This window comes from Porphyromonas sp. COT-290 OH860 (assembly GCF_000768935.1).
Classification (GTDB): Bacteria; Bacteroidota; Bacteroidia; order Bacteroidales; family Porphyromonadaceae; genus Porphyromonas.
Window position 1 is genome coordinate 1 of sequence record NZ_JRAR01000060.1, and the last position, 57,671, is coordinate 57,671.

Sequence of the window (57,671 nt, forward strand, 5' to 3'; positions counted from 1 at the left end):
GTGAATTTAATCTTCCTCTTTCGGAAGCTACCTGCTTCGACAGCGTGTTTATGAGCCTTTAAGGGGCGGTAGTCCTGAAGCTCTCCTAAACGACGTATCTCCCGAGAAATCGTACTTTTGTGCACACTAAGAATTTGCGCAATTTCAGTGACAGATTTGCCGAGTCCAATGCAATTAGCAATGGTCTTTCTATTGTCCAAAGTGAGTCGTTTGTACTTTGTTCTTTCCATTTCAACATCAAAGCTATGAACGATTTTTGACAGGTGGCGGGCTAGCCCGCCACCTGTCGTTCTTATAACCATAGTGTTGCGTTAGAAAATGGAAAGTACANCAACATCAAAGCTATGAACGATTTTTGACAGGTGGCGGGCTAGCCCGCCACCTGTCGTTCTTATAACCATAGTGTTGCGTTAGAAAATGGAAAGTACAGAATGAACTAGCCCCCAGAGCTTACGCATTAAATAAGGCCTTGCTATCTTGAGAGCATTCTGCCTCCCAAGAAGATGCAAAATACAATGGGAGAGAAAGTCTCAAAAGTTTATTTTTGAGTCGCTTAGTCATCTATTTGTACAGAATTGTATTATTTTTGTCGTATAAAGCAGACTATCCTAGCATCGGCTTGGGAAAAGATTTGCTATGAAGTTTCAATTTATAACGACTAAACAGATGAGGCTATACACACTGCTAGCCCTGCTTTTGCTTCTGACTTATCACGGTTTTGCTCAAACAGGTATCATACAGGGACGTGTTTTCAACGACAAGAACAACGAACCTCTCGAGTTCGCTACGGTACAAGTACAGGGTACAACGCTCGGTACGACGACTTCTCTAGAGGGGACCTTCACAATCAAGGGCATCAAACCGGGCTTCTGCAAGGTGGTAGTCAGTATGATCGGCTTCGAAACCACAATCTCGGAGGAGCTACAAGTCATGGGCAACCAAACAACCTTTGTAGACATCATGGTTAGCGAAGCCTCCACGATGCTGCGTGAGGTGTTCGTTCGTCCCAATCTACTACTTAGACCTACGGAGAGCCCTCTCTCCGTCCTCACACTCGGTGTCCAGCAGATCGAGAAGAGTGCTGGAGCCAACCGAGATGTCTCCAAGCTAGTGCAGACGCTACCCGGCGTAGGGGCGACGGCTCCCAATCGCAATGACCTCATCGTGCGTGGTGGGGGACCTGCGGAGAATGTTTTTTACCTCGATGGCATCGAGATCCCAGTGATCAATCACTTCGCTACTCAAGGCGCCTCGGGGGGCGTGGTCGGCATCATCAATCCCGACTTCGTGCGCGAGATCAGCTTCTACACGGGAGCTTTCCCAGCCAGTAGACCCAATACTCTGAGCTCGGTGATGGAGATCAAACAAAAAGACGGTAGCAAAGACAAGATACACACCAAGGTAGCCATAGGAGCATCGGACGCAGGAGTGACCCTAGACGGCCCTATCGGCAAAGACGCCTCCTTCATCGTGTCTGCTAGACAGTCCTATCTACAATGGCTGTTTAAGCTAATTGGACTACCATTCTTGCCGACTTACAATGACTTCCAAGCCAAATACAAATGGCGCATCAATGCTCACAACGAGATTACGGTCATTGGTCTAGGGGCTATCGACAAGATGCGCCTGAACCGAAATCTGGAGCAAACGGGGACAGAGGCACAGAAGTATCTACTGAGCTATCTGCCCGAGTACAACCAATGGAACTATACTTTTGGGCTTGTCTACAAGCACTACGGCAAACGCTTCGTAGATAGCTGGATCCTAAGTCGCAATATGATGCGTAACGGCGGAGTGAAGCACAAGGGTAACGACAAGTCTGCACCCAAAATATCGGACTATCAATCGGACGAAGCCGAGATCAAACTACGCTACGAGCGCAACTACACGACACTACCGTTTAAGCTCAATCTAGGGGCAGGCATCAAGTACAGCAGCTACATCAATGACGTCTATCGCCTAAAGTTTGCCTCGGGACGAGTTATACCCTTTGAGTATCGCAGCCATATAGATCTATTCTCCTACCAAGCCTTCGCACAAGCGTCGGATCAGTACCTAGACGATCGCCTCAAGGTGTCGCTAGGGGTAAATATGGTCGGGAATACATTTACGGCCAGTATGAGCAACCCACTCAAGCAGATATCTCCTAGGCTCTCGCTATCGTATGCCTTCTCCGAAGATCTAGATATCAATGCCAATGTAGGTCGCTACGCCATGCCTCCCTCCTACACAACTATGGGATACAAAAACGCCGAGGGCATCTACGTCAATCGCAGTGATATGCTCAAGTACATTACCTCCAATCAGGCGATTGTGGGTATGGAGTACCACCCGGGCGACTTCCTTCGCTTCTCGGTAGAGGGCTTCTATAAGCAATATAGCCAATACCCAATCTCTTTGGCCGACGGCATTAGTCTAGCGAGCAAGGGTGTGGACTATGGGCAGGTAGGCGATGAGGCAGTTATTTCCACGGGTGAGGGCAGAGCCTATGGTATGGAGGCAGTGGCCAAGCTCATGAGCTGGCGCAACATTGACTTAACAGCCTCGTACACCCTCTTCTGGAGTGAGTTTACAGACAAGAAAGGCACCTATCGCCCCTCCTCTTGGGATACGAGGCATATCCTCAACCTCACCACAAGCTACAAGCTACCCAAAGGGTGGTATCTCTCGGCACGCTGGCGATATATCGGCGGAGCCCCCTACTCTCCCATTGATATGGAGCGATCCACCGACAAGGCCGCTTGGTCTATCACCAACCAAGCCTACACAGACTATGAGCGATTCAATACGTTGCGCCTAGATGATGCTCATCAGCTAGACGTGCGTCTGGACAAAGAGTTCTACTTCAAGCGCTGGATGCTCAACCTCTATGTTGATGTGCAGAATGCCTATCTAAGCAATACACCTTCGGAGCCTATATATACCAATCGGGATACTCAAGGACGTGTGATGGACGACCCCAATTCGCCCCAAACCAAACAGCTACTGCGCCCCTTGGTCTACTATAGCGGTACGCTTCTACCCACGGTAGGCATTATGGTCAAGTTCTAAGACTCCTTGGGGGCCACGAGCATAGAGCCGATTGGGGTATAAACTTCATCGAAATTGTAAAATTTATCACATCTATCTCTCTGCTCTGCATCTCGATTGACAGGGCTATGTAGAGAAATCTATGGGAAGACTTTTTTGGATTGTAGGACTAATCTCTGGCGATTAGTCCTACAATCCAAAAAGATTGATGGGAAGAAAATACCAAAACCTAGCCTAGCATATATCAGCCCAGCCCTCAAAAAGACTATACCTCTAAAAACAAGCTACTTACAAAAACCTCATTTAAGCGGTTATCTACACCTCGATGGCAGCAGAGTGTCCCAATAGGGGTCGTGCCCGTGTAGAGCCTGCTAGGGGGCAAATACACGATTTGCCTTTTTTCGTCCAATAAATCTATCGAGTCATTCGGGCTACTCAAACGTAAGTGATAAATGTAAAAATCTGAATACATCTATTTGCCTGCACGGCTCATCTTGGTGATTTGTCTAACTTTGTACCTAGAGCAAAATAAGACTACACTGCAAGTATGAAAGAAATGACCTACGCCGAGGCATCGCAGCGCCTCGAGGTGATTGTGCGTCGCATCGAGCACGAAAGCCCCGATGTAGACGAGCTAACTAAACTCGTGGCCGAGGCCGTGAAGCTAACAAAGTTCTGCCGAGAGAAACTCACCAAAGCAGACAAACAGCTAGCCGACCTGATGGCTCAGCTAGAAGATAATAACGAATAGGCCATGCAAGCGAGGTACGCTATCGTCGTAGCTGGCGGGCAAGGGCTACGCATGGGCACCGATATCCCCAAGCAGTTCCTCCTCCTAGGCGGGAGGCCTGTGCTGATGCACACGCTAGAGCAGTTCGCTGGGTGCGAGCAGATCACGCTAGCACTCCCCGAGGGACAGATCGACTACTGGCACGAGCTATGTCGCCAGCACGACTTTGGCCTCGAACATCGTATCTGCTTGGGCGGGGCTACGAGGTTCCACTCCGTACAGAATGCCCTACAAACGCTACAAGGCAAGTCGGGTTGCGTGGCCGTACACGACGGTGTGCGCCCTTTCGTTCATAAGTCCGTGATCGATGCTTGCTTTGCCGAGGCCGAGCGCAGTGGCGCTGCTCTACCATATATTGCCGTCACCGACAGCCTCAGACAGCTTACAACGACTAGCTCCAAGGCTGTACCTCGAAGCGAATTTGTCGCCGTCCAGACCCCACAGGTCTTCGACCTAGGACGGCTCATTACGGCCTATCGTCAGGATTTCTCCCCCACCTTCACAGACGATGCCTCGGTCTACGAGGCGGCTAGGCTAGGCGAGATCGCGCTAGTAGAGGGGAATGTGGAGAACATCAAAATAACTAGTCCGCAAGACCTTGCTACCGCCGAGTATATCCTAGGCAAACAGCTGTAACCCTCAGCCTACCCTATGGTGCAGATATTCGCGACACCCCTAACCTACCTGCCCGGCGTAGGGCCCAAACGTGCCGAGATACTGGCACGTGATCTAGAGCTGTACACCTATCTCGATCTGCTGCACTACTTCCCCTACAAATACATCGACCGCAGTCGCTTCTATAAGGTACGAGAGATCCGCCCAGATATGCCCTACATTCAGCTCAGAGGCTATATACGAGAGTGGAGAGATGTAGGCGAGGGACGCAAGAAAAGGCTCGTGGGTGTCTTCTACGACGATACTGGCTGGGTCGAGCTAACGTGGTTCAGAGGACAGAGTACTATTGAGAAGATGTACACCCTAGGGCGAGAGTACATCATCTTCGGCAAACCTAGCTACTACAATGGGGTCTTCAGTATTCCTCACCCAGAGATCGACGACGTCAGCAAGGCCGATAGCATCTCGGGCGGACTAGTACCTATGTACAACACCAGCGAGAAAATGAAAAGCTCTGGGCTAAGCAATAGGCAGATGCGCCAGATGCTCTACACCCTACTCAAGGTGCTCGCCCCTCATCTAGAAGAAACGCTCCCCGATGCACTTGCCCGGAGAACTGGACTTATGGCTTATCCAGATGCCATCATACAGATTCACTTCCCAGACTCTTCGGCTCAGCTAGAGCAAGCTAGACGCAGGCTCAAGTTCGAGGAGCTATTTTTCATACAGCTCAAGCTCCAGAGCATGAAGCTAGAGCGCAAAATGTGCTACCAAGGCTTCGTCTTCGAGCACGTAGGGACCTACTTCAATGCTCTCTATCGGGATCATCTGCCTTTTGACCTCACCGGAGCGCAGAAGCGTGTCCTTAGAGAAATCAGACAAGACACCCTTGCAGGCAAACAGATGAACCGCCTTGTGCAGGGTGATGTAGGGAGCGGAAAAACTCTAGTAGCCTTGCTCTCGATGCTACTAGCCGTAGACAACGGCTATCAGGCCTGTTTGATGGCACCCACCGAGATACTCGCTCGCCAGCACGCAGTATCTCTGAGCGAACTGCTCCGACCTCTAGGTCTAGAGGTCGGGCTACTCATCGGCAGCACAACCAAGAGGCAGCGCACAGAGCTCCTGCCTAGGCTCTCTAGCGGAGAGCTCAAACTGGTGGTCGGTACCCACGCTCTGCTGGAGGAGGGTGTTCAGTTCGATAGGCTAGGCATGGCTGTCATCGACGAGCAGCATCGCTTCGGTGTCGCACAGCGCTCACGCCTATGGACTAAGAACGAGGGCGTCCTACCCCATATCCTCATCATGAGCGCAACACCTATCCCACGCACTCTAGCCATGACCCTCTACGGAGATCTAGATATATCCGTGATCGACGAGCTACCACCGGGGCGCAAGCCTATCCAAACCCAGCATCACTACGACAATCAGATGTACCCAGTATTCAGCTTCTTGAGGGAGCAAATCAACCTAGGGAGGCAGGCGTATGTAGTGTATCCAATGATTGAGGAAAACGAGCAAGCAGACCTCAAGGCCCTAGAGACTGGTCTGGAGCGATACAAGGAGATTTTCCCCGAGTTTACACTGGAGATGGTGCATGGTAAGATGAAGGCAAAAGAAAAAGACGAGCGTATGCAACGCTTCGTCTCGGGCGAGGCTCAGATCTTGCTAGCCACTACTGTGATCGAGGTGGGGGTGAATGTGCCCAATGCCTCAGTAATGATCATCGAGGGAGCCGACCGCTTCGGTCTATCACAGCTGCATCAGCTGCGTGGACGTGTAGGGCGTGGGGCAGAGCAGAGCTACTGTCTGCTGATCACTGGCTTCCAGATAGGAGCCGATGCACGCAGACGCATTGAGATCATGGTAGAGAGCAACGACGGCTTCGTCATCGCAGAAGAAGATATGCGCCTCAGGGGCTTCGGCGAGCTAGAGGGGACACGCCAGAGTGGCAAGCAACTTAGCCTACGCATCGCAAACCCTGCAAGAGATGGAGCACTCGTGCAGTATGCACGCAACCTAGCCGAGCATATTCTGAGCCAAGACCCCACACTCGAGAAAGCAGAGCATCAGCAGCTAGCAGCACGCCTAAAAGAAATCTATAATCGCCCTGACAACTGGGGCGTCATCTCATAGCTTCGATAGTACTACCAGCGTATGGGGTCGTAGCCGTGGCTAACCAAATATGCATTGGCTTGGCTAAAATGTTTGCAGCCAAAGAAGCGTGTCTGCGACAGAGGCGACGGATGTGCCGACTCTAAGACGAGGTGTTTGCTCCGATCTATCCCAGCCCCCTTGCGACGAGCATAGGCTCCCCAAAGAAGAAAGACTAGATGCTCCCGCTCACGAGAGAGGCGTTCTATCACAGCATCGGTAAAGCTCTCCCAGCCTAAGCCTTGGTGCGAGCCAGCCTGCCCCGCACGTACCGTCAAGATACTATTGAGCAGAAGCACACCTTGCTGCACCCACGGCATCAAATGTCCGTCATCAATAACAGATGGCAAGCCTGTATCCTCTAGGATCTCTCTCTTAATGTTGCGCAAACTAGGCGGGGTCTGGACACCCCTAGGAACAGAGAACGATAAGCCCTCGGCCTGCCCCGGACCATGGTAGGGGTCTTGCCCCAGAATAACAAGCCTTACTCGATCCACTGGACAGAGATCCAAAGCCCGAAAGATGAATTTGCCTTCTGGATAGATGGGCGGATTACCCAAGAGGTATTCACGGCGTACGGCTGCACTTAGGTGTGCGAAATAAGATTTCTCAAACTCGTCGGCTAGAAGTGCGTGCCAGCTTGGCTCTATTTTGACTTGCATACGTTATTTATTGGCTAAATTTGTTACCAAAGATATAGAAAATGACTAAGACGATACGACGCTATACGAGCCTACTTACCCTCGCCCTACTCCATATATGTAGTGGCATCGCCCAAACGACCAATCCGCTCGACGTTATCCTAGAGGCAGAGGCAGCCTCGGGGGGGAGAATAGGGCTAGAGGTAATCCGCTGCCGAGATTGGCAGTCGGTCTATTGCCACAGAGAAGACGAGCGCATGACGCCCGCCTCACTAGTCAAGATACTCTCCACTGGAGCAGCCCTACAGCAGCGAGGGGGGGCATACAGATTTGCCACTCCTATATACACCAAGGGGCGCATAGAGCAGGGGACGCTCCATGGGGACCTTATCGTACATGGTATGGGAGATCCCTCCATCGGCTCACAGTACCTCCCCCAAGATAGCCTGCGCCTAGGGCTAGAGCTAGCAGATGCCCTAGGGAGAGCAGGCGTGCAGCGCATCACCGGTCGGCTCATCATCGATGCTTGGCAAGCAGAGCTGGGGGTACACCCTAGCTGGATGCTCGAGGATATTGGTGCTGCATACGGCGCTGGGCTCTATGGGCTCAACTATGCAGACAATGCTCTAGATCTATATGTAGGAGTAGTGCGTGGCAAGCGCAAGGCGACAAGTGTGAAGATACTAGACTGGGATAGGGATAGCAGCATACAGTGGCGCAACGAGCTACGCACGGGCAAGAGAAATACAGCGATGGTACTGCTCACGCCAACCCAAGCACAAGCAAGGATAACGGGCTTGATACCACGAAGCACAGACAGACTTAACCTAAGGCCTGCCAACCCCGACCCTGCGACCTACGCAGGGCAAAAGCTGATGCGCCTGCTCAAAGAGCATGGCATCAGTATCAACAAGCCTCTACAAGTGAGCTACAAGCCTAGACCAGCTAGAGGTACGCTACTACACACTTACTACTCCCAGCCGCTCGACACACTGGCACGCATTACCAATCACCGTAGCCACAACTTATTTGCCGAGGCTATCGCCTCCTTACTCAAGCCCGATGGCGCCGACATGAGCCGCGGCGAGGCTCTTACCAAGTACTGGCGTGACAAGCTCTCCCTTGCGAGCAACAGCATTAGCCTAGCGGACGGCTCCGGGCTCAGCCGACTCAACCAGATCACCCCCGCCGCCCTATCGCTCACACTAGTGGATTTGATGGGAGGCTTACGACCTCACGACGGGGCTCTGGTAGAAAGCCTGCCACAGCTGGGCCTAGACGGCACAGTACGCAGCCTTATGGGTGCAGAAGAGGTGACGGCCTACTTAAAAAGTGGGTCTATGCGTGGTGTGCAGTGCTACGCTGGCTACGTAGAGCACGAGGGTGAATGGTATATATTGGTCTATATGGCCAATGGCTTCGCTACAAATAGAGAAGCCAGAGAAACGCTTAGACAGTTTCTTCGTCTTGCGTTTCCTCAACCTAGGTCGTAAAGAAAGAGAAATTGACAGAGCCGTACTCTCTGTGCTGTAGGAAGTGCAGATGCTGGTCGAACCGATAGTTCTGCGGGTGTTCAACCACAATCAAAGCGTTGGGCTTGAGTCGTCCTGAAGCTAGGATCAGGTCTGGTAATTCGGCAATCTCTGTGAGCTTATAGGGAGGATCAGCAAAGACAAAGTCAAACTCAGGGAGCGACTGCTCGTATCTTAGATAGCGAAACGCATCAGTCTGCAAGACACGTAGTGTATCCTCCTCCTTGAGGTCACGAGCTAGGCTACGAATGAAGCCAGCATGCTCACGTCTCTGCTCCACTGCCACCACTCGTTTACAGCCACGAGAGATCAACTCAACCGAAATACTGCCCGTACCTGCAAACAAATCTAGGGCGATGGCATCTTCAAAATCAATGAGATGTGCCAGCACATTGAATAAATTTTCCTTGGCAAAGTCTGTCGTCGGGCGAGCATTAAAGCTCTTGGGGACATCGAAGCGTCTTCGCTTGTATTTACCTCCTATGATGCGCATATCCTTGAGTTATGGCTGATGGGCATTGTCCGCAACAATGCTCCGAGTGTGTATGGTTATCTGAGAGAGATAGAGGTGCAGCTCCTCCCGTAGTTGCTCAAGCAGAGCAAGTGATCTAGCACAAGACTCCTCGCACTCATCTAGGCTGTAACAGAGCGATAGGCCATCACTCTCCCCTTGTAGCGCAAGCGAACGCCATAGAGCCAAGATGTAGTAGTTCATCTCACCGAGCATAGCTTGCGGATCACTTGGACGAACAAATCTGTACTGATTGGCAAAGTGCACCTCCCCCTGCTTGATGAGGAAGCAGTCTATCCCCTCTTGGTGCAAGCTGACGCACAGCTCCGCTTGAATGGACTGCCGTGACTGACGCTTACGTGAGGCGAGCCAAGGCATGTATTCGGGGATCATTCTTAGGCGCAAGTGGGTGCGTTGCAGAAACTGATACATCGGCTGCGACCATGCCAGCCCTTGTAGCTTGCCCTCGTCCTCGAGGGGATAGGCAAGAGCTTGCCACTGTATCTCCTCATCTGCTGAGAGAGGCGATACAGCTTGTAGCCATAGGGCCAACTCCTCAGCCTCGTAATGCTCATGCGGGATCAAGATAATCTGCTGAGGCTGATAGTAGACTTCAACGCTGTGATAGGGGAAACAGAGAATTTCGTTCTGGAAAAATAAATCCTGCATCGCCTCCCACCACGACCCATAGCCTGTCCCCATAGGCAAGAAACCACAAGCTACTGGCTCACGCTCCTGCTTTATTGACCATAGAGCAAAAGCAAGTCCACCCGACATCAGTCGGATGGACATACTCATTTCTTCGGACTGGCTAGAGCTAACTAGCACTGTCGTATGTGGTTGTACTGAGAGCATTATTCCCAGTTACCAGTCATCTTCACCTCTGTTAGTGAACCGATACGCAGACCGGGATAACCCTTAGCCTTCTCCTTAGCCATACGTTCCTTGTCCTTCAGACGGCTCTTATCTTGGTCAGAGAGGTAGTCCTCAAATGGCACTCTGGCCTCGAATACTGGGACCAAAATAGTATCTAGACCAATAATCTGGCTAATGAAAGCGGTGTCTACCTGAATACGAGCAGAACCAACTGGCAGGTCGTACAGCCTAGTAACATCGGTACCATCTTTGACAAGAGAGTCCTTAGCCGAAACCCAAATAGTATCACGACGAATAAGACCCTTGGCGGCGGCATCCGACTCTGTAAGCCCCTGCTCACGCATAGCATCAGTATAGTCGCCTTCGGCCATTACATAGAAGAGCTTGCCTGAGTCAAGGAAGGCAACGAGCTCGTCTGCTGTTGCAAATCGATGGTGTACATCCTCGAAAGCGTCCTGATAGTTAGCAATCTTCTTAAGTCTTTTCTGTAGCACTTCCTCGCGCTGCTGTTGGATTTTGTCGAATTGTACGGGTGTATAGACGCTCATAAACGTCAAGTAACCTAAGGCTATAACAGCCGCAAGCACCAGTACCTTGATAATTTTGTCCATCGTACTATATGTATTTGTTTGTAGTTGCCACTTCTTTAACTCGTGCCAAAATTAGAAACTATTCTGCTAAAAGACTAATTTCACAAACACAAAGATACAATATTGTCAATGATGTACAATCTTATAGAGCAACAAATACTCCAAAAGTTGGGCCTCTCCCCGACCTCGGGACAGGAAGAAGCGATCGCCAGTTGTGCGGCCTTCCTTGCGGATCCTGCGCCATACAGCATTTTCCTACTCAAAGGCTACGCCGGCACGGGTAAAACATTCCTACTTAACGCCATCGCATCTGCGGCCGAAGAAGCAGGGATGCATGTGGAGCTAATGGCCACCACCGGGCGTGCCGCTAAGGTGCTGGAGCAAGCCTCAGGGCGCATCACGACGACAATACACCGACGTATATACCGGTCCACAGCTGCCTCGATAGAGGAGGGCGGCGGATACAAACTTGCCAGCCACAAGGGCGCAAGCACACTATTTATCGTAGACGAAGCATCTATGATCTCGGGAGCTGCAAACGAACCAACACCGTTTGGCTCGGGCAATCTACTTGACGACCTACTTGCCTACATTGCCGAAGCAGATGGGTGCAAGTTGATTTTAGTCGGCGACACAGCTCAGCTCCCTCCCGTAGGTAGCGAGCTGAGCGATGCGCTCAATGCGACACAGCTCGAGAGGCAGTATGGCGTCAAGATCTATGAGGCAGAGCTAACGGAGGTGGTTCGGCAAGCGGAGAGCTCGGGCATACTCGGGCTTGCCACTTATCTAAGGCAACTTCTCGCCTCTCACACCTCTACTCCTAGTGGCGAGAGCATTCAGCTCAAACTCGACATCAGTGCCTATCACGATGTAGAAGTCATCACGGGGATAGAGCTAGTCGATACACTAGATGGAGCATATCGCAGATACGGGCGCGAGGAATGCCTTGTGATCGCCCCCTCCAACAAGCGAGCTCTAACCTTCAACCTTGGCATCAGAGCCCAAGTACTCGACTACGACGAAGAGATCGTGCGAGGAGAAGGGCTGATCGTCGCACGCAACAATTACCACTATATTAAACGTCGGGACCGCTCGGACTTCATCGCCAATGGAGAACTCATCGAGCTTAGACGCCTCCATCGCCAAACAGAGCTATATGGCCTCCGATTTGCCGATGCCACCATCTATCTCCCAGACAGAGAAGACGAACTGGAAGTCAAGCTCCTACTTACGGGGCTTGCCGACGAGCAGGCGCAGCGCACCCACCAGCAGCGCACCGCACTCTACCAAGCCCTCCTAGAAGACTACAGCCACCACAGCTCCGTAATGGATCTACGCCGAGCGATCCGACAAGATCCCTACTGGGGCGCTCTAGAGATTAAGTACGGCTATGCCGTGACGGCTCACAAAGCCCAAGGCGGTCAGTGGCCTTGTGTTTTCATAGACCTTGGGCTAATGAAGCTACTCCCTACAGACCTTAATATGATCCGTTGGCTCTACACAGCGATTACCCGTGCCACAGAGCAGGTTTATCTGGTCAATCCACCAGAGGAGTTCATCGTTAGCTAAATCATAACTAGCGGTCATAAACCCAGATGAGCAGCCTCGGCCCCTCCCAAGAGCCAAGTATTTCTTCCCAAACAAACGATAATTTTGAAGTATATTTGCGCATCAAATTAGGCTGAAGATGTGCCACTTACTTTATTCAGAATTTTAGACTAACCAACTATGGCTAAAAAGCGTGTCCTTGTAGACCTAGAGCGACTTAAATATCCCAACTCCGGGCTTGGCTTCTTCTGCCACTGCCTCCACAGAGGGATACTGGAAGCAAAGCAAGAGCTAACTATACACTTCTACAAAGAGCTTGAGAGAGGCGACAGTACTGTAGACAAGGTTGCCTTCAGAGGTTGGCATCGCCTATTCAACCCCACACCTGTATTCTACAATGTGCTGCACGTAACGCACCAACTACAAAAGTATTTTCGCAACACGCCTCATCAAGGCAAGCGGGTGCTCACGCTACACGACCTCAACTTCCTATTCGAGCCTCTCACACCAAGACGCTACGCCCGTGTACTACGCCGAGTGCGACGCAACATCGAGCTTGCTGATGTGATTGTCTGTATCTCGGAATTTGTACGTCAGAACCTATTCGACAATCTACACCTCTTCAAACTCAAACAAGGAGTAGAGATTGAAGTCATACACAATGGGCTCATCTTCAGTGACGAGATAGACTCCTTCCCCAGCTCTCTTCACCTAGAGCCCACAGACAAATTTCTACTCAACATAGGTACTCTCCACCCCAAAAAACAGCAGCTGCGGCTCGTTGAGATGCTCCAATTCCTACCCAATAGCTACCATTTGGTTTTGGTCAGCTCCGATGGCGAGGAGGAGTATCGCGACTTAGTCCTCTCGCAGATCAAAACTCTTGGTCTAGAGCAGCGGGTACATATCGTTAGTAATATCAGCAACCTAGAGAAACAAACACTACTGGCACACTGCTCGGCATACGTCCACCCGTCTATCGCCGAGGGATTCGGTATTCCTCCAATTGAGGCTATGAGCTTTGGGCGCCCAACGTTCCTATCTACCCATACGAGCCTCCCAGAGATTGGGGGCGCAGAAGCCTACTACTTCGGAGAGCTTGAGGCCCAAGCAATGGCTACAACTCTCCTAGAGGGGCTGGAGCAATATGCCAATGACCCAGACAAGCCCAAGAGGCTCAAAGCTTGGGCGCATCGATACGACTACAAGACCATGGCTACGGCATATCTAAGTCTATACAAGAAACTAGCAGGCATCAAGGCATAAGGTATGCACTATAAACCTGATCACAACCCTAACCCCTACCGCAACCTCCGCTATATAGGCATACAAACCTTGGGGATCCTCGCTATTCTGATTGCCGTACTAATGGGCAATACAGAGATCAAAGCTCTAGAAGCCCCCAAAGAGCAACTATGGATTGTATATACCCTTTGGTGGATAACGGCTCTGGCAGGATATGCTGCTAGTTTCTTCGCCGAGCTTCTTAGCTACTTACGGGAGTTTAGACCCAAATATATCCCCGAGATTATCTTGGTAGTCGGTGCTATCAGCTGGAGCTATAGTATATGGTGGACGGAGAATGCCGAGATTGTGTACCTCACTGTTTGTACAGGGCTTTTACTCTGGCAAAGGCAGTTTACCCTAAGCAATATCGGTGTCGTACACTGGGCTTGCATCATCTATGTGCTTACCACTGCCATAGGTGCGCTTTGGAGCGAATATCCAGAGCGAGGAGCACACTTCACGGAGAAGCAATTGATGCTTATCTTACTCCCTCTTTCGGCGGGTATTCTCTCACTGAGTAAGGAGCAAGTCCTCAGGATCTCTTGGGTCATACTACGTCTAAGCCTATCGGTGCTAGTATTACAGATTCTCGTCTACCTATACCTCGTCACTGTTTATTCGGGCGGAGTACTTGACGGGCTTACCATCAACAAATTCTATCTAAAAGCTTTCCCTCATACGACGATCTACAACATCTTGATGCCTTGGGCGCACATGGAGCATCCGTCCTATCACTTACTCTTCTTCAGTGCACCTTGGGCAAGCATCATCGCTCTATCGTCAAGCCTACGTAAGAACTTACGTTTGGAACTCGGGCTGTATTATCTATTTCTCATCATTTTCACCTTCATCACTCAGGCCAGATATGGCTTCTGGGTTATTGGGCTACTACCGTTATTGGCACTCTCGAGTTACATCAAAGGCATACGCTCCTCGACCAAGCTGCGCTATATGCTTGGAATAATAGTTGCAACTATATTGATCGGCACCATTTATTATCTCTATCAGCACAATGTTTTCAGCGATGGACCTCGCCTTGAGATGTTCGCCTATGCGATAGAGCACATCAAGCGCTATGGTATATTTGGAGCTGGCTCTGGCACAGACTATACCCTGATTATGGAACGCTTTGGGCATCCTCATAGCCACAATTCTTTCCTTTCTGTCGCCCTAGACACTGGCATCATTGGGGTAGTAGCGATGCTTGCTCTAGTATGCTCTACGATTTATGCTGCTGTAAAGTACCATAATCGAGCAATCCTCTACTGGATGTTACTGCTCCTGCCGATGATACTCATCGACTCTCCTTTCTATGTCTATCAGGTTATCCCTCCGATGGCGCTATACTTCCTGCTACTAGGTGGCAACCACTTGGCGGACTCAGGCAAGGAGGTTGGCAAATCACCCGTGGTATCACCCCCTATTCAATAAAAAATGGCTCAACAAGCTCCTATTGGCGTATTCGACTCTGGCTACGGAGGGCTAACGATCCTCTCTTCCATACGTAAGCTCTTACCCCAGTACGACTATATCTATCTCGGCGACAATGCACGATCACCCTATGGTACTCGCTCATTCGACGTAATCAAAGACTTCACACTTCAGGCAGTGAGGTTCCTCTTTGAGCAGGGCTGCCCGCTAGTTATCCTAGCGTGCAACACAGCCTCGGCCAAGGCTCTGCGTGAGATACAGCAACGCTATCTACCGACCTGCGAAGATCCGACACGTCGCGTGCTAGGCGTCATACGTCCCACAGTGGAAGCACTAGAAGCCACAAGTCAAAGTGGGCACATCGGCATACTCGCCACACCCGGCACAGTATCGGCACATTCCTATCTACTCGAGGTACAGAAGCTCCTACCCCACCTATCTATCTACGAACATGCCTGCCCAATGTGGGTGCCGCTTGTAGAGAATGGGGAGAGCCAATCGAAGGGGGCGGACTACTTCGTCAAGAGAGAGATTGATGCCGTCATGCAACATCATCCCGAGATCGACGCCCTAGTCTTGGCTTGTACTCACTACCCTCTGCTCCGTCCCAAGATAGAGCACTACCTCCCCGAGGGAGTTCAGCTCATCGCACAGGGCGAACTGGTCGCCTCTTCACTACAAGACTACCTACATAGGCACCCCGAGATGGAAGTTCGCCTAAGCACAGGTGGAGGCATCGAGTACTTGACTACGGAGTGTGCCGATAGATTTGGTGACTTAGCCTCTATCTTCATCTCCGAGGAGGTCAAGGCACGCAGAATCAAAATTGACTAAAACTATGAAAACGAGCCTCTACCCCCTACTCTATCTCCTGCTTTTGCTATCAGTTTGGGATCATCTAGAGGGAGCCAATACTCCTATAAGGCAAGACGAGCTATCCCAGCAATATCATATTATGACTAAGAAGGCAGCTCCTCGAATACGAGTAGGTGCCGAACGTATGGAGCTACTCCTGCCAAAGCTCAAAGGCAAGCGTGTTGCCCTCATGGCCAATCAGTCCTCTATCGTAGGAGCGGGGAGGACGCATCTGCTAGATACACTCATCGCCAGTAAGGTGCGAGTAAAAAAGATTTTTGTGCCAGAGCATGGATTTCGTGGGACAGTAGATGCAGGCAAGTATGTACGTAATGGTAGAGATGTCAAAACGGGGGTACCAATCGTCAGCTTGTATGGTCGTCAGAAACGACCAACCCCCAAAATGCTACAAGATGTTGATGTAATCGTATTCGACTTACAAGATGTCGGTGCTCGATTCTATACCTATATCAGCTCGATGCACTACCTCATGGAGGCTGCGGCAGAGGAGCAGAAGCACCTCATCATCTGTGACCGACCTAACCCAAACGACTATATAGATGGACCTATCCTAGAGGCCGACTGTAAGTCCTTCATTGGTATGCACTCTATCCCCACAATGCACGGCATGACGGTGGGCGAATTGGCGCAGATGATCAACGGGGAGAGGTGGCTCAGAGGAGGCAATATCTGCTCACTTGATATCATCTCAATAGACGGCTGGCAACATGGAGAGCCGTACACACTCCCCGTTCGCCCTAGCCCCAACCTACCAGATGCTCGCTCGATAGAGCTATATCCGTCACTATGCTTCTTCGAGGCAACAATACTAAGTGTAGGTAGAGGCACAGAGCACCCCTTCAGGATATTGGGCTATCCACACAAAGGTTACGGAGCCTTTACTTTTACGCCGAGAGTAACGCACGGAGCAGACAGCAACCCTAAGCACAAAGATCAAGTCTGCTACGGCATAGATCTCACCGACGAAGATCACCCCAAGCGACAGCTATCCCTCAAGTGGCTGATTCACTACTATAACCTTGCCAAGCAACATGGGCACAAGCTAATTGATCGTCCACGCACGTTTGAGCTGATTGCGGGCAATAAGCAGCTAGCCCAACAACTAGAGTCGGGGCTAAGCGAAGCCGAAATCCGAGAAAGCTGGCGGCAGGGACTAGAACTCTTCAAGCGAAAACGCAAGCAATATCTTCTCTATCCTGACTATCCTAGTGAGAGTCATTAGCCAGATCCAGCAACTCTGCACAATAGCAAACGGTATTAGACCGAGAGTTAGTTCGAGTAAGGCATAGGGCTATCTCACGGATTTCGAGGCATGAGGCGGTGTGTCCTACGCAAGCAGCTGTGTTACTTGCAACATTTGCTCCGCACAGACTTCGCTGGCTTCAATCTTAGCACCTTGCATTTTGACATTCTAGAACACCTAAAGGAGGGGGCTGCAAGCAAAAGTGATTTTGCCACAGCCCCTTAGTTTTGTATTTAGATACCAAAGCTATACAGTCACATACTATTCTTTGGCACTGGATCCGCTACTTGATTAGATAGCGGTAAATGTCGTTTCCGTTGGCATAAAGCATCAGCAGGATCAGCAGTACCATACCCACAGTTTGGATATACATCATCACCTTATCACTGAGCTTACGCCGTGTGATCATCTCCAGCAAGATGAAGACAATATGCCCTCCGTCTAGAGCAGGAATAGGCAGTAGATTCATCACCGCAAGGATAATTGAGAGGAAAGCTGTTACGCTCCAGAAGGCTAACCAATCGAAGCCAGAGGGGAATAGCTTAGCCATTGTGCCTAGGCCTCCCATGGACTTGGCGCCTTCCTTAGTAAAGACATATCTGAGGCTGCTTACATAGCCTCCAATAGTCGTGGTAGCGCGACGAATACCAGCCGGAACTGCCTCGAAGACGCCATAGCTAATCTGCTCAACGGGGTAGAGCTCCTGCATAGGACGAATGACCACACCGATCTGCCCAACCGTATCTACGGCCACTTGATAGCAAACGGCTCGGCTGTCACTCTCTGTGTCGAAGGCCTTTGTCCCTAGTTTGGCCTGCCCCACTGGGATCGCCATAATCTCTACTGTCGTGCCTTTGGCTGCTTGTAGAGCTGAGATAACAGCCTCGATGTCGGGTGTTGGTTGCCCATTGATCGCAATGATATTATCCCCCTTATGCAGGCCCGTGGCAAGTGTTTCGTCACGTACTACGCTATCTACGACGAAGGGGACACGTGGAGTTGCGAAGCTCTGCTCTGCGGCCAGCATACGCTCAACGAAATCGTTGGGCATAGCGATAGTGATCGTATCCTTGTGGTCACGGAGCACCTTAATCTCCTTGGCATTGATAAGTTTGCCAGTAAACTGAGTACTCAAGGCATTGAGATGCCCTACCCCATCAGCCTCGAGAATGATGTCCCCATCTCTGAAGCCTACTTGCTGAGCAACCTCGGAAAACTTCCAACCAGACTCCACCGACTTACTATCAAGGTGCTTATCTCCCCAAGTGAAAGCAATCCCTATATAGATAATCATCGCCAAGATGACGTTGAAGATAATACCACCAGCCATGATTAGGAGGCGCTGCCAAGCTTTCTTGCTCCTAAACTCATCGGGCTTAGGGGCACTCTTGAGTCCCTCGCTATCCATAGACTCGTCCACCATACCAGCTATTTGGCAGTAGCCACCGAGGGGGAGCCAACCCAAACCGTAGACCGTGCCGCTGCGCTTGGATTTATATTTGAAAAGCGAAAACCACGGGTTGAAAAACAGATAAAACTTCTCGACCCTTGCTCCAAACAGACGAGCCATGGCGAAGTGACCTAGCTCATGTATGAACACAAGGATAGAGAGCGATGCAATTAGTTGTAGGATATTCATATCAATTTGTTTGTTATTTATTCATTTCGAAGCCTAGCACTGATGGGCCTTAACCCACTCCCAGCTGAGGCGACGTACCTCGGCATCGGTCTGCTCAAGGATATCGAGATCTATTTCCCCGACGTGCACCCGCCCATCAAGCATCTGAGCGATCAGACGGCTCATATCGGTGAAGCTGATTTGCTCGCAAAGGAAGGCTGCTACCGCAACCTCATTGGCAGCATTGAGTACACAAGGGGCATTGCCAGCAAGCTCAACGGCTCGATATGCAAGGGCTAGATTGGGGAAACGCTCGGTATCTGGGAGCTCAAATGTGAAGCCTTGGCTAAGGAAATCGTATCGAGGATAGTCATTCGGGATACGGCGAGTAAGGCCTAGCGCATAGCTGATAGGCAGACGCATATCGGGAATACCAAGCTGAGCCTTAACCACACCATCACAAAACTGTACCATCGAATGAATAATGCTCTGCGGGTGAACCAACACATCTATCTCGCCCGGATCGCAATCGAAGAGCCACTTAGCCTCCATCATCTCAAATCCTTTGTTCATCAGCGAAGCCGAGTCGATCGTCACCTTAGCCCCCATAACCCAATTCGGGTGCTTGAGAGCCTGATCTACCCGCACATGCTCTAGATCCTCCCGAGCATAAGTACGGAAGGGGCCGCCAGAAGCCGTAAGGATAAGGCGTTCAAATCTCTCTTCTTCCCCTATAAGACACTGATAGATCGCCGAATGTTCGCTATCCACAGGGATAATACGTGCGCCGTGCTGCCGAGCTAGTGGCATTATCAATTCGCCTGCTACCACGAGCGTTTCTTTGTTAGCCAATCCAATAGTTTTGCCGTGTCGCACTGCGGCCAATGTTGGTCGCAGACCAGAGTAGCCGACCATAGCCGTGATGACAAGATCTACTACCTCATGCGTCACGACCTCCTCGATTGCTTTGGCTCCCGAGAGTACTTGAGTCGAGCTCCCCGAAAGGGCTTCCGCCACGGTACTATACTGGCTCTCGTCCGCTATGACGGCATAGCGAGGAGCAAACTCTATAGCCTGCTGGATCAGCAGATCGGCATTGCGCCCAGCTGTAATGGCATAGACCTCGAAGTCCTCGGGGTTGGCTCTGATGATATCTAGGGTTTGCGTCCCGATAGACCCCGTAGAGCCTAGTATTGCTATATGTCGCTTCATAAACTAGTCTATATCATATTCGGCAGAATCGTCGAGTAGCCCAGCAGGGATAATCAGAGAGATCGTGCGCTGCACTACATCTATACCAGCGAGTAGCTCGTCTGCGATAGGGAGTATAAGCTCCTCTCCCGTTGTGCGCTCGACAGTAATAAGGGTGTTGATGGTTGTTTCGTCTACCTCTGTGATGGTACCGATGAGCAGGTTGCTCTCGGCATCTAAGAGATTGTAGCCAACGAAGTGTGCGTACTCAAGCAGATCAGTGACGTCTTCGGCTTCGCTGAGGTAGGCCTTGTCTAGCCAAACGGGGGTATTCACCCAGCGCTCGGCAGCCTCTTTGCTCTCTAACCCAGAGAACTTAATGATGTCGATATCACCGGCCTTACTGCGCAAACCCTCTACACGAAAGGGAATGAGCAAACCATGCTCCTCCAGCATCAAAAATAGAGCCTCTTCGTCGTCAATCAAGTTGCTAATGTCGATACTCAGCTTAGCCGTAATCTCTCCTGAGAGCCCATGGCTACGGCCAAGGGTGCCGATGCACTCAAAATCTTCTTTCTTCAACATAGTCTACACCGTCTGTATATCTGCCATAAAACTCGCCAAAGTTCGCTAATTATCGCCACTTAACCAACAAACTTCTATTTCTACGAGGCCTCTGGTTGAGGACTTATCCCTGAGGTAGGGGGTATGGTGGTACTAAACCAAGGGATGGAGGAATACGATAACTAGGGCACATCTCTTTGGAGCAAGCTTTGCTTTATGTGGAGCAAAGCTTGCTCTATATAGAGGAAGCCTATCTCTATGTAGAGCAAACCTTCCTCCAAAGATTGGAGGCGGAGCAGGCCTAACTGCTATTTGCCGAAAAGGCAATACCGATCGCTAACTCTCGCCTCATAAACGCCCACACCTGCCCAACGGCTCCAATATCGCTGGTGGGTTAATGAACGAGTAGGTATGCAGCAGGCGCCTCAGCTCCAAAACAGATGAAGACAATACTGACTAATTCATTACCTTTGTAGATAAACATTTTAGGATATCTATGTGGAAGATTATTAGCATTCCTCAAGCTTTCAAGAAGAATATACGTACGCTTCTTGGCTTTTTGCTTGTTGCTGTACTGATTACGTTGCTCACTCCCGGCAACGGCGGGTTTCGCTATCAGTTCAGCAAAGGGAAGCCATGGCAATACGACCTACTGACAGCCCCCTATGACTTCCCTATCTACAAGGCAGAGAGCGAGCTAAGTCTGGAGCAAGACAGCATACGAGAGGCTATGAAGCCCGTATATACCTACGATGAGGAAATCATGGCCTTGATGCTCGCCGAGCTCAAAGACGAGTATCATGCCCGTATGTCCAAAAGCATTCCCCACGCCTACTACATATATGTACATCAAGAACTTCGACGCCTCTACACACGAGGGCTAATACAAGCAGATCAACTCGTGAATCTGAGGGAGCGAGAGAAGCTGGAGATCAACCTAGTAGGCAAGGAGAATATCATGAAGCGTGAGCCCATTACACGCTTCTACAGCCTCAAAGAAGCCTACGAGCAACTATACGACAACAAGCCCAACGCTCTAGATGCCGACCTGCTACAACAGATGGATCTATCTCGATATCTGCGTGACAACGTGCTGTACAACGAGGATCTGACCCAAAAGCTCATTCAAGCCGAGCTCAACGATCTATCTCCCTCGGTAGGGCTAATACAGCAAGGGGAGCGCATCATCGACAAAGGAGAGATCGTGACGCCATACACCTACAACCTATTGCGCTCACTGGCTCAAGAGCAAGACAAGCGTAGTGGCGGTACACTCCAGCAGTGGAGCCTACGCATCGGTAGTTTGCTTTCTATGGGGCTACTCTTCTTCGTGCTCGGTCTGTATCTTATTTTGTTTATCCCGAGCTTTGTGCAGCAGCGCAAGAATATGTTATTCCTGCTCATCTCGCTCTTCATCTTCGTAGGTCTAACGGCAGTCAATATCCACTATGATCTCTTCAACCAGTACATCATACCCTATGTGATGTTTGCGATCATGATGCGTACGTTCTTCGACTCGCATACTTCGCTGATCACCTACATCATTATGGTACTGGCCTCGGCGATATTCATTGCCGAGCCTCTTGGCTTTATCCTAATCCAAGTAGTCGCAGGCTTGGTTGCGCTCATTGCCTTGCAGACGCTCAGCTCTAGAGCTCAGCTCATTCGAGCCGCCTTCCTTGTGTACCTATTCTACACGATTGTTTCGCTAGCCATCACGATCATGAATGAGGGAGGCATACGTCACGATTACTGGGTTATCCAGCTCTACTTCGCCATCAATCTGATTTTCTTGACCTTCACCTACATTTTGGCTTTCATCGTGGAGAAAATATTCGGCTATGTATCCAACGTGAGCCTCGTAGAGCTGAGCGACGTCAATACACCACTACTCAAGGAACTGAGCGAGATTGCCCCCGGCACCTTCCAGCACTCTCTACAAGTATCCATTCTCGCCACAGAAGCAGCGAGCAAGATCGGAGGCGATGTGCAGCTCATACGCACAGGGGCTCTGTACCACGACATCGGGAAGATTAAGAATCCGTCCTACTTCACGGAGAACCAAGGCGTCAATAATCCGCACAACCTGCTATCCTGCGAGGAGAGTGCGCAAATTATCATTCGCCATGTAACGGACGGAATAGCTCTGGCACAGAAACACAATCTACCACCACAGATTATCGACTTCATACGTACGCACCACGGTAGGGGCATGACCCGCTACTTCTACAATACATACTGCAACCAGCACCCAGACCAAGAGGTAGACCCGACGCCATTCTCTTACCCGGGACCCAATCCGTGGACCAAAGAACAAGGTATCTTGATGCTGGCCGATGCTGTCGAAGCCTCGAGCCGAAGCCTCAAAGAGCATACAGAAGATGGGATACGCCTACTGACCAATCGTATCATTGACTCGATCGTATCGGAGGGCCTACTCAACGACACACCCCTGACCTTCAAAGATATTCAAACCATCAAGGAGGTATTCCTCATCAAGCTCAAGACGATGTATCACTCACGTATCACCTATCCAGAGAAGCAATGAACCCAATCTTTCTAATAGGGTATATGGGTGCAGGCAAAAGTACCATCGGGCGTAAGCTAGCCGATGAGCTAGATTGGTCATTTATTGATACAGACATTTTCATCGAAGCTAGATTTAGGGAGCGCATCTGCGATATGTTTGCCTCGGTGGGCGAGGAGGTTTTTCGTCGCCGAGAGCGGGTCGTCATCGAGGAGCTATCGGGTATGGAGAACTGTATCATCGCCACGGGCGGAGGATTGCCTTGCTTTCATGGTAATATGGAACTGATGAATGCCTGCGGCACCACCCTCTATCTCTCAGCCTGCAACGAAGTACTAGCTGGGAGGCTAGAACTATGCAAGCGTACTCGTCCCTCGGTGCGTGACAAGTCGGGCGAGGAACTGCTCCTACATGTACAAGCTGCCATGCAGGAGCGTGATGCGATCTACCGTCAGGCTCAGCTCGAGGAGTCGGTCAACGATCTGCGCAATGAGGAGGACGAGATAGCACTGGCCATCAAACTGGCACAACGACTAAGGGAGCTTCATCTCGCCTGATCCACACGGCCCAAGCAATAGCCACAAACCAATAGAGTAGCAGATGCCACAGCTCGGGGCGATAGTGCTGGTGCAGCCAGTCAATCTGAGCGCCATGCTCTGTGATATAGAGCATCATCTGACCTAGATATTCGGCAGCGACCTCTAGGCCAAGTAGAGGCAAGCCTAGATAGCCAAGGGTATAGAGCAGGAGCGCTATCGGGATAAGCACTACGGCCACCAAGCCCACGGGAAGAGAAGTCCACACAAATGCCCACGACACCTGCCCGAAATAATACAGACACAAGGGTAAAACCAAGACTTGCGCCGCAAGCGTCAGAGCCAGCATAGACCAAACATAACCCAAAATAGGCTGGCGAACCTCCCCAACCAAGCGATAGATCGGACGATAGAATAGATGGATCGACAGCACTGCTACGTAACTAAGGGCAAAGCCAGCGGACTGCAAAAGATGAGGCGCTAGGAGCAACTGGATAAGTGCTGAGGCAGCAAGGATATTGGTTGTCGATACGGGGCGAATAAGCATACGAGCAATTAGGAATAGCGAGAGCATGACCGCAGCCCGAACCGTCGGCACAGCCCAGCCCGAGAGAGCGACGAAGCCCCAAGCTGCTAGCAGTAGTAGCATACTACGCCAGCGAGGATTGAAATGCAAGAAGCTCAAACACCTCAGAAATAGCGAGATGAAAAAGACAACTACCCCAAGATGAAATCCACTCACGGCCAAGATATGTGCCACTCCGCTACCTACAAACTGCTCTCTCAGCTCCTTGCTTGCCTCTCCTCTAGGCAGATGCCCCAGCGCAATGGCCGCACACAAGCGCTGCACTTCTGGGCTCACCGAGCTGCCGGAGAGGCTAGCCACCAGATCCTCTCGTGGCTCATTGGCTCGGATATCCCTCACTTGCTCTCTATCACTCTGGGCTATACGTAGAGAGAAGAGCGACACCAGTACACAAAGCACCCCAAGACGAAAGATAAAGCTAGGCAAGTATACGTTTAACCTATACATCAGCCTCGGCGAAAAGGAGGGGAGGAGAGATAGAGCGAGTACAGAAAAACCACAAACCACTCCCCACCATGGGGACGGTCTGTGGCTTAGATTGACATAGATCGCCGCTAGCAGATAGCACAGAAGAACCTGTAGAGCGGGGTTTCTATACCACGAACGCTCCGCCAAGGCAAGGAACTGACGAGGAGCATTCCCTAGCCTCATGGTCATATCTACAGCTGAGCTTAGCGAGAGAGGGCTCTCAATCCTGCGATTGCGGCCTCGGGGTCTTTATGACCGAAGACATAGCTACCAGCCACGAGTGCATCAGCCCCTGCAGCTACTAGAGCAGCTCCCGTCTCGGCATTGACTCCGCCGTCCACTTCGATGAGTGTTTGAGCTCCCGCCTCGTCTATCATCTGTCGGAGGCGTCTAACCTTGTCGAGCGTACGAGTGATGAATTTCTGACCTCCATATCCGGGATTGACACTCATAAGAAGCACCATATCTAGATCTGGCAAGACATCGCACAGCAGCTCCACTGGGGTATGCGGATTGAGCGTTACGGCAGCTTTCATGCCTGCGTCCTTGATAGCCCCAATGGCACGATGCAGATGTGTAACCGCCTCGTAGTGCACATTCATCGTGTCCACCTTGAGGGCGGCAAGCTCCTTGACGAACTTCATTGGCTCGACAATCATCAGATGCACATCTAGAGGCTTCTCAATAATGGGGCGAATAGCCTCCAAAATCGGGAAACCAAAGGAGAGGTTAGGCACAAAAACACCGTCCATAATGTCGATGTGTAGCCACTGAGCTTGGCTACGATTGATCATCTCCACGTCCTGCTCTAAACGTAGGAAATTGGCAGAGAGAAGTGATGGGGATACGATAGTACTCATAGTGATGTTGCTCTGTGGTGCCTAGATAAGAGAGGCTAGTAAGCGCAGATTGATGAGAGTCTGCTGGTGTTTGGGACTTCGGCGCATTCGCTCTGCATCGAGAGCGATATTGATACGCTGACTAGGTGTAAGAGAGTAAAAATGTTGCATAAGCAAAATACGTTTGATAGGTACTACAAAACCCAAAGATAATGAGAGTATTGCATAGTATAGCACAATCGTGCCGCCACTCTGGGACAGATGCACTAAGCGCAACACACAATCTGCAAAGCCAACGGTGGCTCCCCTACGAGCGAGGAGCCCACATCCCCCCCCCAAGGATCTAGTACAGAGCTAGGGCAAACCCAACCTCATATAGATCGCAAGAGGCCTCAATCACTTATCTTGAGCCTAGACACCTACCAAACGTATCTGCTGCTCGGTTTATTGCTGTATATGTTTGCGAAGATTGATCAGAGCGTAGCGCATACGCCCTAGGGCTGTATTGATGCTCACACCAGTACGGTCTGCAATATCCTTGAAGCTCATCTCCTCCCAATAGCGAAGCCTAACGACCTCTTGTTGCTCAAGAGGGAGTAGAGCAAGCTTGTCGTGTAGCTCATCTAGAGTATCTCTCTGGATAATCTGCTCCTCGCCATTGGGGCTATCGGAGGCAATAGTCAAGAAGACCATATCCGAGTCGGCAGACTCCTCTTGGGGATAAATGGTCTGCTTGGCTTCCGTTTTCTGCCGACGAAAGGTATCCATCACGAGGTTGTGCGTGATGCGCGTGAGCCACTGCTTAAACTTGCCCTCGGGCGTGTACTTGCCTCGTCTGATTGTAGTCATAACCTTGATGAAGGTATCTTGGAAGATATCTTCGATGAGGTCCTCGTCCGCAGTGGAGAATCTTATGTAAGTATGGATATAGGCATCGTATCGCGTGAGCAAAGCATCGAAAGCCTCATTACATCCGTCAGCGTAGAGCAGAGCCAGTTGGTCGTCACTCAACGTTTCAAGTCTATTCATCGTTATTCAATGTTAACTGATTGGACTTCTATTTACCGAATGTAATTATCTTTCTATAGGCGATACGTTTGTTAATTTTAGACAATAATAAACTACGATGCTCCGCAGTTCAATCTGCAAATTAAATAAATTGAATTGAGTTGTGCAAGAGTTTTCTGAATTAACAACGGATTTTACAGGATATTTTAAGGCTAACATTTGCGGTGGGCGAGCGTAACGAGAAGATTCTTTGCTTAGAGTGCAGGATTTATATTTCAGCTCAGTTTTCAGAATGTTGATGGGGAGCCCTCTGTATACTTGAAGTAAAAAGGGCAAACCTCGTATTTGGCCTCTAGCAGGCTTCTCAGCAGGCTAACCCCTATTTGAGCACTTATCCCCAGACTAGAGCAAATACCCGTCTAAAATCAATTCTTCACAACAAACTAAAAATCATATATTTACAATTAAACCTCCACCATAATTCGTGTACTTACCCCTCATTTAGGGGCGTTTCTTCCCTGCAATTCTTCAGAAACGGAGGACACATCTCACAAGACTACCCCACCAATCCGACAAGATCTTCCCATCAATCAAATTGACAGATATAAACTAGGGAATTGAAATACCCCATCTAGTCTTAACAAAAATCTACAGAAATGATATACAAAGGCCACAAGGCCCTCTCTTGAATCCCTCTCAAGAAGGCTAATTCCTACTAGGATTTAGAGTACTATCAACTAAGACATAAAAAAATGGTAAATTTGTAGGCAGAGATTTTGACAGATATATGATTAGACTCCAAGGTATATTCAACAAACCGATAGTCAGCTCAGTGCTTGCAGGCCTATGCATTGTTATGGCTCTATGGGCTGGTACCGACGACCTATTAGGGCAACGCAGACGCTCCTCCACAGCTAAACAAGTCGATCTAGATGCCCTTTGGGCTGATGCACAGGCCAAATACCAGCTCTATCAGTTCGCCGATGCTCGTCGGAGCCTTGAGCAATATAGTACAGCGAGCAAAAAAGCTCGCAAGGCTATTCATCAGGAGGCAGACGAACTTTTGCAGCGCGTAGACAAGGCTGAGCGCCTAGCTGAGCTATCCGAGAGCGTTGAGCTGATCGATAGCTTACACACTACCTTCGGTGACCTAGGCCTCGATTTGGAGCGCCTACTGACTAACCCCGAAACTCGGACAAACTGGGTAGGTTCGTTCCGCACCGAGATACGCCCAGACAGTAGTCTATTCTACAGCTACACGACCCAGCTAAGGCGCATCAGATTAGAAAGCCTAAGTAACGAAACCTCTGGAGCTATGATGCGCTACGAGCGTATCGCAGGGAAGTATCAACCCATAGCAGGCGCATTAGAGGCCTTAACCGAGGGGCACAATAGGCATATATGCCCATTCTTGATGAGCGATGGCGTACGGATTCTATTCGCTCGTGAAGACCCAAGCGGGCTAGGTGGCTACGATCTATATATAAGCCGGTACAGAGTAGAGGAGGATACCTACTACAAACCCACGCAGCTAGGCATGCCCTTCAACTCCCCCTACAACGACTATCTACTCATCTATGACGAGAGTAACGATCGCAGCCTACTGGTCAGCGACCGATTCTGCCCAGAGGGCACGATCGCCATCTACCGATTCAAGGGTGCTCCACGAGTACTCGGAGGAGCAGACATAGCCCAATCAGGGACTTCGACGCAAGCAGAGTCGGCTCTCGACAATGCTGCCCTCAGCCGAGCCTCTCTACACGGCCTACCAATCCCCTCGGCCAGAGGCTATGTACCAGCAGCTCCGACGACGCAGGAGTTAGTAAATCAAGAAACAAACAATCAATAAATAGACAAGACAGAAAACAATGGAAACTACCACTGTAGATTCACTCGCTAGTGTGCTGAGCCCAGAAGTGCCAGTACCAGCCCTATCAATCCTAGATTTAGCCTTCAAGGGAGGTTGGGTCATGATCATTCTACTGCTGCTATCGCTTTTAGCTGCGTACATTTTCGTCACCAAGCTCATGCAAATCCGCTCTGCTGGCAAGGACGATAAGTACTTTATGGAGCGTATCAAGGACTACATCAGCGAGGGCAAGACGAGCTCGGCACTCAAACTATGCGACGATACCGACTCACCCGCGGCTCGCATGGTCAAGAAGGGCATCAGCCGTCTAGGCCGCCCGATGAGCGACATCCTCGTCATCGTTGAGAATGTGGGCAACATCGAGATCGGCCGCCTAGAAAAAGGTATGCCAGTACTAGCAACCATAGCCGCTGGTGCACCTATGATTGGCTTCCTCGGCACAGTTACGGGTATGGTGCGTGCCTTCTTTGATATGGCGAATGCTGGTGGTGCAGGCGTAGACGTAGCCCTACTCTCTGGAGGGATCTACGAAGCTCTAGTGACCACAGTGGGCGGTCTGGTAGTAGGGATTATCACCCTCTTCGCCTACAACTACCTTGTAGCCGAGCTCGATAAGGTAATCAACAAGATGGAGACCAAGACGGTCGAGTTTATGGATCTACTCAACGATTCGCTATGAGTCTGAAACGCAAAACTCGTGTGGCGGATAGCTTCAGCATGGCATCGATGACAGACGTTATCTTCCTCCTGCTGATCTTCTTCCTCGTCACCAGTACGATCATCGTACCAAACGCCATCAAGGTAACGCTCCCCAGTGCTACTCAGCAGCCAGCCAAGGAGATGCCTAACGCACGAGTCATTATCACCCCAGAGGGGAAGCTCTTCTTGGGGCTAGACAAGAGTGCAGAGCTAGAGCTACCAGCCGAGGAACTCGGACTAAGGCTAGGAGCTTTCGCATCGGCGCACCCCGATAGCTATGTCGCTATCCATGCCGACGAAACCGTTCCATATAGAGATGTTGTTCGGGTAATTAGTCTAGCCTCTCAGGCTTCTCTCAAGGTCGTTCTAGCTACTAAAATCACTAGCGAGCAATAGTGTAGAGCTCTATGATGCAGCAAGAAAGGAATAAACGACGATTGGTGGGGTTAGGCGTAGCCATTGGGCTTCATCTAGCGTTCATCGCCCTACTCTACTGGCTCAAACTCGAGGGACGTATGCCCCTACCCAAGCAAACGGAGCTTGTGCTCGTTGATCTGGGTACGGTAGAGCAAGCCTCGGGAGAGCAGGAACCCATGGGGCAGGAGATGCAGGGTGAGCGAGAGCCCACTGTCGTACCAACACCCAAGCCGGCACAGCCTGCCCCTACCCCCACTCCTAGCAAGCCCAAGCCAACAAAAACGAATAAGCCTACTCCAGCCAAGCCCGTACAAACACAGCAGCACGAAGAGAGCCTACGGGGTGCCGAGCTAAAGCGCAAAGCCGAAGAGGCTAATAGGATAGCCGAGACTGAGGCAAGACGTAGAGCTGAGATACAGAGGCAAATGGACGAAGCAAAACGTGCCGAAGAAGAAGCCGAAAGACAGCGAAAAGCCGAGCAAGCCGAAGCACAGAGGAAGGCAGAGCAGGCTCGCCAAGCAGGCTCTCGTGTATCAAATGCCTTCGGAGCTGGAAGAAATACAGGGCAGAGCCAAGGCACGTCCTCTAATGGTACGGGCAATCAAGGCCAACCGTCGGGTAGCTCAGGTAGCTTTAGCCTCGTAGGGCGTACGATCGTCAGCAACGGCGGACGGCTCAATACGCCTCGTACAGCGAGGGCAGTACGTGGGCGTATCAATGTACGCATCACGGTCGATGCTTCTGGGCATGTTACCGAGGCGCATGTAGACCCTCGTGGCACGAATATCGCTGAGCCAACTGTTCGCTCAGCTGCTGTAGCGGCTGCCAAATCCACTCGCTTCAATGCCCAAGAGGGGACAGTGGAGCAACGAGGAATCATTACCTACGACTTCGAGATCGAATAATCGAGCACTACCAACACTTTTAATACATATCTACAATGGCAAAGAATGTTTATGTTTTCCTAGCCGAGGGCTTCGAGGAGATTGAGGCTGTCGCAACAATCGACCTGCTCCGCCGGGCAGGTATCGCCACCATCACTGTGGCTGTAGGCAATAGTTTGGAGGTGAGCGGCGCTCATCACATCACGCTCAGAGCAGACAAGCCTCTAGACGAGGTAGATCTATCCAACGCAGATGCTCTTGTTTTGCCGGGGGGACTACCCGGTGTAGACAACCTCAATGCCAGCGAGGTGCTACGCTCTACGCTTCGCCAAATGTACGACTCTGGCCGATTGGTAGCCGCCATTTGTGCAGCTCCTATGATCCTCGGGCAGCTGGGCATACTCAACGGCAAACGTGCAACCTGCTACCCCAGTTTCGAGAATCACCTTACTGGCTACAAGGCCTCGGAGCAGAAAGTTATCACCGATGGACATGTCATAACCGCTTGTAGCGCTGGCGTGGCCATAGACTTCGGCCTTGAAATCATCAAGTATCTACTCGGCGAGCAGGAGGCACAGCTCGTAGCAGACGCTATCATCTACAAACGATAGACATTGCACTCAGATACGGCAGATTTGGTCACTCAGCCGCCAAGGACTTGATATAAGTCGTTTGGATATTACGGATCGGTTTGCTAACTTTGCTGATACAAGAGGAAGTATAAAGCCACGTTGTCGATAGGTAGACTCAACGTTAAAATCTTTTTCCGAGACAAGCTTCTCCTCCAATGGCGTGTCGTAATCCTCTTGAGGATATGCGAATTACAAAGGTTGAGGAGCACTCAAATCCTGTCATTCGGAGTTTTCACTTTTATCGCTCGTGGCTTTTTATAACTATTACGGGCTGTGTCGAACTCATTGTTTCGGCACAGCCCTTTTAGCTTTACCGAGGCTGAAGCTTAGCTTCTTGAGGTTAAGCATCTCATAAAGGCTAACGACTTGGATAGGCGTATGACTAGTATTTTTATTCAATTTGATATTTAAGACGAAATCAATGAAGCGAGTAATTTATTTAATAACCTTCCTGCTAGCGTTAGGCTTGGTTATTCCACTCAAGGCGAGCGTGCAAATCAAACACATCGCACCTCAATTTTGGTGGGCGGAGATGAAGAACCCTAAACTGCAAATCCTACTACACGGCGACAACATTGCGACCTACCAAATCAAAGTCAAGGGGCAAGGAGTTCAGCTAGACGAAGTAGTGCTACAAGAGAGCCCCAACTATGCCATTATCTACGTAGATCTTGCTAAAGCGCCTGCGCAGACGATGCAGATTGAGCTGCGCAAAGGGAAGAAAACGATAAGTATTCCCTACGAAATCAAGCAGCGCCAGCCTGACGCCTCACAAGTGAAAGGATTTGACGCCTCCGATGTCCTATACCTAATTATGCCCGATCGCTTCGCTAATGGGGATAGAAGCAACGACCAAGTACGAGGCATACACCCCGATGTGCTAGATCGGAGCAACGGGTTCGCCCGACATGGGGGCGATCTTCTAGGCATTGAGCAGCGACTAGATTACCTCGATAGCCTCGGAGTTACCGCCATTTGGCTCAATCCCGTTCAAGAGAATAATATGCCAGAGGGCTCATATCACGGCTATGCAATTACCGATTATTATCAGATAGATCCTAGATTTGGGTCAAATGAAGACTTTCGTCGTCTAGTCCAGCAGGCTCATAGGCGTGGAATGAAGGTCGTGATGGATATGATCTTCAACCACTGTGGTATTCACAACTACCTCTATGCGGATATGCCGAGCCGAGATTGGTTCAACTATGATGGGCATTATAGACAGACCAGCTACCGCACAGTTACTCAATCGGACGCTTATAGTACCGATTCGGCTCGTCGCATCGCTCTAGATGGGTGGTTCGTTTCAGTGATGCCAGACTTCAATCAGCGCAATCGCCACGTAGAGGCTTATCTAATCCAGAACAGTATTTGGTGGATTGAGTTCGCTGGTATCAATGGTATTCGCCAAGACACGCACCCTTACGCAGACTTCGATATGATGGCTCGTTGGTGCAAGGCCGTCCGAGAGGAGTATCCACTCTTCAATATCGTAGGCGAAACTTGGCTCAACAGCAACGTACTCATCTCCTACTGGCAGGAGCATAGCCGTCTGGCTGCTCCTCGCAACTCACACCTGCCTACGGTCATGGACTTCCCGCTAATGGAAATAATGAACAAAGCCTTCGATGAAGAAACAGGTGATTGGGGTGGCGGTCTATTCCGCATCTACGACTATCTCTCGCAAGACATGGTCTATCCCAACCCCATGAGTCTACTTACCTTCCTTGACAATCACGATACCTCCCGCTTTGCACGTGACCAAAAACAAGCAAGCAACCAAGATCGCTACCGCCAAGCCATCGCTATGCTACTGACAGTACGTGGTATTCCCCAGCTCTACTACGGCACAGAAATCTTAATGCCAGCAGACAAAGCTCACGGAGATGGAGCACTGCGTGCAGACTTCCCGGGTGGCTGGCCTACAGACTCGATTAACCTATTCTCCTCTGCCGAGCGACAAGGCGCAGTTGCCGAGGCTTGGCGTTTAATGAGCCGTCTGCTACATTGGCGCAAAGGAAATGCGGTGATCGCCCGAGGCGACTTCAAGCACCAAGCTCCGCAAAACGGGCTATACATCTACAAACGTAGTTTGACCGATAAGGCTGTGACGGTCATCTTCAACGGGACAGATGCCGAGCAGAAGCTAGACCACAGCTACTGGCAGGAGCTACTCCCCATAGGAGCGGCTCGGGAGGTGCTAACTGGACAGACGATTGATATACACCAGCACACTAATCTCCCCAAGCGTAGCGTTCTTATCCTCGAGTATTAACTCATATGTAATCGACTGACCGAGTGGCGCTCTAGGGAAACTCTATGCAGAAAAATCGTACATTTACACTGAATAAATTAATAAACTCGTATCTAAATAATTCATCATCTAGAACAACTTATGAAGAAAAGTATCATTGCTGCGGCTGTCATTGCTGCAGGTCTATTCGCCTCTTGTGCCAAGGAGCCACAGGGCTACATCATCTCTGGTACAGTACCCGCAGAGGCTCAAGCCAATGGTGAGTACGTTTATCTAATCACCTTTGATGCAGAGATGCAAGACTACAAGCACATCGATAGTGCTAAGGTAGAGAACAATGCTTTCACATTTGCAGAGCGCACGCCCGAAGATCTCATGGCCGACGCCTCTCTGATCCTCAAGAATGAGTACTCAACCCCATTGGTACTAGAGAAAGGTCACATCCAAGTGGATATGACTGCTCCATCGGCTAAGGGGACTAAGCTCAACGATGCACTAGCCGCCTACACGGGCAAGATCGACAGCATGTCTAAGTCTATGGGCGAGCATATTGGTCGTCTACGTGCCATGGAGGACGAAGCTGCTGCAATAGCAGAGTACGAGGAGCTACTCAAAGGCTACAATAATGCACTCAAAGCAGACTCCGAGCGACTCCTAGCCGAGTATCCCAACAACATACTCGGAGTACTTGCCTTCGAGAACCTGCTCACCTCCGAAGAAGACATTGATGCCAAACGTCTAGAGGAGCTCAAGGCCAAGGTTGCTCCTGAGCTACAAGCGATGCCTCGCATCAAGAAGCATCTGGATATGCTGGAGTCCAAGTTCCGCACCGATGTTGGCCAAATGTTCATTGACTTCGAGGGCGTAGATAGCAATGGTGCAGCCAATAAGCTGAGCGACTTTGTAGGAAAAGGACACTATACGCTTGTAGACTTCTGGGCTTCATGGTGCGGTCCTTGTCGCAGAGAGATGCCTAACCTAATCAAAGTATGCGACACATACGGCAAGAAGGGACTTACTATCGTGGGCGTAGCTGTATGGGACGAAATGGAGAAGCACGTCAAGGCAGTTGAGGAAGACAAGATCACATGGCCACAAATCTTCAACAAGGACGAGGCGACTAAGCTCTACGGCATCACAGGCATTCCTCATATCATTCTTTTCGGCCCCGACGGTACGATCATAGCTCGCGATTTACGTGGCGAGGGCATCTCGGAGAAACTCGACGAAATACTGCAAGCTAACGGCGGTAAGCTCTAAAACCCCGAGGCACGACATGACGCCCAAGCTCTACTCGGTGGTCTAAAGCGTCATACTACTAGCAAGACCAAAGCCAGATACTTATGACAATCCTAGCGATTGCACAAGTATCTGGCTTTGGTCTTAGCCTTTTTCTAGGTCTGTGTAGCTAGAGTCCTTGCTTGATCGAGGCTACATGATCCCATGTACCGCCATTGATAACGCCCTTGATACCGTTGCGCTCAAGGATACTCTTGGCTTGGGAACTTCTATTACCACTGCGGCAAAAAACCACAATACCTTTCTTGTTCTTAAACTCGGCCACACGAGCCCCCACATCATTGAGGGGGATATTGACGGCACCGGGGACACTACCAGAGGCAAACTCTGCCGGCGTACGCACATCGACCAAGAATGCACCCTCACGAATGGCATTGGCAATAGTCTGATCGTCGGACTGTCCTAGTAGGTTCTTCAAAAATCCAAACATAACGAATACTATAATTATAACGGGGATAGCGATTGACGCTATTTTTTTGATACTCTGCTTTGACATACATAATCTGTTTTGGGGACATCAGTCTGGGCAATGGCACCAAAGCCTCCCTCAATGTCTGTGAATGAGCGGTAGCCTCTTGCCTGCAAGATGCTAGCAGCGATCATACTGCGGTATCCACCTGCACAGTGCAGATAGAAGTGCCTATCACGTGGCAGGTCGCTTATCCAATCGTTGATGTAGGCAAGTGGACGGCTATAAGCATCGACTATATGCTCGGCAGCATACTCGCTCTCCTTGCGTACGTCGATTACGAGCGTTTCGTCGGCCTTGAACTGTTGTGCGAACTCTGCGGCGGAAATGCGCTCTACCGAATCTGTCTCTCGGCCTGAAGCCTGCCAAGCCTCAAATCCACCGGAGAGATAGCCAAGCACATGGTCGAAGCCCACACGGCTGAGCCTTGTGATCGCCTCTTCTTCTCGACCAGCGTCTACAACGAGCAGCAGAGGCTGCTTGACGTCTACGATCATCGTACCCACCCAAGGGGCAAAGTCGCCGTCTATCCCGATGTTGATAGAGCGAGGAATGAAGCCCTTGGCGAAAACTCCCGGAGCACGTGCATCTAGCACCAAGGCTCCCGATGCCTCGGCTACGGCCTCGAAGTCCTTTGGCGATAGGGGCACTAACCCACGCTCAAGGACACGATCAATGCTATCGTAGCCCAGTTTATTCATCGCCACATTACCGCCAAAGTAGGCAGGAGGGGGCAAGAGCCCCTCGGTAACGGCTGCGACGAATGCCTCTTTGCTTGGCTGGTTGAGGGCATAGTTCACTCGCTTTTGGTTACCTAGACTATCGACTGTTTCCTTCATCATATTCTTACCACAAGCCGAGCCTGCACCATGGGCCGGGTAGACTGTAATATCGTCCGATAGAGGGAGGATCTTGTTGTACAGGCTCTCGTAGAGTAGCCCTGCAAGCTCCTCTTGAGTGAGATTGGCGGCCTTCTGAGCTAGATCGGGGCGGCCCACATCACCTAGGAAGAGGGTATCGCCACTAAAGAGAGCCGTTTCCTTACCGTCCTCGTCGATAAGCAAGAAGCACGAGCTCTCCATCGTATGCCCGGGGGTATGTAGGACACGTACCTTTGCCTTACCTACCTCAAAAGTCTGATTGTCCTCTGCCACGATAGCCTCGAAGCCGGGTTGAGCCGTAGGGCCATAGACGATAGGGGCCCCTGTGGCCTTGCTCAGATCAATATGTCCGCTTACGAAATCGGCGTGGAAGTGTGTCTCGAAGATGTATTTGAGCTGCACACCATCACGCTTGAGCCTATCGAGATAGGGCGTTACCTCACGCAGAGGGTCGATGATGGCGGCCTCGCCCATTGAGGTAATGTAGTAGGCACCCTGTGCTAGGCAGCCCGTGTAAATCTGTTCTACTGTCATAGTTGTTGAATGCTTTAATGTTTATTGACGCTACAAAGATGGGGCAGGCTGGCAAACTGCACAGCTACTTTTGTCACACAAGGGCTATGGCTAGGCTAGGAATAGCTCTCTCAAGATGATATACAGCCCCATCACGAGTACAAACCAGCCGAAAGCAGGCTTGAGCTTAGCTCCGTCGATGCGCTGAGATAGCTTCATGCCGACGAATATGCCCCCAATAGCAAAAGCCGTAACAGCCAATAGTAGGCCCCAATCCAAGCCTGCCAAATCTCTCTCGCCGAGGAACCCTAATAGGGACTTGGCTGCGATGATCACAAGAGAAGTGCCGACAGCTTCCTTCATAGGCAGGGAGCCCAGAAGCACCAAGGCAGGGATAATCAAGAAGCCACCCCCAGCGCCTACCAACCCCGTGAGCATACCGACCACAGTTCCCTCAAGCAGAATAAGCATATAGGGCGACCGTCCACGGCTCTGCGCCTTACTCTCTTGCACCCCCTGTGGGCGTATCATACCGATAGAGGCAACCAACATCAGCACAGCGAATAGGAGCATTAGGAGCATACCACGGTCTAGAACAAAGCTCCCCAGCTGCAAGACCTGCTCGGGGATCGCAGGCACTAGATAGGCCCTCGTCAGGTAGACAGCCACGATAGAGGGTAACCCAAAAAGGATAGCCGTAGGGACGTCTACCAGCTGCCGACGAAAGTAAGACACACTACCCACAACACTCGTTACCCCCACGACAAATAGTGAATATGCCGTAGCCAATACGGGGTCTACCCCCAGCAAATAGACCAATACGGGGACGGTGAGGATACTGCCCCCGCCACCGACTAGACCTAGAGCCAAACCAATTAGAATAGATGCTAGATAACCGACTAAGTACATAATAGATGATAGCATTTGTGATGAAACAAAGGTCGCCTATCTAGTGCAGGTGTACTGCTACTTTGGTCACACAAGCGTGATTTTGTTGCGTCCCAACTGCACCTGCCCTGCCTCCTCGAGCTGTTTGAGCAGCCTCGACACTACTGCTCGTGCCGTACCTAGCTCACTGGCCAGCTGCTCGTGGGTAATGGCTATGGTAGACGAGGCAGTGAGCTCGGCCTTTTTGCCCAAGAGTGTGAGGAGCCGTTCGTCTACTTTCTTGAAGGCTATGGCGTTGATCGTCTCGAGTAGCTCCTCGAAGCGCTTGTGATACGAACGGAATATATAGTCTAGCCACTCGGGGTGCTCCTTGATGAAGAGAGAAACTTTGTCCACGGGGAGGAAGAGGATCTCGGCATCGTCCTCGATCTCTACCTTAACCTTACTAGGCTCGTTGTGCAGCCCCCCGAGGAAAGACATAATACAGCTCTCACCCGCCTTGATATAGTAGAGTAAGATCTCTCGGCCATCGTCCTCGGTGCGGATTACCTTCATGACCCCTCGAATAACTATCGGGATCGAGCGAATGTGGGCGTGCTCGTTAAGGATAACGCTCCCAGCCTCGTAGGTTTTGAGGATACTATGCTCATAGAGCTTGGCTACCAGCTCTGGAGATGAGCGAAACTCGGCAATGTCTTCTAGATACTTCATAGAGGCAAACTTACTCATTTACCCACAGAAATCATAGTACTAAAGACTTTGGAGAGAAGAAAATCATTGGTATTCGATCAACTGTCTAGAAAAGCTCGAAAGTAGCTGACCTAATCTTATTGCACCCACAGCCCCCCTCTTGGAGCATCGAAGGCTGTCGAACGTAAGCACTACCCAAACGGAGAGTGATCCAGAGCTTATCCTAAGCTAAGCAAGACTGGCAGTACTCCAAGCAGAGGCAATACAGCCACAGAGAAGCCTAACCAATTACGCTCGCTTCGAGGCTTCATTTGTCTACGATTTTCGTCAAGAAGTGTAAATATATTAGCCACAAATTCTTAAAAACACATGAGCTATTCATCAAGACTAGTGAGAGGATTTGAAAAGATTGAAGGGAAGAATCTCGGAGATTGATGGACTAACCTTGGAAGGTATCTCCATCAATCACGGAGCATTGATGGGAAGAAATGGCCAAACGAGTGCTACGATCGGAGCGATCGTCTCCAACAATCACTACATACATCTATATATCAACAAATTAACAAAACAAGATTTTAAGCCTCTATTTCCGTTTGGCTGGGGCCTAGGAGCCCAGCCAAGGTCGGACGTAATCTAGAGCCTCCCAGAGGCCAAATACGAGGTCTACTCTTGGCAAGAGCTCATTTCGCTGCTACCCGATCGACACACCCAAGGCACTTCAATCATATAAATCACAGAGCTTACTTTGTTAAAATATCCAAACAAATTTAGTTGCGACTATTCGAGCCAACAACCAAACTCTTCCCTACCTTTGGGGGCCACAAGTATTAGAAGTAATTTGATACATTTACCTCGTAAACATTATTCATAGTATCACAAATGGTTGCCAACAATATAGACCCTATTCTAGAGAAAATCACAGTTATAGAACATGGCTTTCGGCATATTCTTGATGCCCTAGAGGAGGTATTATCTCAATACTCAGAAAAGGAGTGTCTTGATATAGCCATCAGCCTTACCACTCACGAGGCCTATCAAGTACGTATGCTCTCCACTGCTCTACTAGGGCGGCTAGCCGCCTCAAAACATATCAAAGCATACCAAGTACTTAAAGAACACATAGGCCTTGACCCTAACTGGCGTGTACAGGAAATGCTTGCCATGGCTTTCGATACCATTTGTAGAGGACAAGGATACGAGCAGTCCCTCCCGATAATCCAAGAATGGCTCTCAGACAAGAACCCCAACATCATTAGAGCAGTAACAGAGGGGCTTCGTGTTTGGACTAGTAGACCATTCTTCAAAGAACATATAGCTCTTGCCATTGAGCTCCTCAGCCAGCACAAAGCGCACAAGAGCGAATATGTGCGTAAATCCGTAGGCAACGCTCTCAAAGACATTAGCAAAAAACATGCAGGACTCATAGCAGAGGAACTGGCTCACTGGGATCTATCCAACCCATTAATTCGATTTACACATAAGCACGCTTGCAAAAACCTTCAATAATCTCACATATTAATAATTATATCGCGCATTAGAGGGCTCTAAGACCAAGGGGGAACTAGAACCTACTCAAGTGTATACATCAAGCAGACGGCTAAGTCCGCACAGAGTAGATGTCGCAAGCTACTTGGGCTGTTTCCGTATTATGATCTCCCTCTTTTACCAATCAGTAGCACAGCGAAACGAAGAGATTAGACACACGCCCTCACAACGACAATAGATTTGATCACAGCCATAAACGAGCCTAACGAACACACCTCCCAGATAGCCCCTTAGCGACTCCAAGACAACCGCCAATAAGCACTCGGGAATGACTATATTTGTACAAATTCAACAATGTAGAAAGCTAATTAACACCAACGATCATGCGCAAAGCCACGCTTATTGCACTGTGTATAGCCATAGCCCTACCCGCTCTGGCGAGTATTCCACCGCCTCTTAGAGGATTTAGCTATCAGCAAGAAGTCGCTCCGACGGGCAGAGAGTGGGAGAATCCCGAGGCATATGCCCTCAACAAAGAGCAGCCTCGTGCACACTTCTTCTCCTTCGCCTCAGTAGCCTCTGCCGCTCGTGTCCTCCCAGAGCATAGCGAGTATTACCTCTCTCTAGACGGCACATGGCAGTTCCACTGGGTGGGTAACCCTAGCGAGCGTCCCGTGGACTTCTACAAAACGAACTTTGATGCCTCCTCTTGGGCCAAGGTACCAGTACCCATGTGCTGGAATGTCTACGGGCTACAAAAAGACGGACGGCAGAAGTACGGCACTCCTATCTATGTCAATCAGCCAGCTATCTTCTACCACGAGCGCAAGATAGACGACTGGCGAGGAGGCGTGATGCGCACACCCCCTACGGACTGGACGACCTACAAGCATCGCAACGAAGTGGGATCGTACCGCCGCACCTTCACAGTCCCCCAAGCGTGGGACGGGCACGAGATCTACATCAACTTCGACGGTGTAGATTCATTCTTCTACCTCTGGATTAACGGCCAATATGTAGGCTTCTCCAAGAACTCACGCAATCTGGCCGCCTTCGACATCACCTCGTACCTCCGCAGGGGCGAGAACCTAGTAGCCGTAGAGGTCTATCGCAGTAGCGACGGCTCCTTTCTAGAAACACAAGATATGTTTCGTCTGCCGGGGATTATCCGTTCGGTTTCACTCACAGCCAAGCCCAAGCTCCACATCAGAGATCTACAAGTGATTCCCAACCTCGACGAGCAATACCGCCACGGCGAGCTCAACATCACGGCCGAGCTACGCAACCACACAGGCAGAGGCATCAAACCCCACAGCATAGACTATTGGCTATACGCCCTACCTCTGTATAGCGATCAAGCGACACTCGTACGGGGAGCCCATGCACATAGCTCTATCAACAAGCTAGAGGCTGGAGGATCGGAGCGATACCGCACGACGCTCAAGCTAGAGTACCCCAAACTCTGGTCTGCCGAGGCTCCCTATCGCTATGTACTAGTGGCGGAGCTGAAGAACGCCAAGGGGCAGACGATCGAGATCGTATCGACCTACACGGGCTTCCGCGAGGTGGAGATCAAGGACACCAAAGCCGAGGACGATGAGTTCGGTCTAGCTGGGCGATACTTCTACATCAACGGCCGACCTACCAAGCTCAAGGGCGTCAACCGCCACGAAACGCACCCAACCACTGGTCACGTACTCACATACGAGCAGATGGAGCAGGAGGTTATGCTGATGAAGCGTGCCAACATCAACCATGTACGCAACTCTCACTACCCTACCCACCCATACTTCTATTACCTATGTGATAAGTATGGTATCTACCTAGAGGACGAAGCCAACATCGAGTCGCATCTATATTATTACGGTAAGGAGTCGCTATCGCACGTCCCAGAGTTCGAGGCAGCTCACATCAATCGTATGCTCGAGATGATACGTGCCAATATCAATAGCCCCAGCATCGTCATCTGGTCTTTGGGCAACGAGGCGGGACCGGGCAAGACCTTCGTCAAGTGCTACGACCAAACCAAACTCATAGACACCTCTCGCCCCATACAGTACGAGCGCAACAACGACATCGTTGATATGGGATCGAACCAATACCCCTCGATCTCTTGGGTTAGAGATGCCGTCAAGGGTGGCTACAACATCAAGTATCCATTCCACATCTCCGAGTATGCCCACTCTATGGGTAACGCTGTGGGCGGGCTACAAGACTACTGGGAGGCCATAGAGTCTACCAACTTCTTTTGCGGTGGGGCTATATGGGACTGGGTAGATCAATCCCTATACAACTATACCCCCGAGGGGCTGCGCTATATGGCCTATGGTGGGGACTTCGGCGACAAGCCCAACGACGGTATGTTTGTGATGAATGGTATCATCTTCGCCGATCGCACTCCCAAGCCTCAGTACTACGAGGTGCAGAAAGTGTATCAGTACATCGGTATCGAAGCAGAAGACATTCGCTCGGGACGTGTGCAGATCTTCAACAAAAACTACTACACCGACCTCTCGGCCTACGAGCTACACTGGAGCCTCTGGGAGGGTGGTCTGTCGGTACAGCGGGGTTCGCTCCCGATGCCCAAGGTAGCTCCACGCACTAAGGCTAAGGCAACGATTCCCTTCAGGCTCAATCTGCTCAAACCTCAGCACGAGTACTTCCTCAAAGTCGAGTGCAAGCTCAAAGAGGATATGCCTTGGGCTAAAGCTGGCTTCACGCAGGCTAGAGAGCAACTACTCGTACAGAGCCCCTCGCATAGACAGACACTCGCAGAGGTCGCAGGTGGAGCGACACTCAAGCTCATCAGCCAGCCTAGCCCTACGGTAGTGGGTCGCAACTTCGAGGTGGCCTTCGATGCCCAGCAAGGCACAATACACAAGCTGACCTATGATGGGCAAACAATGATTGAGGCTGGTAATGGCCCTAAGCTATCGACCTTCCGAGCTCCGTGCGACAACGACATCTGGGCATGGGGGGCTTGGGGTAACCACGGGCTGCACAACCTCAAGCACAGAGTGCTACACACGAGTAGCTACCTGAGAGCGGACGGAGCGGCGGTCGTGGTCTTCGGCGTAGAGTCGCAAGCTCCCAATGCAGCTAAGCTCTATGACCGCAGAGCCTCTGGTCGCTATCAGGTCGAGGAGCAGACAGACAAGCCATTTAACAAAGAAGACTTCAAGATCAACACTAATCAAGTCTGGACCGTCTATCCCGATGGCTCTATCGAGCTACAAAGCAACATTACAAGCAATCTAGAGAGCCTAGCGCTCGGTCGCCTCGGCTTCGAGGTCATCGTCCCCAAGCGGTACGACACTTATAGCTACTACGGCCGAGGACCAATCAACAACTACTCAGACCGCAAGACGGGGCAGTTCATCGAGATACATCAGAGCAAGGTGATTGACCAGTTCGTGAGCTTCCCCAAGCCTCAGACAATGGGCAATAGGGAAGATGTACGGTGGGCAGCACTGACCGACGGCTCTGGAGCAGGTCTACTCTTCGTCGCAGGCGACAAGATGAGCACCTCTGCTCTCCCTTGGTCGGCTCTAGAGCTTACCAAGGCACCACACCCACACGAGCTCCCCAGTGCAGGCGATACCCACTTGCATCTAGACGCTAGCGTCAATGGGCTCGGAGGTTTTAGCTGTGGCCAAGGGCCTCCCCTCAAGCACTGCCAGTCGTTCGCCACACCACAGAGCTTCAGCTTCGCCATCAGGCCTCTGCAGTCGGCTGACGAGATCTTCAACAAGGCTCAGATACAGCTCTCGGGCGATCGTCTTCCTCTACTCGCTCGTGATCTGCAAGGACGTGTTCAGATTAAGGAGCAGCAGGCGGGCAAGCTGATGTACTCGATCGACAAGGGTAAGCCCCAAGCATATACGGATCCAGTGGATCTTGCCCAAGGAGGCAATATCAAGATCTGGTACGCAGACAATCCCAAGCTCTACGCCCTAAGCCAATACCCCAAGCTAGCCACTCAGCTCAGCGTGCTATTCGTCAGCAGCGAAGAGGTACATCAGGGTTTCGACGCAGGCAAGCTCCTAGACGGCGATCCCAACACGATTTGGCACTCGACCTATACGGTAACGGTGGGTAAGTTCCCCCACTGGATAGACTTCGATGCACATACGCCCGTTGTGCTCAAGGGCTTCCATTGGCTACCCCGCAAGCACTACGTCAATGGTGACATCAAGGACTACAGCCTATCGGTCAGCCTAGACGCCAAAGAGTGGCAAGAGGTGGCAAGAGGGAGCTTCGACGAGGACAAGACGCTCAAGAAGGTTATGCTGGATAAGCCTGTGAAGGCACGCTATATCCGCTTCACTTGCCTGAGCGCACACAACGGTCAGGATTCAGCGGCAGCAGCCGAGTTCAAAGTCATCACCGACTAGAGCTACCCAGTAACCAACTTAATACCCCAAGGGGGAGCAGCAGAAGTATACGGCCTGCTACTCCCCCTTGGGGTATTCCAGTATATATGTTATCAAAACTCACATGGATCCATGATAGACAATCTTAGAATAGGATTTGATCAAACCAACACCTTAAATATATAGTCCATTGCCAGCATCATAAATTTACGTAAGTTTGTATTATGCTTTCAGTAATTATTAACATAGACAGAAATAACCCACATTAATTACGCTAATAAAAGAATAGCTTATGAGAACATTTTTACGAAATGTAGGAGCTAAATCGGATCACTTTAAGTTCATGCTCCTAGTTTTTCTATTAGGTTGCAGCTACATCACTCAGGTTTGGGCACAGAGCCGACAAGTCTCTGGTGTCGTCCTCGATAACAAGACCAAGGAGTCGATCATCGGAGCCTCGGTCTATGTAGTAGGAACGACTAGTGGCGTGCAGACCGACTTAGATGGCAAGTTTACCCTCACCGTAGACGCCAAGAGTCGCCTCAAAATCTCGTACATCGGCTACACTGAGCAGATTATTGCGGCATCTTCCTTTGGCAATCAGCCACTCCAAATCTTACTAGTTGAGGCATCTTCGGTACTTGACGAGGTCGTGGTAACGGCCTACGGTGGTCGTCAGCTACGCACTAAGCTCACCAACTCAATCGCCAAAGTGGACAAAGAAGTCCTCAAGCAGGGGATGTTCGCCAACCCAGCGCAGGCACTATCGGGTGCTATCGCAGGGCTGAGGGTGGCGCAGACCTCGGGCGACCCAGGCGCTACGCCCTCTATCGTACTGCGTGGTGGTACGGACTTCAACGGAGGTGGCTCGCCTCTTATCCTAGTTGATGGTCAGGTGCGCCCTAGTATGAGCGACATTAACCCCAGTGACATTGAGTCTATGGAGGTGCTCAAGGATGCTGGTGCTACTGCTATCTATGGTGCTCGCGCCAATAACGGCGTAATCCTCATCACCACCAAGCGCGGTCGAAGTGGTCACTCCGAGATCACATTCAGCTCCAAGCTCGGGATGAATTACTTTCATAGTGGATATGATTTCCTAAACGCCCGCGACTACATCCATTGGATGCGCACGGCCTATGTAAATGGTAATACAGCTGCTTGGACGGATGCACGAGGGAATAAACTGACTCACCCAGATGGGTCTGCCATCAAGAGCCTAGCTAATATCAATGCGCTAGACCAAGCACAGCCATTCGGTACGGGGAACAAATACTTCGACAAGGACGGCAAAACGCCTCTCGATGGCAACGTAGCCAACAACGCTATTTGGAGCCCGATGGAGTACTCAGACGAATTAGCCTTCCTACTCAATCAAGGCTGGCAACGGATGGACGACCCAGCAGGTCGTGCCAAAAATGGTATTATCTTCAACGAAAATCGTCTACAAGACTTCAACCTCCAGTCGCCAGCTCTATCACAAGACTATAACCTGAGCATGCGTGGAGGTAACGATCGGGGCAGCTATTACTCGGGTCTAGGCTACAACCACAGCAAAGGCTCGGTCTATGGCAACTGGTATCAGCGTATGTCTTTTATCATCAACGCCGACTACAAAATCAAGCCTTGGCTCAAGTCGGAGTCTAGCTTCAACTTCACAGATGCTAAGTGGTACGGCCTCTCCGATAAGACTAACGTAGTCAATTACTTCAGCCGTGGTTTCTCTGTCCCTCCCACATTCCGAGGTTACAATGCCAAGGGAGAGCAATTGCTAGGTGTAAACTCGGGCGACGGTAACCAGAGGTTCAACCATGACAAGTTTATTCGTGACAACAACACAACTAAGTTCACACTCAACCAAGCGTTCACGATCAACTTCCTCAAAGACCTTTCACTCAAGCTCAATGGCATCTGGTATTACTCCGATGGCAAATACGAATCCTTCGACAAGGACTATCTAGACAAACCGAATGTTTGGAACAAAGCCCGCAATAGCTCTGCCTCCTTTGAGCGTACTCTAGACCAGACTTACAATGCAGTGCTCAACTACCGTACACAAATACAAGAGCACAATCTCGATGCGATGGCAGGCTTCGAGTTCTACGACTCTTACACCAAGGGCTTCTCTGCTTCGGGCTCTGGAGCCCCTACGGACGACTTTATGGATCTTGGCCTAACTCTATCGGAGAAAGATAAGCGAGGTATCGACTCTTGGCACATCCGCAGCCGTATTATGTCTTTCTTCGGTCGATTGAACTACGACTACAAGTCCAAGTATCTACTCTCTTTGGTCGTTCGCCAAGATGGTTACTCTCGCCTAGCCAAAGAAAATCGCTGGGGTACTTTCCCCGGAATGTCGGCCGGTTGGGTCTTCAGCAAAGAAGACTTCATGCAGAGCTACAAAGATATTCTCTCCTTCGGTAAGCTGCGTATGAGCTTCGGTCTCAACGGCAACGTTAATCCCTCCCACGTAAAGCCCTATACAGTGCAAGGAGCTTATAGTGCTCTCAAATACAACGGACAGGTCGGCTTCCTACTCTCGGAGCTACCCAACCCTTATCTTGAATGGGAGAAGTCACGCACCTTCGAGATCGGTGCCGATCTTGGCTTCCTCAACAACCGAATCAACGCCAACATCACCTACTACGACCGCCTGACGATTGACAAATTCGCAGATATAACAATTCCATCGGTCTCTGGGATCAACACAAGTAAATCCAACAATGGGGAATTCCTCAACCGAGGCCTAGAGTTTGAGCTAGCTTTCCGCATCATTGACACGAAAGACTTCAAGTGGCGTTTGGGCTGGAATGGAGCCTATAACCGCAGCACAATCATCAAGCTACCAGACAACAAGAAGATACGCAATCAGCAGAATGCTTTCGAGGTTTACTCTGGCAAAGACCAAACAGATAAAATTTGGGTAGGCGGCTATCAAGAAGGACAGACTCCGGGCGATCTCTACACTTACGAAGCTCTAGGTATCTACCAGAGCGAAGACGAAATCCCCGCAGGGCTAATCGACATCTCTGGTCGCTCGCCTCTCTATGGCGGTAAGGAAGGCTACGACAAGCTAGACCCAGCACAGAAAAAGAACTCACTCCCCATCCGTCCCGGCGACATTCGCTGGAAAGATGTCAATGGTGACGGCAAGATCGACCAGTTTGACAAGGTAAAGGTGGGCAATAATACACCTAAGTGGACTGGCGGCTTCAATACATCCTTTAGCTGGAAGGGGCTAACGCTATCGGCTCGATTCGACTACGCCCTTGGCTTCACAATCATTGATACCAAAACGCCTTGGATCATGGGGGCTGCTCAGGGAACGTTCAACACCATCAAGGAGAGCCAAGACACTTGGTCTGTAAACAACCGTGACGCCAAATATCCACAAGCTGTTTGGGCAGACTTCCTCGGCAAGGACAACTACCGCACCTCTACACTCTTCACTTACAGGGGCGACTACCTATCCTTCAGAGAGGTTACCCTATCCTATCAGCTACCTAAGGCTTGGATCAAGAAGCTCCAGCTAGAAAATTTAGAGCTATCGGTAACGGGGCAGAATCTGGGCTACTGGACACAGAGCAAGCACATCTTCTCGCCTGAGCAGGGCGGTAGCAACAATGGAGGCTATCCATTGCCTCGCATCGTCATCTTCGGAGCTAATCTTACTTTGTAATCATTTCATCAAGTCATCAGAAATATGAAAAAGCTAATATATAAGTTGGTCATAGCCGCCTCCATACTCGGTGGTACTACATCCTGCGACTCACTAGATTTGTCACCCGAAGACTTCTATGGCAGTGGCAACTACTGGAAGAACGAAGCTCATGCCAATAGCTATCTCATCGGGCTACATAAACAGTTTAGAGATAATGCTAGTATGTTCATACACCTTGGGGAGAAACGTGGCGGCACGATGATGAGCTCAACGTCTATCTACGGGACTGTCCTGCACGACTCTGACCTCATCCTCAACAATATCGACAAGGATCGCACACATGTGGCGAACTTCCAGAATCTATACTCCACCTCTATCCTGCAGCTCAACCACTACATCGACCAAGTGAGCAAGGCTTCGTACCTATCGGAAGAGAAGAAGAATGCCCTACTTGCCCCAGCATACGGCATGCGTGCGATGTACTACTTCACGCTCTTCCGTACCTTCGGCGGTGTACCCATCATCACCGAGCCCAAAGTACTCAACGAGAAGATAGACATCAAGAACTTCTACATCCCTCGTGCCTCTTCGGAAGAGACTATGGCTTTCATCAAGTCCGACATCAACAAGAGCGAGGAGATGTATGGCACGGATGCTATCAGGCAAACGTACAATAAAGCGAATTGGTCGAAAGCTGCTACTCTGATGCTCAAGGCTGAGATATATCTCTGGGCAGCCAAAGTAAAACTCTCGGACTTCGAACCCAAGGGAGAGTCCGATCTGCACGTCGCCAAGAGTGCTCTTGAGGGCATTATGGGTAAATTCAGTCTCGAAGACAAGTTCGCCGATGTTCATAGCACGAAAAACAAGGAGAACAAAGAGATCATCTTCGCCGTAAGATATGCCGATGGAGAAGCGGGCAATTCCTTCCAGAGCTACTTCGTTGCCTACAACCTCTTCCTAGACGTGGTCTATGACAAAGACGGCAAGCTCATCAAGACCGACCCATTTAACCTCAAGGGCGGGTCGGGGCCACTCTTCCGTCAGTACAAGAAGGAGCTCTGGGCTTCGTATGACCCAGAAGACACACGTCGCGATGCAACCTTCTACGAAGCCTACAAGGCTCAAGAGCTTGGTTTCGAGAATCTAGGCATCATCATGTGCAAGTTCACTGGGAGCATCAATACCACTGGCAACCACGTCTGGGACAACGACCTAGTCGTCTACCGCTATGCCGATGCTCTACTGATGATGGCCGAGGTGGAGAATGGTCTAGGCAACTCACCTGCCGACTACATCAACCAAGTGCGTAAGCGTGCCTATGGCGACAACTATGCCAAGCACGCCTACAAGGGCGGAGACTATGCCGAGAATGAGCTAGAGATCCTACACGAGCGCGACAAAGAATTCGTAGCCGAGGGCAAACGCTGGTTCGACCTCGTGCGTATGCGCGATGCCAACAAGGAGTCCCTTGCCTTCTCTCCCAAGGCGAACTATTCGGATAAGAAAGAGCCTGTCCTCTCGCTCACGGAAGAGAAGCACAAACTCCTCTGGCCTATCGACAAGAATACGCTCACACTTAACTCAGCCTTGAACCAAACACCAGGCTATTAGCCTAGAGTCAGGTATAGTACTAATACACTGAGGGCCAGCTGAGCAATTTGCTCGGCTGGCCCTCAGTGTATATATGCAAAAGCCAATCTAGTGATAGTCCAAAAAGTACACCTTACCCGTGGAGAGGCTATAAATCGCACCATATATGCGTATGGCACCCTCCTGCTCCATCTGGGTGAGTATTTGGCTCTCATGCCTGATTTCCTCAATCGTCATACGCACATTCTGTAGCGCAACAGCATCGGCAAAGGCCTTATTTCGGTGCACACGTGGCCCCATATATTCCGTGTGCTCGATGACGGGTCTTAGCTTGTCCATAATGTGGGTAATGTGTCCCAGCTCCACCCCCTTGATTGCCGCCTTAACCGCTCCGCAGTCCTCATGCCCCATCACCACCACGAGCTTGGCTCCAGCCACCTTGCAAGCGAACTCAATGCTCCCGAGCATATGCTTGTAGACAACATTGCCAGCAATACGGCTAACAAACAGATCACCTACTCCTCGATCGAAGATATACTCTACTGGCACACGGCTATCAATGCATGAGAGAATAATGGCCTCGGGGTGCTGCTCCTCAAGCGACTCTCGCATCTGCGAGCGAAAGTCCCTAGGCGTGTGTACACTTGCCATGTATCTGAGGTTACCAGCCTTGAGGCTCTCTAGTACGCCCTCGGGAGTTAGTTGTTGCTGCTCTTCTTTTGTCAATGTGTATTAGTCTAGGGCGTTTAGCCAAGGCGTTCGACGGCTTGGGCAAATAATTCACTCAGCTTTTGGCTCTGTTGCTGATGCGTTAGATGTGTATTATCGAGCACTACCGCGTCCTCCGCCTGACGCAACGGCGAAACAGCTCGATGGCTATCGGCATAGTCACGGCTCTCCACGTTGGCCAGCACCTCCTCTAGCGTGGTCATGTTATCTCCTTTCTCTCGCAACTCTAGTAGCCGACGCTGGGCTCTAACCTTGGGGTCTGCTGTTACAAATATCTTGAGCTCTGCCTCGGGAAATACGTTCGTGCCAATATCACGCCCGTCCATCACGACACCCTTATTCGCTCCCATGCGCTGCTGCTCTTTGGTGAGAGCTTCACGCACAGCAGGTATTGCACTAATGGGGCTGACGAAATTGGACACACGCATCGTACGTATCTCTTGCTCCACTCGTTCGTCCCCTAGGTATAGCTCTGGTAGTCCATCAGCATTTAGCCGGAAGCTCAGACGTAGCTGAGGGAGTAGAGCCTCTAGACCCACCTCATCGATGTGCTCTGCGTCGATGAGCCCTGCACGCAGAGCCGCCAGAGTGACGCCTCGGTACATAGCACCAGTGTCTATATAGATGTAGCCAACCTCACGTGCTAGGGCTTTGGCCATGGTGCTCTTGCCGCAAGAGCTGTGTCCGTCTATCGCTACGATGATCTTTTTATCCATATTCTGAGCGTTAATATTGTTGCAAACAAGTTTATTTAGAAATACAAATGTACCTCAAATCTCGCCTTATTCCCAAGACTGAGCGAACAAAACTCTGAAAGCAGACAAGGACATGCCCACCAATATAGGCAATGAAAAGTGGAGTGCCTTATGCCAAACTCTATGCAGGCCTACAGACGCCACACATCAGGGCAAAAAGAAGGCGGTGTAACGAGATTTATATCTCACTACACCGCCTTAAAAGTGACCCCGGTGGGGCTCGAACCCACGACCCAATGATTAAGAGTCATTTGCTCTACCAACTGAGCTACAGAGTCTAAAGTGTGATCTATTACATTACTCAAAGCAAACGAGAGATGATCGCTACCCTCGCTGTGACCCCGGTGGGGCTCGAACCCACGACCCAATGATTAAGAGTCATTTGCTCTACCAACTGAGCTACAGAGTCATTTCTGCAAGAGTCTAGACCTACTTTCTCACTACACTCTATCAAAGTCAGGACAATAAGACAATTAAAAACAAGAACTTAGAAACAAAAATGACGCATCAGCCATATTGGCCAATGCGTCATTCATTATTTAGGCGGATAGCCTTATTCCTTGATGCGGCCGATGTACGAACCGTCACGAGTATCAATCTCGATCAGCTCGCCCTCTGTGATGAATAGAGGCACACGCACCTCGGCACCAGTTTCTACAGTAGCAGGCTTGAGCGTGTTGGTAGCTGTATCCCCCTTGAGGCCGGGCTCTGTATAGGTCACACGTAGTACAACGTGAGCTGGTAGCTCACAAGTCAAGATCGTTTCGCTCTCTGCATGCACCATCGCTTCAACCATATCACCCTCTTTGAGGAACTGAACGCCATCAATAGCAGCCTCGGGGATAGAGATCTGCTCAAAGGTTTCTGGGTGCATGAAGTTCATGCCCATATCGTCTTTGTAGAGGAACTGGTAGGGACGACGCTCGATGCGTACTTCCTCCACACGTACACCACTATTCCAAGTCTTGTCTAGGACACGACCAGTAGCTACGTTCTTGAGTTTTGTGCGAACGAAAGCTGGGCCTTTACCCGGTTTAACGTGGAGGAACTCGGTGATGAAGTAGTACTGCCCATCAATGTCTAGACACATACCATTGCGAAAGTCTGCTGTTGTAGCCATATTATTTACGTTACATTAATATTGAATTCTTGCGTCTACAAAAATAGTCATTCCGATTATGAATACAATAACTCCTACTAGCCCCACTGGAAATCTCAAATAACAGACTTAATTGGAGGCATTATACTACCCTAACCTCACCTTCGGCTGGCAACCTAGAGCAGGTTGAAGGGCGATCTTGATACGTTTCTGTATAATTATGCAAAAGAAACTCGGTGATATTTCTTACCCACAGCAAGAGTTATCTATTTTTTGATGGGAAGATCTTTGGAGATTGGAGGACTAAGTCGCACGGATATGTCCACCAATTCGGTAGGATTGATGGGAAGAATCTCCACAAAATCAGCCTTCGCAAGATAAATCCGCCTACAAAACACACTTAAACAAATGGCTATAAGCAGATTACAAAAACCCATTTCTAAGGACAATCTCCTTGTGGCTAGAGGTAGAGTGCGCAAATAAGGTCGGACGCCGTGTAGAGCCTCCTAGGTGCCAAATACGAGGTTTGCCATTTTTCGCGTAAGTAACCGAAGGCCTACTACCCTACCCCCTCAAACATCATCGAAAGTCTAAATTTCGCAATCTAGTTTGTTAAATTATGCCAATGCCCATAAAGTAGCACTCAAACCCTTGGCCCGAATCATATTCCTGATCTCAGGTCACTACCAAATACTGGGGAGCACGAGATAGCAGAATGCCCAGAGAGCCACGTCGCTTATGGCATTTGGCCCGATCATGTAGCTCTGCAACTCCCTTTGAGTCGCACAGACTTCATTTTCGGCCTCATGCTTAGCAGCTCGCTCTCTGGGCACTCCAGCACACCGCACATAGAGCTGTATAGACAAGACCCAACTACACAGCCTCCTTACAACAATCTGTAAGCGGGGGAACCTCCAAACTATCGAACCTGAATCTTACGCACACTATTGCCAACCTTGATGATGTAGGAACCCTCATCTAGGGTTAGACTGGCCTCTGTAGAGAGTTTGCTCTTAAAAACTTTCTTACCTAGCAGATCAAAAACAGCTACCACCGATGGACGAGCACTATTGATGCGCACTAGATGCCCTTCAACAAAGACGTCAAACCCAGAAGAGCCATCAATCACGTCTTCGACCGATACCTTTTCACTCTCCACGATTTGGGCAAATCGTTTCCATTCGGGTGCCTGCTTATATTTAGCTGCGGCTCCAATAGACACCGTCAGTATACTCCCCTCTTCAATTTCTTCGGGGAACTCATTGAAGTCATTGTCGTCCGCAAAGAAGACGGGAGGCTCAGCTGCTACAATAGAAATCTTTTTGAGTTTGCTACAAACAGAAAAAGCATCGGCAAGGACGGTTTTGAGAGCAGAGCCTATGTGAAGTTCCTCGAGCTTGAGACATCGGTAAAACAGATAGGGACTAAGCACTTCAAGCCGATCTGGCAATCTCATTCTTTTGATTCCTGTTTCTGAGAAAGCGCGACTATGAATATCTGTCACACTCTGTGGAATTTCGATATGCTCCACGTTGGCACAAGCCTCAAAGGCAGATTCTCCAATCTGCTCCACACCCATTGGGATCACAACATTAAGGCTATCTGGGTGTCCTTGCGGATATCGTAGCAAAGTTTTCTTGTCCTTAGTATAGAGTAGACCATTAATTGTGGCATACTTCTTATTACCATCGGCCACCTTGAACTCTTTGAGGTGATACATACCTTGGTTAGAACCAACTTCATCAAACTCCTCCAAGCTGGCAGGCAACTCTAAGGACTCTAGATGAATACAACGATTGAGAGCAGCCTCGCCGATCTTTTTCAATCTTTTCGATAGCGTAAGGCTCTTGAGGTACACATTGCCCATCATCGCCGCAGGAGCAAGCTCCTCTACACTCTCGGGCATGACATAAGAGGTGAAGCTCCGCCTAAATGACGGGCTCAGGTACAAGATCTTGATGTCCTTATCATAGAGGATCTCGTCCTTGATCGCCAGATGCTTATTCAGTGGACTTAGTTTTATTTGTTTGAGATAAAATAAATCGTAGAAAGCATCCCTGCCAATCTTCTGTAAGCTAGCACCGATTTGTAGCTCCGTCGCTTTGGTTACATACATAAAAGCTTCTTCCTCAACCTCCACGACATTGTCGGGAATGGCAATCTTCTTGAGTTTGGAAAAGGCGAAAGCTTGGCTCTTAATAACCTTAATAGTCTTAGGCATGGTACAATTCTCCAACTCCAATCTTGGATCACCAAAAGCGTCCTTACCTATAGCGACTACTGTATAGGTTACTCCATCGTTTGTGACAGTCTCGGGAATGGTCAAGTCCTTGAAGTTCTTTTTGTCCCTTGGGTCCTGTCGCTGAAGTTTAGAAACCTCTACGGTCTTGGCAGCCTCATCTAAAATGGCATAACGCAGAGGTGAAACAAAAAAGGTTTTGGCTTTCTTGTCTGCCCTCAGCTGGCTTTGTTCTCTAAGCCTTGTAGATCTCGCATACAAATCTTCGTGTGCTTGATCCGTCCGCACTTGCGCCGACACTACCGATAGCGAAATCGCCAGAAGCAGCGCAGAGGTAAATACTTTTCCTTTCATAACGTTAACTTTTTGTAGATGTTGATGATGTAATGATGTTTCTTATAGTTGAGAATTTGTAGATCATGTAGCTCTTGATAGTCTGATCGTATTGCGAGAGTCCTGTTTGTCCTGTAGAAGAATCCACGAGGGCTTATAGGGATTATCCGTTGTTAGAACAAAGGTTCGCCCCTCCCGATCCTTATCATTGAAGTCGGCACTATCACCGATATTAGCAAAGGGAGCGACGAGTAGCTCCAGCTGGAATAGCTGTATCAGTCTACTATTAACATTATCTTTGGGATTCTTCGCTGGGTCATAGGTAAACTTGACTTCTGACTCCGAGATAATCTCCATACCAACTGGGATATGAAATACCCGTGTACCCATTCCTAGATTGCTGATGTCAATCGCCCCCCACACTCCTAGCGATCCGCCAAAGCTAGGGTGCCTCTGTACTATTCCAAAGGCAATTATCTCCAGAGGAGAGCCTGCATTCTTACAGGAAGCCTTGACACTACTGATTGCATTCTGAGCTCGTCCCGTAGAGGTCTTTGCGTCCATTGCCCATACGCCTCTCTTTAGATGGCTAGATAGGGGTAGCTGCTTGGCCTGTAGAATACAAGTACCATCGGCACTACTAAGGCTGGGAGTATCTCCTCCATGGACTCGATCTAGACGCTGTACTCGCACACCAAAGATCTCTTGAGCTCTGTACAACTCAATACCTGTAGGCGTGTACCTAAAGGGTAAGGAATACGACACCCCATCTAACCGAAATGTGAGATGCCGCTCTTCGGTCATCTGGACATCATTAATAGTCTTGCCCCCCACGGTAAGCGCACTGTAATAGATATGATTGTCTACAGATGAGGTACGGATCTGCTCAAGGGACTTGGCCCAATCGTCAGTCTTGGCGGGAGTCATCACAACCAAAGAGCGGGATTTAGCCCCCCTCAGGATAACGCTATCGGACGAAGCTCGCAGGATCTGGTAGCTATAATCTCCGCCTGCTCCTTCGCTGATATTCGCCCCACGAAAAACATGCAAACGGCTATTAGGCTCCGAGTAAATATGTATGGCTCTATTGTAGGTATTGAAGACTAGAGAGGGGCCGTTGGAGGCATTGACTTCGTAATGTCCCTCGTCGATAGGGCGGCTAGGATCGAGCAGCTCCGAAGCGGCGCTCACGACACCTTGATCGGAAAATCGGACGAAAGTTGTGAACCCGCCGTAGATTTGCCCCTCGGAAGGGTAAACACGCATCTCCCATCCATTGGGAGCGGCAGGGAGTATTTTTAGTGTTTCTTGTATCGTGGCCTGCATTCTCTCAGAGGGACTCCGGTCAAATATGAATACTTCTCGTCGCTGGCATCCCCAGCTCACAGAGATAACCGTGGCTATCGTAGCCGATATAAGTTGCTTCTTTAGACTCATGACGGTACTATTTATCGTTTATCACCAATGAGTTAATATCCAAATCTTTGATCTCGGTCTGGCGACGCAGCACGCAATCTCTCAAAGCATGTAGATTGATCCCCCAATCATACTGTAGATAGCTACTGACAATCTCGAACTTTCGTTTAATCAACTCTCTTCCTCGATCTCCTGCGGCAAAGAGCTTGGCGTCCCACATCTCTGGAGCATCTGTCACGAAAGTAGCTTGTAGCTCTACAAAGTCTTCGTAGTGCTGACTAGAAGCATAAGGACTAATGAACCCTGCTCTTAGTGCATTGATCTCACTAACACGAAGATTCTTGATCATATCTAGACGTTTATTATAGGTAGAGTGCTCCTGCATCAGCATTTTATTAGCCTCCAACTCTCTTTTCTCCTTCTTGTAGAGCTCCATCTGCTGGGTCTCTTCTTTGGTACGGCGACTACCAAGAGCATACAAGCGGTAATACTCTTGGGCAACCTTTGTGTATTTTTTCAAGTCCTCGGAGCGTCCGTCTGCTAGCTCCTTGTAAACCACCTCATGCACCTCGCTGGGAGTACTCCAAGCCTTGCTCCACGTATCGGAGCGATAGCCATTGGCCGTCACCTGTCGAAAGTCAGCTGGATAGGGTTTCGTCTGGTTTTGGATATGCCCAAACTCATGATGAATCGTTTGGAAATAGTAGAGATTGAGTTCGGCAATACTACTAGGGTTTAGGTCATTAATCCGATAGAGTGTCATCTTTCTCCCTCCCTCGGCGGTCCCAAGTATTTGCGTCCCATTATGGTTATAGCCCGTAGAGCCTACAAGGTGTAGCACTTTGGGGAATAACTGACGAATGAATGCTCGGCTAGGCTTACCAACCGAGCCCGTTACCTCGTCATAGGCTTCCAGACAAAGGTGTCGAGCCAAATGTGCAAACTGAATACTCTTGTGGAACTCAGCAGGAGCCAAATTGTATCGTCTGTCGCTCTCGTTGTCGTCGAACTTATACTTCACCTCTATGTTATAGGGCTTCATATAGTTCTCGTATAACCATTTATCAAAAGCATTTTCCTGTTTATTTCGGTCAGCGATGACGCTTCTGTCTTGCCTAATTGGATCTTCCGACGCACAAGAGAAGAGCAAGAGAGAGAGCAGGACACAGCTGACAAGGCTGATGAGCTCTGAACCATGTAGGCAAGAACGATTGGTTCCGCCCAGTACTTTGATCAAGCTTCTTAGTATAATCATGACTTCGGTTATTTGTTGGTTTAGTATCATTGCATAGCGGTGCTACTATTTACCCCTATTCCCCTTCATGCCAGCAGATAGAACCTCTAGTGGGAGTTGTAGAGCCCGGCGAGGATCGTTCTTGGTTAGCACATTAGATGTGACCGTTACGTTGTTGCCATTCTTGATGGTCACACGTGTGACCTCAATGCCGTAACGCTTGACATCCATCCACCTCAAGCCAAGATGTAGAGTTTCTAGACGTCGCATGTGTAGCAGTACCTGCAGATAGTCCTCCTGCTTGGCACTGATGCTTATATTAGCATTCAGCTTTTTGCGAGGGGTTGGAGCAAGAGGAGTATAGTAAGGTGTTTTCCGATTCCACTCCTCAATATTTTGCTCGGTCAATTCGACTGGATTTTTCAAAAAGTTCTTCAGATAGATATTCATATCCCGCAGAGCCTCTGCATACATCTCTCTGTGAATATAAGCCTCTGCTCTCATCAGCAGGGTTTCATCTGTGGTAAAGTCTGCGTAGGTTGTACGGAGATACCCAATGCCAGCAGCTCGATTGGTGTACTCAAACTGCTCAGGAATGCGGGGTAGAATTACTTTGGAGAACGGTGGAGTTAGGACGGCTGGGTCTAGCTTCAGATTACCCGTTCCCTGCTCCGTGAAGTTATCACCCCATGCTCCCGGGGTCATTATAGTTTCTGTGGTTGCCACGTAAGTGATGTGATTGTATCTAGCGCCTACTAGAGAAGCTCCGAAAACCCTAGATGCACGGCCATAGCTGG

Annotated in this window: 47 protein-coding genes and 2 tRNA genes (1 of these 49 running past the window's edge); 24 read left to right on the plus strand and 25 right to left on the minus strand. The window is 50.1% G+C overall.

The genetic code is table 11. The features are described 5' to 3' along the window. Positions 1 to 302, minus strand: a 302-nt coding sequence (locus tag HQ41_RS06725) for a helix-turn-helix domain-containing protein (RefSeq protein WP_044189619.1), incomplete at its 3' end; no start/stop codon positions are given. 364 nt (positions 303 to 666) lie between these two features. Here HQ41_RS06725 and HQ41_RS06730 point away from each other — a divergent pair. From HQ41_RS06730 to recG, 4 genes are all read left to right on the plus strand, one after another. Then, a complete protein-coding gene (locus tag HQ41_RS06730) occupies positions 667 to 3,051 on the plus strand; it encodes a TonB-dependent receptor (protein WP_044189623.1) in 2,385 nt (794 codons plus the stop codon). A 526-nt stretch (positions 3,052 to 3,577) separates the two neighbouring features. Further along, the gene (gene xseB / locus HQ41_RS06735; RefSeq protein ID WP_044189625.1) at positions 3,578 to 3,781 is read left to right on the plus strand and encodes an exodeoxyribonuclease VII small subunit; all 204 of its coding nucleotides are present in this window, start codon (positions 3,578 to 3,580) and stop codon (positions 3,779 to 3,781) included. 3 nt (positions 3,782 to 3,784) lie between these two features. Beyond that, positions 3,785 to 4,456 (plus strand): 2-C-methyl-D-erythritol 4-phosphate cytidylyltransferase, encoded by a 672-nt coding sequence (locus HQ41_RS06740; protein ID WP_044189627.1) that lies wholly within the window; start codon positions 3,785 to 3,787, stop codon positions 4,454 to 4,456. A gap of 15 nt (positions 4,457 to 4,471) precedes the next feature. Beyond that, positions 4,472 to 6,571 (plus strand): ATP-dependent DNA helicase RecG, encoded by a 2,100-nt coding sequence (recG, locus tag HQ41_RS06745; RefSeq protein ID WP_044189629.1) that lies wholly within the window; start codon positions 4,472 to 4,474, stop codon positions 6,569 to 6,571. An 11-nt stretch (positions 6,572 to 6,582) separates the two neighbouring features. Here recG and ung read toward each other — a convergent pair whose 3' ends face one another. Further along, the gene (gene ung, locus HQ41_RS06750) at positions 6,583 to 7,251 is read right to left on the minus strand and encodes a uracil-DNA glycosylase (RefSeq protein WP_044189631.1); all 669 of its coding nucleotides are present in this window, start codon (positions 7,249 to 7,251) and stop codon (positions 6,583 to 6,585) included. Positions 7,252 to 7,292: 41 nt separating this feature from the next. Between ung and dacB the strand changes: the two genes are divergently transcribed. Further along, positions 7,293 to 8,723, plus strand: a complete 1,431-nt coding sequence (dacB, locus tag HQ41_RS06755) for a D-alanyl-D-alanine carboxypeptidase/D-alanyl-D-alanine-endopeptidase (RefSeq protein ID WP_044189633.1) — start codon at positions 7,293 to 7,295, stop codon at positions 8,721 to 8,723. On the opposite strand, the gene rsmD is transcribed toward dacB, so the two are convergent. The 3 genes from rsmD to HQ41_RS06770 are packed head-to-tail and all read right to left on the minus strand — an operon-like array spanning position 8,713 to position 10,760. Further along, positions 8,713 to 9,255: a 16S rRNA (guanine(966)-N(2))-methyltransferase RsmD gene (gene rsmD, locus HQ41_RS06760; RefSeq protein WP_044189635.1), complete on the minus strand. Its 543-nt coding sequence runs from the start codon at positions 9,253 to 9,255 to the stop codon at positions 8,713 to 8,715. The genes dacB and rsmD overlap by 11 nt on opposite strands. 9 nt (positions 9,256 to 9,264) lie before the next feature. Beyond that, positions 9,265 to 10,128: a DUF3822 family protein gene (locus tag HQ41_RS06765; RefSeq protein WP_081964795.1), complete on the minus strand. Its 864-nt coding sequence runs from the start codon at positions 10,126 to 10,128 to the stop codon at positions 9,265 to 9,267. Beyond that, positions 10,128 to 10,760 (minus strand): hypothetical protein, encoded by a 633-nt coding sequence (locus HQ41_RS06770; protein WP_044189642.1) that lies wholly within the window; start codon positions 10,758 to 10,760, stop codon positions 10,128 to 10,130. Before HQ41_RS06770 ends, HQ41_RS06765 begins: the two co-directional genes overlap by 1 nt. A 108-nt stretch (positions 10,761 to 10,868) precedes the next feature. Here HQ41_RS06770 and HQ41_RS06775 point away from each other — a divergent pair, with 108 nt between their 5' ends. From HQ41_RS06775 to HQ41_RS06795, 5 genes are all read left to right on the plus strand, one after another. After that, a complete protein-coding gene (locus tag HQ41_RS06775) occupies positions 10,869 to 12,308 on the plus strand; it encodes an ATP-dependent RecD-like DNA helicase (RefSeq protein ID WP_044189645.1) in 1,440 nt (479 codons plus the stop codon). Between the two features lie 159 nt (positions 12,309 to 12,467). Then, positions 12,468 to 13,553, plus strand: a complete 1,086-nt coding sequence (locus HQ41_RS06780; protein WP_044189648.1) for a glycosyltransferase family 1 protein — start codon at positions 12,468 to 12,470, stop codon at positions 13,551 to 13,553. 3 nt (positions 13,554 to 13,556) lie between these two features. Continuing rightward, positions 13,557 to 15,005, plus strand: coding sequence for an O-antigen ligase (locus HQ41_RS06785; RefSeq protein ID WP_044189651.1), 1,449 nt, complete (start codon positions 13,557 to 13,559; stop codon positions 15,003 to 15,005). Between the two features lie 3 nt (positions 15,006 to 15,008). Beyond that, positions 15,009 to 15,839 carry a glutamate racemase gene (gene murI / locus HQ41_RS06790; RefSeq protein ID WP_044189653.1) on the plus strand — a complete coding sequence of 277 codons (831 nt, stop codon included), beginning with the start codon at positions 15,009 to 15,011 and terminating at the stop codon, positions 15,837 to 15,839. Between the two features lie 121 nt (positions 15,840 to 15,960). Next, positions 15,961 to 17,103 carry an exo-beta-N-acetylmuramidase NamZ domain-containing protein gene (locus HQ41_RS06795; protein ID WP_044189743.1) on the plus strand — a complete coding sequence of 381 codons (1,143 nt, stop codon included), beginning with the start codon at positions 15,961 to 15,963 and terminating at the stop codon, positions 17,101 to 17,103. A 304-nt stretch (positions 17,104 to 17,407) separates the two neighbouring features. Here HQ41_RS06795 and rseP read toward each other — a convergent pair whose 3' ends face one another. From rseP to HQ41_RS06810, 3 genes are read right to left on the minus strand one after another with little or no spacing between them, the layout of a single operon-like run. After that, a complete protein-coding gene (gene rseP / locus HQ41_RS06800; protein WP_044189656.1) occupies positions 17,408 to 18,763 on the minus strand; it encodes an RIP metalloprotease RseP in 1,356 nt (451 codons plus the stop codon). 33 nt (positions 18,764 to 18,796) lie between these two features. Further along, positions 18,797 to 19,954, minus strand: a complete 1,158-nt coding sequence (locus HQ41_RS06805) for a 1-deoxy-D-xylulose-5-phosphate reductoisomerase (protein WP_044189659.1) — start codon at positions 19,952 to 19,954, stop codon at positions 18,797 to 18,799. A gap of 3 nt (positions 19,955 to 19,957) precedes the next feature. Continuing rightward, positions 19,958 to 20,518, minus strand: coding sequence for a ribosome maturation factor RimM (locus HQ41_RS06810; RefSeq protein ID WP_044189662.1), 561 nt, complete (start codon positions 20,516 to 20,518; stop codon positions 19,958 to 19,960). Positions 20,519 to 20,993: 475 nt separating this feature from the next. On the opposite strand from HQ41_RS06810, the gene HQ41_RS06815 reads away from it, so the two are divergent. Together HQ41_RS06815 and HQ41_RS06820 are read left to right on the plus strand one after the other, a co-directional pair. Then, a complete protein-coding gene (locus HQ41_RS06815; protein WP_044189665.1) occupies positions 20,994 to 23,045 on the plus strand; it encodes an HD family phosphohydrolase in 2,052 nt (683 codons plus the stop codon). Further along, positions 23,042 to 23,581 (plus strand): shikimate kinase, encoded by a 540-nt coding sequence (locus HQ41_RS06820; RefSeq protein WP_044189669.1) that lies wholly within the window; start codon positions 23,042 to 23,044, stop codon positions 23,579 to 23,581. Before HQ41_RS06815 ends, HQ41_RS06820 begins: the two co-directional genes overlap by 4 nt. Here HQ41_RS06820 and HQ41_RS06825 read toward each other — a convergent pair. The 4 genes from HQ41_RS06825 to HQ41_RS06835 form a co-directional block, all read right to left on the minus strand. Beyond that, positions 23,541 to 24,803, minus strand: coding sequence for a ComEC/Rec2 family competence protein (locus HQ41_RS06825; protein WP_081964796.1), 1,263 nt, complete (start codon positions 24,801 to 24,803; stop codon positions 23,541 to 23,543). The genes HQ41_RS06820 and HQ41_RS06825 overlap by 41 nt on opposite strands. A gap of 14 nt (positions 24,804 to 24,817) precedes the next feature. Next, positions 24,818 to 25,474, minus strand: coding sequence for a ribulose-phosphate 3-epimerase (rpe, locus tag HQ41_RS06830; RefSeq protein ID WP_044189672.1), 657 nt, complete (start codon positions 25,472 to 25,474; stop codon positions 24,818 to 24,820). Positions 25,475 to 25,495: 21 nt separating this feature from the next. Further along, positions 25,496 to 25,624, minus strand: a complete 129-nt coding sequence (locus tag HQ41_RS09945) for a hypothetical protein (RefSeq protein ID WP_255327541.1) — start codon at positions 25,622 to 25,624, stop codon at positions 25,496 to 25,498. A gap of 273 nt (positions 25,625 to 25,897) precedes the next feature. After that, complete coding sequence (locus tag HQ41_RS06835; RefSeq protein WP_044189674.1) at positions 25,898 to 26,482, minus strand: RNA polymerase sigma factor; 585 nt, start codon at positions 26,480 to 26,482, stop codon at positions 25,898 to 25,900. 766 nt (positions 26,483 to 27,248) lie between these two features. Here HQ41_RS06835 and HQ41_RS06840 point away from each other — a divergent pair. The 7 genes from HQ41_RS06840 to HQ41_RS09950 all read left to right on the plus strand — a co-directional run bounded on the left by HQ41_RS06840 (position 27,249) and on the right by HQ41_RS09950 (position 34,477). Beyond that, complete coding sequence (locus HQ41_RS06840; protein WP_044189676.1) at positions 27,249 to 28,310, plus strand: hypothetical protein; 1,062 nt, start codon at positions 27,249 to 27,251, stop codon at positions 28,308 to 28,310. Between the two features lie 19 nt (positions 28,311 to 28,329). Beyond that, positions 28,330 to 29,010, plus strand: coding sequence for a MotA/TolQ/ExbB proton channel family protein (locus HQ41_RS06845; RefSeq protein WP_044189677.1), 681 nt, complete (start codon positions 28,330 to 28,332; stop codon positions 29,008 to 29,010). Further along, on the plus strand, positions 29,007 to 29,426 hold the full coding sequence (locus HQ41_RS06850; RefSeq protein ID WP_044189679.1) for a biopolymer transporter ExbD: 420 nt from the start codon (positions 29,007 to 29,009) through the stop codon (positions 29,424 to 29,426). The genes HQ41_RS06845 and HQ41_RS06850 overlap by 4 nt, the downstream gene beginning before the upstream one ends. Before the next feature lie 11 nt (positions 29,427 to 29,437). Next, the gene (locus HQ41_RS06855; protein ID WP_044189681.1) at positions 29,438 to 30,352 is read left to right on the plus strand and encodes a cell envelope integrity protein TolA; all 915 of its coding nucleotides are present in this window, start codon (positions 29,438 to 29,440) and stop codon (positions 30,350 to 30,352) included. Between the two features lie 35 nt (positions 30,353 to 30,387). Beyond that, positions 30,388 to 30,942 carry a DJ-1 family glyoxalase III gene (locus tag HQ41_RS06860; protein ID WP_044189683.1) on the plus strand — a complete coding sequence of 185 codons (555 nt, stop codon included), beginning with the start codon at positions 30,388 to 30,390 and terminating at the stop codon, positions 30,940 to 30,942. 442 nt (positions 30,943 to 31,384) lie between these two features. Beyond that, the gene (locus HQ41_RS06865; RefSeq protein WP_044189685.1) at positions 31,385 to 33,238 is read left to right on the plus strand and encodes a glycoside hydrolase family 13 protein; all 1,854 of its coding nucleotides are present in this window, start codon (positions 31,385 to 31,387) and stop codon (positions 33,236 to 33,238) included. Between the two features lie 120 nt (positions 33,239 to 33,358). Further along, positions 33,359 to 34,477 (plus strand): TlpA disulfide reductase family protein, encoded by a 1,119-nt coding sequence (locus tag HQ41_RS09950; RefSeq protein ID WP_052405335.1) that lies wholly within the window; start codon positions 33,359 to 33,361, stop codon positions 34,475 to 34,477. Between the two features lie 148 nt (positions 34,478 to 34,625). On the opposite strand, the gene HQ41_RS06875 is transcribed toward HQ41_RS09950, so the two are convergent. From HQ41_RS06875 to HQ41_RS06890, 4 genes are all read right to left on the minus strand, one after another. Further along, complete coding sequence (locus tag HQ41_RS06875; RefSeq protein WP_152567362.1) at positions 34,626 to 34,946, minus strand: rhodanese-like domain-containing protein; 321 nt, start codon at positions 34,944 to 34,946, stop codon at positions 34,626 to 34,628. 38 nt (positions 34,947 to 34,984) lie between these two features. Further along, entirely contained in the window at positions 34,985 to 36,400 is a 1,416-nt protein-coding gene (locus tag HQ41_RS06880; RefSeq protein ID WP_044189687.1) for a rhodanese-like domain-containing protein, read from the minus strand. Positions 36,401 to 36,490: 90 nt separating this feature from the next. Continuing rightward, positions 36,491 to 37,303 carry a sulfite exporter TauE/SafE family protein gene (locus HQ41_RS06885; protein WP_235316927.1) on the minus strand — a complete coding sequence of 271 codons (813 nt, stop codon included), beginning with the start codon at positions 37,301 to 37,303 and terminating at the stop codon, positions 36,491 to 36,493. 51 nt (positions 37,304 to 37,354) lie between these two features. Next, positions 37,355 to 37,978 (minus strand): Crp/Fnr family transcriptional regulator, encoded by a 624-nt coding sequence (locus HQ41_RS06890; protein ID WP_044189748.1) that lies wholly within the window; start codon positions 37,976 to 37,978, stop codon positions 37,355 to 37,357. A gap of 379 nt (positions 37,979 to 38,357) precedes the next feature. Between HQ41_RS06890 and HQ41_RS06895 the strand changes: the two genes are divergently transcribed. From HQ41_RS06895 to HQ41_RS06915, 5 genes are all read left to right on the plus strand, one after another. Continuing rightward, entirely contained in the window at positions 38,358 to 38,594 is a 237-nt protein-coding gene (locus HQ41_RS06895) for a hypothetical protein (RefSeq protein WP_044189689.1), read from the plus strand. 242 nt (positions 38,595 to 38,836) lie between these two features. Continuing rightward, the gene (locus HQ41_RS06900) at positions 38,837 to 39,463 is read left to right on the plus strand and encodes a DNA alkylation repair protein (RefSeq protein WP_044189690.1); all 627 of its coding nucleotides are present in this window, start codon (positions 38,837 to 38,839) and stop codon (positions 39,461 to 39,463) included. A gap of 362 nt (positions 39,464 to 39,825) precedes the next feature. After that, on the plus strand, positions 39,826 to 43,836 hold the full coding sequence (locus HQ41_RS06905) for a glycoside hydrolase family 2 TIM barrel-domain containing protein (RefSeq protein ID WP_044189691.1): 4,011 nt from the start codon (positions 39,826 to 39,828) through the stop codon (positions 43,834 to 43,836). A gap of 271 nt (positions 43,837 to 44,107) precedes the next feature. Continuing rightward, complete coding sequence (locus tag HQ41_RS06910) at positions 44,108 to 47,494, plus strand: SusC/RagA family TonB-linked outer membrane protein (protein ID WP_369794234.1); 3,387 nt, start codon at positions 44,108 to 44,110, stop codon at positions 47,492 to 47,494. 24 nt (positions 47,495 to 47,518) lie between these two features. Beyond that, complete coding sequence (locus HQ41_RS06915; RefSeq protein ID WP_044189694.1) at positions 47,519 to 49,090, plus strand: RagB/SusD family nutrient uptake outer membrane protein; 1,572 nt, start codon at positions 47,519 to 47,521, stop codon at positions 49,088 to 49,090. An 87-nt stretch (positions 49,091 to 49,177) separates the two neighbouring features. On the opposite strand, the gene HQ41_RS06920 is transcribed toward HQ41_RS06915, so the two are convergent. The 9 genes from HQ41_RS06920 to HQ41_RS06960 all read right to left on the minus strand — a co-directional run. Beyond that, on the minus strand, positions 49,178 to 49,795 hold the full coding sequence (locus tag HQ41_RS06920; RefSeq protein WP_044189696.1) for a carbonic anhydrase family protein: 618 nt from the start codon (positions 49,793 to 49,795) through the stop codon (positions 49,178 to 49,180). A gap of 20 nt (positions 49,796 to 49,815) precedes the next feature. Beyond that, a complete protein-coding gene (cmk, locus tag HQ41_RS06925; RefSeq protein WP_044189698.1) occupies positions 49,816 to 50,514 on the minus strand; it encodes a (d)CMP kinase in 699 nt (232 codons plus the stop codon). Positions 50,515 to 50,758: 244 nt separating this feature from the next. Then, a tRNA-Lys gene (locus HQ41_RS06930) sits at positions 50,759 to 50,831 on the minus strand. Positions 50,832 to 50,889: 58 nt separating this feature from the next. After that, positions 50,890 to 50,962: transfer RNA gene (locus HQ41_RS06935), tRNA-Lys, on the minus strand. 144 nt (positions 50,963 to 51,106) lie between these two features. Next, positions 51,107 to 51,673 carry an elongation factor P gene (gene efp / locus HQ41_RS06940; RefSeq protein WP_044189700.1) on the minus strand — a complete coding sequence of 189 codons (567 nt, stop codon included), beginning with the start codon at positions 51,671 to 51,673 and terminating at the stop codon, positions 51,107 to 51,109. Between the two features lie 898 nt (positions 51,674 to 52,571). Further along, the gene (locus HQ41_RS06945; protein ID WP_081964797.1) at positions 52,572 to 54,245 is read right to left on the minus strand and encodes a leucine-rich repeat domain-containing protein; all 1,674 of its coding nucleotides are present in this window, start codon (positions 54,243 to 54,245) and stop codon (positions 52,572 to 52,574) included. Between the two features lie 63 nt (positions 54,246 to 54,308). Further along, on the minus strand, positions 54,309 to 55,661 hold the full coding sequence (locus HQ41_RS06950; protein WP_044189704.1) for a DUF4302 domain-containing protein: 1,353 nt from the start codon (positions 55,659 to 55,661) through the stop codon (positions 54,309 to 54,311). A gap of 7 nt (positions 55,662 to 55,668) precedes the next feature. After that, positions 55,669 to 56,895 (minus strand): putative zinc-binding metallopeptidase, encoded by a 1,227-nt coding sequence (locus tag HQ41_RS09380; protein ID WP_052405336.1) that lies wholly within the window; start codon positions 56,893 to 56,895, stop codon positions 55,669 to 55,671. Between the two features lie 45 nt (positions 56,896 to 56,940). After that, positions 56,941 to 57,671 carry the 3' portion of a RagB/SusD family nutrient uptake outer membrane protein gene (locus HQ41_RS06960; RefSeq protein ID WP_044189706.1) on the minus strand. Its footprint extends 874 nt past the window's final position, so the window shows 731 of its 1,605 coding nt (coding positions 875-1,605); its start codon lies off the right edge, out of view; it ends in the stop codon at positions 56,941 to 56,943.

What these genes read in the sequence shown, in the direction of transcription:
- HQ41_RS09945 (WP_255327541.1), bottom strand. Translation starts at nt 25,624, where the DNA reads ATGCAACATTTTTACTCTCTTACACCTAGTCAGCGTATCAATATCGCT.
- xseB (WP_044189625.1), top strand. Translation starts at nt 3,578, where the DNA reads ATGAAAGAAATGACCTACGCCGAGGCATCGCAGCGCCTCGAGGTGATT.
- HQ41_RS06835 (WP_044189674.1), bottom strand. Translation starts at nt 26,482, where the DNA reads ATGAATAGACTTGAAACGTTGAGTGACGACCAACTGGCTCTGCTCTAC.
- recG (WP_044189629.1), top strand. Translation starts at nt 4,472, where the DNA reads ATGGTGCAGATATTCGCGACACCCCTAACCTACCTGCCCGGCGTAGGG.
- murI (WP_044189653.1), top strand. Translation starts at nt 15,009, where the DNA reads ATGGCTCAACAAGCTCCTATTGGCGTATTCGACTCTGGCTACGGAGGG.
- HQ41_RS06885 (WP_235316927.1), bottom strand. Translation starts at nt 37,303, where the DNA reads ATGCTATCATCTATTATGTACTTAGTCGGTTATCTAGCATCTATTCTA.
- rpe (WP_044189672.1), bottom strand. Translation starts at nt 25,474, where the DNA reads ATGAGTACTATCGTATCCCCATCACTTCTCTCTGCCAATTTCCTACGT.
- HQ41_RS06825 (WP_081964796.1), bottom strand. Translation starts at nt 24,803, where the DNA reads ATGACCATGAGGCTAGGGAATGCTCCTCGTCAGTTCCTTGCCTTGGCG.
- HQ41_RS09950 (WP_052405335.1), top strand. Translation starts at nt 33,359, where the DNA reads ATGAAGAAAAGTATCATTGCTGCGGCTGTCATTGCTGCAGGTCTATTC.
- HQ41_RS06915 (WP_044189694.1), top strand. Translation starts at nt 47,519, where the DNA reads ATGAAAAAGCTAATATATAAGTTGGTCATAGCCGCCTCCATACTCGGT.
- HQ41_RS06770 (WP_044189642.1), bottom strand. Translation starts at nt 10,760, where the DNA reads ATGGACAAAATTATCAAGGTACTGGTGCTTGCGGCTGTTATAGCCTTA.
- HQ41_RS06945 (WP_081964797.1), bottom strand. Translation starts at nt 54,245, where the DNA reads ATGAAAGGAAAAGTATTTACCTCTGCGCTGCTTCTGGCGATTTCGCTA.
- HQ41_RS06740 (WP_044189627.1), top strand. Translation starts at nt 3,785, where the DNA reads ATGCAAGCGAGGTACGCTATCGTCGTAGCTGGCGGGCAAGGGCTACGC.
- HQ41_RS06840 (WP_044189676.1), top strand. Translation starts at nt 27,249, where the DNA reads ATGATTAGACTCCAAGGTATATTCAACAAACCGATAGTCAGCTCAGTG.
- ung (WP_044189631.1), bottom strand. Translation starts at nt 7,251, where the DNA reads ATGCAAGTCAAAATAGAGCCAAGCTGGCACGCACTTCTAGCCGACGAG.
- HQ41_RS06865 (WP_044189685.1), top strand. Translation starts at nt 31,385, where the DNA reads ATGAAGCGAGTAATTTATTTAATAACCTTCCTGCTAGCGTTAGGCTTG.
- HQ41_RS06805 (WP_044189659.1), bottom strand. Translation starts at nt 19,954, where the DNA reads ATGAAGCGACATATAGCAATACTAGGCTCTACGGGGTCTATCGGGACG.
- HQ41_RS06905 (WP_044189691.1), top strand. Translation starts at nt 39,826, where the DNA reads ATGCGCAAAGCCACGCTTATTGCACTGTGTATAGCCATAGCCCTACCC.
- HQ41_RS06730 (WP_044189623.1), top strand. Translation starts at nt 667, where the DNA reads ATGAGGCTATACACACTGCTAGCCCTGCTTTTGCTTCTGACTTATCAC.
- HQ41_RS06910 (WP_369794234.1), top strand. Translation starts at nt 44,108, where the DNA reads ATGAGAACATTTTTACGAAATGTAGGAGCTAAATCGGATCACTTTAAG.
- HQ41_RS06950 (WP_044189704.1), bottom strand. Translation starts at nt 55,661, where the DNA reads ATGAGTCTAAAGAAGCAACTTATATCGGCTACGATAGCCACGGTTATC.
- HQ41_RS06780 (WP_044189648.1), top strand. Translation starts at nt 12,468, where the DNA reads ATGGCTAAAAAGCGTGTCCTTGTAGACCTAGAGCGACTTAAATATCCC.
- HQ41_RS06820 (WP_044189669.1), top strand. Translation starts at nt 23,042, where the DNA reads ATGAACCCAATCTTTCTAATAGGGTATATGGGTGCAGGCAAAAGTACC.
- HQ41_RS06785 (WP_044189651.1), top strand. Translation starts at nt 13,557, where the DNA reads ATGCACTATAAACCTGATCACAACCCTAACCCCTACCGCAACCTCCGC.
- HQ41_RS06815 (WP_044189665.1), top strand. Translation starts at nt 20,994, where the DNA reads ATGTGGAAGATTATTAGCATTCCTCAAGCTTTCAAGAAGAATATACGT.
- cmk (WP_044189698.1), bottom strand. Translation starts at nt 50,514, where the DNA reads ATGGATAAAAAGATCATCGTAGCGATAGACGGACACAGCTCTTGCGGC.
- HQ41_RS06855 (WP_044189681.1), top strand. Translation starts at nt 29,438, where the DNA reads ATGATGCAGCAAGAAAGGAATAAACGACGATTGGTGGGGTTAGGCGTA.
- efp (WP_044189700.1), bottom strand. Translation starts at nt 51,673, where the DNA reads ATGGCTACAACAGCAGACTTTCGCAATGGTATGTGTCTAGACATTGAT.
- HQ41_RS06880 (WP_044189687.1), bottom strand. Translation starts at nt 36,400, where the DNA reads ATGACAGTAGAACAGATTTACACGGGCTGCCTAGCACAGGGTGCCTAC.
- HQ41_RS06900 (WP_044189690.1), top strand. Translation starts at nt 38,837, where the DNA reads ATGGTTGCCAACAATATAGACCCTATTCTAGAGAAAATCACAGTTATA.
- HQ41_RS06775 (WP_044189645.1), top strand. Translation starts at nt 10,869, where the DNA reads ATGATGTACAATCTTATAGAGCAACAAATACTCCAAAAGTTGGGCCTC.
- HQ41_RS06875 (WP_152567362.1), bottom strand. Translation starts at nt 34,946, where the DNA reads ATGTTTGGATTTTTGAAGAACCTACTAGGACAGTCCGACGATCAGACT.
- HQ41_RS06850 (WP_044189679.1), top strand. Translation starts at nt 29,007, where the DNA reads ATGAGTCTGAAACGCAAAACTCGTGTGGCGGATAGCTTCAGCATGGCA.
- HQ41_RS06765 (WP_081964795.1), bottom strand. Translation starts at nt 10,128, where the DNA reads ATGCTCTCAGTACAACCACATACGACAGTGCTAGTTAGCTCTAGCCAG.
- HQ41_RS06810 (WP_044189662.1), bottom strand. Translation starts at nt 20,518, where the DNA reads ATGTTGAAGAAAGAAGATTTTGAGTGCATCGGCACCCTTGGCCGTAGC.
- rseP (WP_044189656.1), bottom strand. Translation starts at nt 18,763, where the DNA reads ATGAATATCCTACAACTAATTGCATCGCTCTCTATCCTTGTGTTCATA.
- rsmD (WP_044189635.1), bottom strand. Translation starts at nt 9,255, where the DNA reads ATGCGCATCATAGGAGGTAAATACAAGCGAAGACGCTTCGATGTCCCC.
- dacB (WP_044189633.1), top strand. Translation starts at nt 7,293, where the DNA reads ATGACTAAGACGATACGACGCTATACGAGCCTACTTACCCTCGCCCTA.
- HQ41_RS06890 (WP_044189748.1), bottom strand. Translation starts at nt 37,978, where the DNA reads ATGAAGTATCTAGAAGACATTGCCGAGTTTCGCTCATCTCCAGAGCTG.
- HQ41_RS06845 (WP_044189677.1), top strand. Translation starts at nt 28,330, where the DNA reads ATGGAAACTACCACTGTAGATTCACTCGCTAGTGTGCTGAGCCCAGAA.
- HQ41_RS06860 (WP_044189683.1), top strand. Translation starts at nt 30,388, where the DNA reads ATGGCAAAGAATGTTTATGTTTTCCTAGCCGAGGGCTTCGAGGAGATT.
- HQ41_RS09380 (WP_052405336.1), bottom strand. Translation starts at nt 56,895, where the DNA reads ATGATTATACTAAGAAGCTTGATCAAAGTACTGGGCGGAACCAATCGT.
- HQ41_RS06795 (WP_044189743.1), top strand. Translation starts at nt 15,961, where the DNA reads ATGACTAAGAAGGCAGCTCCTCGAATACGAGTAGGTGCCGAACGTATG.